This window comes from Exiguobacterium sp. UBA5002 (assembly GCF_002396765.1).
GTDB lineage: Bacteria > Bacillota > Bacilli > Exiguobacteriales > Exiguobacteriaceae > Exiguobacterium_A.
Genome location: NZ_DGYQ01000024.1, coordinates 1 through 57,671 on the forward strand (window position 1 = coordinate 1; position 57,671 = coordinate 57,671).

The window sequence follows — 57,671 nt, forward strand, 5'->3', positions numbered from 1 at the left end:
TTAATATTACAATTCGTCATTCTAAAATATTCTGATGAAATATAGTAAAAAAGTTGAATGCATGTTAGTATTTTCTATGGTTATTTTTTACTATAAATAGATGACGAGTGAGGAGGACATCGAATGGCATGTGTGAACTGTTCGGATGCCGCAAGACGTGGACTGAAATTTTGTCCAAGTTGCGGTGATGCCCTAGAAAAACATGTAGAACACCCAGAACCTGTGAAAACAGAACGGGATGCGAGACCCGTGCGCTCTAAAAAGATGAGCAAGTCTGCGAAAGCGATTCTTCTGTCTGTCGTGTTAGTTGTCGTAGCAGGCGGCGCCTATTATGGACTCGCTACGCAATGGTTCACGGTTGAAGCGACGACGAATGAAGTACGTGACGCGATTCGCTCAGGTGACGCTGCGTTACTCGCTGAGCATACAGAATTTAATGGAAAGCCGATCGACCAAAAAATGGCGCAACGCTTTTTAGATGCCTTGAAAGAGACGCCGGAACAAAAGAAATCATTCATGGATTATTTATTGATGGCTGGTGCGTCGATTCAAGCAGAAAACGAAAGTGACGTTCCTGGTCAAATCGTAGCAAACGGTCGTCAGCTCGGTATTTTCAAGGATTATCGCCTCCGTCTGGATACTGTCAAAACGGAAGTCGTCAGTAATTTTAAAGGAACAAAGGTCACACTCGTGAATCCGGTCGGAACGGAAAGCAGCAAGGCGTCGGAAGAAGGCATCATGATGGACGGTGTCTATCCGGGATTGACCGATGCGAAGATTGCGTATGACGGTGAATATGGAAAAGAAACGAGTGAGGTCACGATCAACCCGTTGACGCTGGATGCGTCGGATCGCAAATTCGAAATCACGTTAAAAGGGGATGCAATCGAACTGGATCAGACCTATCCGGATGCCTATTTGATCGTTGACGGGAAGTCGACTTCTAAACAAGTGTCGGACTTGAAGAACTACGGACCGATCCCGAAAAACGGAATCAAGCTCTCAGTCGAGAATGACTTCCCGTGGGGAGAAGAAACGTCAGATGAGATTCTCGTCAAACCCGATACGAAAAAAGCGACCTTCACATTCAAACCGTCTGAAGCCGTTTTAAACGAACTTCAGGGAGTCGTCGAAGCGCATGCATCTGACTGGGTCGATGCAGCGATCTATCAGGATACGAGTTACTTCTCGCTCGTTGATGATGCGTCATATCTCGCAAAACAACAAAAGAACTATGACGATTGGAGCCGGAAGGACTTGGAGTGGGACGGTGAATTCATGAACGCATCGATTGATCGTTCTTCAGCGAAGTTCGTCGAATATGGCGATACGGTCGGCATCGAAGTCATGGCGACGACATACATCCGGGGTGAAATGTACACACCGGATAGTGAATCACCAGGAAAATCGACCGCAAAATCCCTCTTCCGTTATCTCTTCACGTATACGAGTGGTGAAGATAGTTATGAAGAAGAGTTCCGAATTCAGCAAGCAACGAACATCAAATGAACATAAGGGAGGCTATACAGATGATGGATTGGCAATCAGTCAAATCACGTTTTCAAGGAATGACAGCAAAAGAATTACAGGAACAGGCCGAGCAAGCACGACGTGAGAAAGGGCGCTTGTTGTATGAAATCGGTGAGCGGCATTACATGAAGCTCCGAAGTGAAGGACGTCGTCAAGAAATCGAGGAGATTCTTGCGCAAGAAGTACTCGTATTTGGCGCCTTGTCACGGATCGACGAGATGGAAGTCGAAGCGGCTCAAAAACAATGCAAGTCATGCCGTACGACGCTTGAGCCAGGCGCGAAGTTCTGCGGGAAATGCGGTACGTCCGTCCCGCGCGAGAACGAACAAGCGAAAGTTGAATGCATGACGTGCCACACGCCACAACGAAGTGAGCAACACTATTGCACATGTTGTGGATCGGAAATGGGGCAACGTCTATGAAATATTGTTCGACCTGTGGACAAGCGCATGCTCCGCACGCCCAGTACTGCGAAGTAGACGGAACACCCTTAGACAAGCAGGGTCGTCCTATCCGTTTTGAACAAGCTGCGCATTTCTGTGTCGGTTGCGGTACACAAATGGATGGTCGTTCGTCCTACTGTCCGAATTGTGGACATTCGCGTCTTGTCGCCGCGACATCGGAAGAATCGCTCGTGGATCGTCTACCGGGCATGCACGATATTCGACAAAAGCTAAAGTCGCAAGATTGGAATGTGAATCTTCCGTGGAAAGAGCGGGGACGAGCATTCTTATCGCGATTCGATCTATCACTCGGGAATCCGAGTCTTGCGATTGGTAGTATCACTGGGGTCATCTTTTTTGCTGCCATCATCGTCTTATTATTCATCATGCTGGGTCTTCTCAGCGATAATCCGGCACTCGAAGGAGTCAAGACGGTGCAACAAAACATGGGAGACGACTTTAGTACGTTCGGTATGTTCTTCTTCCTCGCATTCGTTGCGCTTGCTGGTCTACAACTGACATCAAGTGAAGACTTGAAGTCGCGCTTTCTGACGGAAGTGACAGGTAACGATACGGAATATTTCTCTGAAATTCAAAAATCTGTCAATCAGCTTGATTTTCATATTTTCTCAGGGCACTTCTTGTTGTCCTTACCGGGGCTATTTCTTCTTATCGGAAGTGCCTGGTTACTCGAACGCGGTGGTGTCATAGGAATCAAGGCGACATCGTGGAATGAACGCATTGAACGTGCTGTCGTATTCGCCCTGACGTTATCAGTGATCACGCTGGTCGTCGGATTGTTTGCGACGGACTTCGGAATCTTCGATCTGCATCTGTTCGCTGGGATGATTCGTATTTTCATTCTATCGTTTGCTGGTGTCCTCTTATTCCAATTCATTGGTCAAACGAATCTCGACGGTTCTTGGCAGGTCGGACGGATTGCCGCGACGACGTTGATGAGCATCTACTTGCTCGGTGTCCTTCTGACATCGTTCGGGCAACTGTATTACATTAATCAGATGGATGAACTGGACGAAGTCGAATTCGGTGAATCCGCAAGCCTTGTTCTGTTGAGTGGCGCATCTCCGTTTTACGCGATGTCACAAGCAGGACAAGTCGACTTCAAGATGACTGTCTTGACGGAAGACTTCCATCTAGGTGCTGCCTTATATGGCGAAGACCGCTTAAGTGATCTTCAACGGCCGGTCGAAGAAGCCGGAGAAGCATCGAATCTCGGTCGCATTCAAGGAATCATCTACAATCAGATTGAAAATGGAGAAGAGCCGACACTCGATCCGAAAGTGACACGTTTCGATGAGACCGTGGATGCGGGACTGTTGACACGCTTCGCACAAATGGCAGATGCCTCCACGTCGTTCGAAGAAGAACAACTTATCAATTCAAGTGTCGCCCCGTACGGCTTGATTGCTTTGATTCTGATGTTCGTCATTCACGTCGGAATCGCTTTCCGCTGGATCCGGACGTTACCTGGTGTTGCAATTTATGCTGGTGTGTTCTTGGTCGGTGGACTTCTTTTAGCTTACTTCACACAAGCACGACTTGAAATTCAATGGGACAACGATTTATTAGCCGGTATCGTCGTCTCTACGTTGACATGGTGGAATGCGTTCATGCTCTTCCTCTTCCCGTTCCTCGGCGGATTGGCAGGGTATGGATTGAGCCGCTTCAAAGATACAAAAGGATGATTCAAAAAACGCTTGTCTCCGTTTTCGAAGACAAGCGTTTTATCATAAGGATTGTTTGGTCGTCTGTTCAAAGTCGATCGTCGAGTCCTGCTCAATGCCCATACTATGGAATGTCAGGCTGCCGTCTTCATTAAACGTGATCTCTAAAGCTGACTCATAAAAGTAGAGCATCAAGCTGTTATCGGAATTAAAACGTCCGCTGTACGAATAGTCATCGAGGGGTTGTCCTTCAAAATCACGGGCATCATGAACCGTCAATGTCGCCTCACGATTCGGACGTGTCACGACATCGATCGTCGCATCGGTATAATCTTGCTCGTACTCGCCTTGATCGCTCGTCGAGTAAGTATAGGTTCCTGCCACGTCACGAAACGCCTTCTCTACTTTATTAAGAGTCCGGTGGCGGCGTGCGGCTTCGTTCGCGAGTGCTCGGTCACCAAACGTCTGGTTCATGACCCGTTCCGCGTAACGTACAGCATCGGTCGTCTGATTCATGAATAAAGCGGCTTCTAGGTCGTGAAACGCTTTTTGTTGTTGTGTCAGCGCAATCAGACGTTTATCCGTCGCTCCTTCTGCACGAGCTTTCTCACGCCATTGTTGTTCTTCGTAAAGGTCTCCGGAAAGCGTGCTTTGAGCACTTTGCTTTAAGTAAAGATCCGCTGAATCCTTGTTACAGCCACTTAGTACGAGAGCTGTAAAGAGAAGAGGAAGTACACGTGACATCATGAGGTAGCCTCCTTCTTGAACGTTCGTTTAATCGATGTGATGTAATACTGTTCGTCATCGAACGTGATTTCATATTCGACGTTAGCGCGATGAGATGGCTGGTTTTCCATATCGAAGTCTCGTCGATCGTATGTTTCGGTCGTCTCGACATGGAAGTGTGTTTCATCAATGGCTTTTATGACGTCGAACGTCATATTCTGTAAGGCGACGTGGCTCGTTGGACTTTCTTCTGAAAAGGCGAGTCGATTGCCGAAGGACTCGCGTTCGTCCTCCGTCAAATCATCGTCTGCATAGAACAAGTCGGCATACGGTATGTATTCATCGAGTGACGCGTCGTAGTATTCCCAGTCACCGCCCGTTTCGTTTCCGATCGAAGGAAGACGCTCGGCATACGTACTCAAAAAGTGGTATAGCGAATCAGGTGATGCCGTATCAAACGTGAGGAAATCCTCAAGTTCGTCATCTGTAAGCTGGTTTCGTTGAGTCGATGAGAAACCTTCCGGCAAGACCTGATCGACATCCGCAGCGGACCGCGTCAGTTCACTTGTTTTAAACAACGGTTGTGCAGCTTGATATTTCAAGTAACCGAACGTACCTCCACCGATACAAAGCATGAGAAGTAACAATCCGATGAACCATGATTTTTTAGATGAACGGGACCGCGTCCGATGATTCTTTTGACCACAGACCGGACAATAGATCATCTGGTCATTCATCGGGGTTTGACAATTCGAACAATGTGACACAAAAAAGCACTCCTTTCTTACCTTTGTCATTATAATGTAAAATAAAGATAAAAAATAACAATATTTTTAAAAAGGAGAGGGAATTATGGATCCATATGAACGATTAGGGATATCGCGTACCTCATCGATGAAAGAATTGGAGCAAGCGTACGCTGAAAAGTTAGAAGCGCATCCAGACGAATCTGAGGAACGGACGGAAATCGAACGAGCATACGTCGTCATCAAGTATGAGAAAAAACAAAAGAATAAGCGGAATAAGCGAACGGTTGGAATCGGAGCGCTCGTTCTTCTGCTCGCTGCCGGTGGAGGGACATATTTCTTCTTGAATCAGGAAGAGACACCTCAAGCGGTCGAGCGTAAAAAACAGAATGCTTCATTCGTCATTGGTGAGGAAGAGAAGAAGAGTGAGGAGAAGACGGATTCGAAATCGTCGCAAGATCCGGAAACACAGCAAAAACCAGACTCGAAGGCAGTATCGGAACAAGACTATAAAGATATCCAAGATATTTCGGCACTTTTCTTCCGAGAACTCGAAGATGCATTGACAGACCGAAGTGTCAAAGGACTTTCCGTCAGCACCGATACTTACAATCAGACATTCCAAGGAAGCTTGAATGACTTAGTCACAGGCGGATACATCTTTGACGGAGAGCTCAGCGTCAAGGACATTCCTCAAAACGACATCACGATTAAAGGGGACCAAGCAACGGTCAAAGCGACAGTCGACTATTCCTCTCGGTCGTACCAACCCTATCTACATGAACGTCCGGAATCGAGTACGATCGTCTGGGAATTGAATCTCGTCAAGTCCGGGAAAGACTGGCTCGTCAATCAGCGGAAATCTCTCTCGGATTCAGCGGACGGTAGAGGGATGGAAGTCCGGGAGTCCGTCAAAGGAGATATCATCGATACGGTTCACCAGCATGCGAAGGAATGGGAGCAGGCATATATCGATAAAGACACGTCTGCGTTCACGTTATTCACGTCGGCTGCTTACTTGAACAAACAACAAAGTTATTATGCCAGCATGAATAAACGTGGTGTTTATTGGGATGGATACCTCGATTCGGTCGAATATTCACCGGCATCGATCACGGTCAGCGAAAAAGCAACGGATTTATCGGCTACGGTCGAAGCGCTCTGCTATTACGAGGGTGATTATTATCGAGAAGAGGATGATTCTCTTGAGGAGAGCGACCCAGGAGAAGACATCCCATTCAAGTATTATCTGAAATATGATGTGAAGAATGAACGTTGGTATATCATTGATTCACAACCACTGAAATCATTTAGCCAAAACGATACGACGACCTATTAAATCGGAGAAGAACTTCTCGTGAAAAAAATCGTAGTAGCATCGACACTTGCTCTTATGCTCAGCTCAAAGACGTAGAACTCCCTAATGCCCTAGGAGCGGTCATCTACAAAGAACATGATGCATCAGGAGCATGGAAATACAAAATGGCAAATGACTACAAATCAATCAGATAAAGTTTGTGAAAACGGTCGGGATCGACCGTTTTTTTCGTGCTTAGCTCTGCAGCAACGGTAACATTGTGAGAAATTGTCATGTCACGAAAGAATGATGATCTTTTATTTAGATATGTAAGAACACCATACTATTTGTATGGCATCGCATTAACAATAAATGGTTTTTTGGTGGTATAGTCGAATTATTCAGTCTTTCTAAATAAGACTTTTATAAAAATCATCAACGGGGGTACGTATGTTAAGTTTTAAAAATTCAACAACAGAAGTGAGTGACAGTGGAACAGATATTGCTATTTTATCAGTTGGAGCGACAGAACAATTTGGACCATACTTGCCAATGCATTTAGATACATTGATCGCAGAAAAATATGCCGAACACTACGGAGAAGTATTAAACGCTTATGTGTTACCAACTATTCCATTTAATACTTCAGAAGAACATGCCAATTGCAAAGGTACTATTACAGTAAGTCCAACAGTTTTAACAACAATGCTAGAAGAAATAATAATTAATTTAAACAGACAAGGATTCAAAAAGTTCGTCCTTTGTAATGGACACGGAGGTGCATATTGGGAATCTTCATTCGTTAAACACATGAACTACAAATATCCAGAACTACTTGTAATTACTACATATCGTTATTTAGCGTGGGAAGAAGCGTTAGAAGAAGTAAATTTAGAAGGCCATAATGAGATGCACGCAGGGTTATTATCTGTTTGTGCTGCAATGTGGCTATGTCCGGAATTAGTTAAGCTGGAATCTATGGGTTCTGATGTGCCTCCAGAAAACAGAAAGTTTGCTGACTATATGTTTTGGGATAAATTAACCGAAGATGGTTGTTGGGGTAAGTTCGATAAAGAAACATACTCTCCAAATCAACTAGCTGAAATTGGAGAAAAATTTTGGACTTCCTTTATTTCTAAAAGAGGTGAAAACTTGAAAGATATTCTCGAAGAAGCATATCTAAAAAAAATGAATTAAAGATTGCTACCGCACTGCGGAACGTCGAGTGGAATCGCTTCGCTCCCTCCTTTCACTCTTCAGAAAAGACCTCGTATGCAGTTTTCCAATCCACAAACTTTCTTAGTCGATTATTAATTAAAGTAGCTAATTTTTGTTATTTCAACTGTATACTTTTCGGGGAGCATATCAGATTATGTGCCACCCTCATCTCGTAACAAGAAGAATGACGCGTTCACACAACTCCTACAGGAAAAGCGCATGTTTGCGCTACCAGAGACAAACAACACCCGTTTTCCTGCTTGAATGAAGCAGGAAAACGGGCTTGTATCTCGCCTGAAGAAAGGGTTTGAAAAGACGCGTTATTCTTTTTTTTGAGTCGTTTGTCCATCCGGTGGGATTGCAAGCGATTCCATGATACGCTAGGGAACAGAAAAACCTGTTCAGAAAGAAGGAATTCCTATGCATATTCTTGTCATCGATGATGAAGCGAGCATCCGGCATCTCGTCAAACTGCAACTTGAGCTCGATGGTCAAACGGTCGAGACGGCAGCGGACGGGGCAACGGCACTCGCATTGCAAGAGATACAAACCTTTGATTTAATCATTCTCGATTTGATGCTCCCGGATACGACCGGCTTTGATTTGATTCCCAAGCTGCGGAAGACGACACCTGATTTACCAATCTTGATGCTGACAGCACGTGATCAAATGAACGATAAAATCATCGGGCTGCAGCTCGGAGCGGATGATTATATGACCAAACCGTTTAATGGAACAGAGCTCGTTTTACGTGTGAAAAATCTGTTGAAACGCGTAAAGATGGTCGCGCCACCCATGCCTGTCGTGACGGATCCCTTCTTATCGGTTGATCCGGAAGAACGCGTCATTCGTCTCGATGGTCAACCGTTGCCGCTGACGTACCGAGAGTATGCGTTACTCGCACTCTTCCTGACTCATCCGAAACGGGTCTTCGAGCGTGACGAACTGCTCGAACAGGTCTGGGGCTTTGACTTCTCCGGTCAGACCCGCGCCGTCGATATCATGGTCCAGCGCTTACGGAAGAAACTCGGAGCGCAAGGGGAGCGGATCAAGACGATTTACGGTGTCGGCTACAAGTGGGTCGACGCATGAAGCTACGTCAAGTCATCACGGAAAACTTCGTTTTGCTCCTCGTTCCGGCATTACTTGTCCTCTTTTTAATTCTCTATGCCTTTATTCAATCGAACCTGTATGAGAACGCCGTCGAGTCTGTCCAAAAACTGAGTCGGGAAGCAGAACTCTATACGACGAACTATCTCGCGAGCGAAGAGACGGACTCGCTCGCCGATACGGCTGTCCCGATTGCTTCCTACTTAGCAGACCGGTTCGACGCGCGCGTCCAGTTGTTCGGACCGAACGCGGAACTACTTGCCGATTCGGAGCGCGATCAATTGCCACTTCTCGCAGGGGACATTGATCAAGCCTTAAAAGAAAAATCGAGTTATCTGTTCCTCAAAGAGACCGATGTTCCCGTACTGTTCTTCTCAAGCCCGCTGTATGGTGAGACAGACGTCATCGGCTCGGTCCGCTTTCTCGTCGATCTCCGGACGGAAGCGGAACTGCTTCGACAATTTACCTATGTCTTTACCGGTGTGTTTCTGATGTTGATCGTGATTGCCGTTTGGACAGCGCGGCGGATGGCGAAGACATTGATCGGACCGATCGATGATTTACGGAGCGTTTCGCACGCCTTGACGAAAGGGCACTATGCGCATGCGCTACCGGCATATCCATATGAGGAATTGAACCGACTGGCAGCGGACTTCTCGACGCTTGCTGACGCGATTCAGCACAACATCGGGCAACTGGAGCAACAACGAAATGACCAACAAACGTTCATTGATCACATCACCCATGAACTTCGAACACCGATGACGGCGATCATGGGCTACGTCGAGTTAATTCCGAAGCTGCCGCCAGACGAAGCAGCGCACTGTTACCACTACATCGAGATCGAGAGCCAGCGCTTATTACGACTCGTCTCGCATAATCTCGAACAGGCGAAACAACAGCGCAACGAACGCCACGCGACGTCGACGATGTTCGCACTCGATGCCTTGCTCGCAGACGCCTTATTCATCATGCAACTGCGACTTGACGGACAAGGGATTCAAGTCGAACAGGATGTTCCGCCTATTTACGTGCTCGGACAACCGGATCAGACGAAACAAGTCTTGTTAAATCTTCTCGAGAATGCCGTCAAATACAGTGACGCGATGACGGTGAAGTTCGCAGTAGTCAGTACGGACACGAGCTTACAACTTCTCATGACAGATGACGGAATTGGTATGGATCCAGCCGTCCTGACCGAATGGAAGGATGAGCAACATAGTCTGACGACGGCGAGCGGGAATGGACTCGGTCTACCGCTTTGTCGGCGTTTGATGCAGGAACAAGGCGGTGATTTTGTACTGGAAAGTGATGCGAGCGGTACACGTATCACACTTACGTTCCGATTAGCCGATCAAACGTTATGTAATCGCTTACAAATGATACATTTACGAAACAATTCGACCGGATTTACGAAACAATTGCCCCGTAATCTAAGAATCAAGCAAGGAGAGGAATCATGAAAGCATCGACCATCGCCTATCTCTTCCTGATGGGGGTCTTGTTTGCCCTCGGTCTTCTTTTGCTTCAGCAGACGGTTTTCGGACGCTTACATGTCCTCGATGGACCAAAACGACTGAATGCTTCCGATGACTCGCTGCCGACGGAGTTGACATTACGTCACCGGGCATGGGGGGAGCAGACGGTAGAAGACGGAACGGAAGTCCAGCGTATCACGACGCTATTGAAGCAAATGAAGACGGTGACAAACGGGACCTGTCCAGCAGATACTGCGACATTTGACGGGACGCTTCGTTTCTTAAACGGAACGACGTGGACGTTCTCGCTCGGGGAAAGCATGACACTGAATGGACAATGTGTTGCAAAACGTCCCAGCACCCAAACGACGACATTAAAAGCACGGTTCTTAAACGCCTATCACGAACCGGAACAGCTCGCGCGTCAATTTGCTGAGGCGGAAGTCGTGACATGGTATGCAGCGGGACGGTCGCGTACTCTAACCGCACGCGAGCGTGAAGACGTCAAGCGTCGCCTGGCGCAAGCAGAGCCGATGACGGACTACGAAGAAGTCGGTCAGGCACTTGATGCGAGTCAGCGGCAGCCGCGCATTCTCAAGCTCCAGCGGTTCAAGAATGAGCAGAATACGCGTGCCAATCTGCTGAACATCACCGTATACGAGACGTTGTTTAGCGTCCAGTACATGGATGATGACAATGGGAACACCTTCTATTTAAACGGACAACTCCTGCCGACCGGGAAGGAGGCAAATCGATGAGAAAAGGAATGCTCTTCTTGCTGAGTATCATTTGTCTCATGAGCATTTGGATCGTCCGCAACAATGAACAGACGAAGCAGGGAACGGCTGCACGGGAAACCGTTCCGCATTTGACGGCGTATGTCTCCGCGAAAGAGGATATCGGTCGCGCCTTGCTGTCGTCATATTGTGAGCAGGCGGGTTGTACGTATGAGTTCGTGCGTCTCTCGACAGAAGAACTCGTCCGGCGTGTGACGAAGGAAGCGGATCACCCGCGTGCCGACGTCATCATCGGCGGAACGTGGGATGCCCACCAGACGCTCAAACAACGCGGCTTGTCGACACCGTTCCCAAGCGACATGGATCAAGCAGAACTGCAGGATCCGGATCGCTACTGGATCGGCTATGAAGTCGAACGCTTAGCGATCGTCATTAATACAGACGTCTGGAACGAGCGGTTCGGGGCGGCACCGTATCCGAAGACGCTCGCTGACTTGACGGCAAAGCGGTATCAGGACGAGTTGATTTTGCCGGATCCGAACCATTCTGGTACCGGTGCGACGATCCTGCAAGCGGTCTTTGACGGATACGGAACGAAGGCGGAAGAGGTCTTACGCCAGCTAATCGAGCGAACACGACTATTCACGGCGAACGGCTTTGCACCGACGTCGTATGTCGCAAGTGGGGAAGCGATGCTTGGGGTCAATTTCATCGGGGATCAACAATCGCTGCGCGAAAAGTATTATCCGGTCAAAAGCATTCCACTCGATACGTACTCGATCAACGCGATTTCAAAGCTGAAAGGACGGACGCAACAAAAGCAGGCGAACGCCTTCATGCGTTTCGTGCTTTCAGCAGACGGTCAGGCCATCTTGCGGAAAGTCTCGTTTGGTACGCCGACCTATGCGATCGCGAAGACACAACCGATCCAGCAAAACGTCGGACAGGATATCGTCGCCGATTACCGGGATTATCTCCGTCGATTCAATCAGCTCCAGGACAAATGATGCGAAGACTCTGATTCAGATAGGGGAAATGGAAGATGGGCTTCTTCAGCATCAAAAAATTGCCGAATGCCGGCATACCAATCGAAGTACAACGGAAACAATGGTTACAACAATTCTTAAAGGCATTTTTAGTCGTCTTCTTCTCATACATGGCGATGTATCTCATCCGGAACAACTTCAAGGCAGCGCAACCGCTCTTGAAAGAGGAACTCGGCTTTACGACGACGGAACTCGGATATATCGGCTTTGCCTTCTCGATTACATACGGAATCGGGAAAACGTTACTTGGTTATTTCGTTGACGGGAAAAATACGAAACGTGTCATCTCGTTCTTATTGATCTTATCTTCTTTAATTGTCACCGCGATGGGACTGTTGATGAGTGCCGGAGGAAGTCCGGTCGGTCTCTTGATGGTTTTATGGGGACTCAGTGGGTTCTTCCAATCGGTTGGGGGACCGTCGTCGTACTCGACGATTGCTCGCTGGACACCGTTTGAAAAACGTGGACGCTACCTCGGCTTCTGGAACGTTTCGCACAACATCGGTGGAGCGATTGCCGGGGGTCTCGCCCTTTGGGGAGCGAACGTCTTCTTTAACGGCAGTGTCGTCGGGATGTTCATCTTCCCAGCTGCGATCGCGCTCGTCATTGGGATTGTCGGTCTGTTCATCGGGAAGGATGATCCGGAAGAGCTCGGGTGGAATCGGAGTGAAGAAATCTTCGAGGAACCGATCGAACCGGAAAATATCGCTGCTGAAAGTATGACGAAGTGGCAAATCTTCAAAACGTACGTCATCTCGAACCCCTGGATCTGGACGCTCTGTATCGCGAACGTCTTCGTTTATATCGTCCGGATCGGGATTGATAACTGGGCACCACTCTACGTCACGGAACACTTGCACTTCAGCACAGAGAGTGCAGTCAATACGATCTTCTTCTTTGAAATTGGTGCGTTATGCGGCAGTATGATTTGGGGTTACGTATCCGACTTACTCAAAGGACGCCGGGCGCTCGTCGCAGCGATCTGTCTCTTACTGACGGCTGTCGCGGTCCTCGGTTATCGTTACGGTACGAGTGAACTCATGATTTACGCGTCATTGTTCGCACTCGGTGCGCTCATCTACGGACCACAGCTCTTGATCGGTGTCTCGGTCATCAGCTTCGCACCAAAACAAGCGACGACGGTCACGAACGGGATGGTCGGTACGTTCGGTTACTTGTTCGGTGATTCAATCGCAAAAGTCGGTCTAGCGAAAATCGCTGATCCGGAGACGAACGGTCTAACGATTGGTTCGGTTACATTACACGGCTGGAGTGATACATTTATCATCTTCAATGCGGCGTTACTGTTCGGTTTGATCGCCCTCGCGATCGTCGCCGTCGTCGAGGAGAAAAAGATTCGTCGCCTCGGACTGCTGGAACGCCAAGCGGACAAACTAAGTTCATGAATATGGACAGCCTCTTGATTAAAAAGGGGCTGTTTTTTGTTGCTCATATTTAAGGTCTAAAAACTTCGGATGACGTTCTTATATAAAAAATATCTTTTGTGCATGTTTTGTCGCAGACAGGGAAGCACTAATACTATCGAAGTTGATTGTTGTGCCTGTTTGAAGAGAGGAGTTTTTGTATGTCTGAATTATCCGGTTTCCCGTCATCGTATTGGAAAGCATCATCTGCTGGTGTATCGTATCCACCCCTTGAGACAGACACAAAACATGATGTCGTCATCGTTGGAGCTGGCATTGCCGGTTTAGTCACCGCTTTGCAACTCGCAGAACGAGGGTATGACGTGGGTGTTATTGAAGCAGAAGAGGTGGCAGCTGGTACGACTGGATATACGACGGCAAAGGTGTCGTCTCAACATGGTCTCATCTATGATCAATTGATCAAAAGTGTAGGAGAGGACAAAGCACGACTTTATTATCAAGCAAATGAAGAAGCCATTACGTTTCTTCGTCATCAAGTCGAACGTCTTGATCTAGCGTGTGAGCTTGAGACCCAAGACGCGTATCTGTATGTCTCTTCTTCAAAAGAGAATGCGATGGATCGTGAAATCAAAGCGTATGCTCGTCTTGATATAAACGGTGGCGATGCGACAGATGAAGTACAGAAAAAGTTGCCGTACACCGTGAAGCGGGCGGTCGTTCTGCGCGATCAAGCACAGTTTCATCCCGTCAAGTACTTACAGGGCTTAGCAGAACATTTCGTCCGACAAGGTGGGACGCTGTATGAAAAGTCACGGGCGACGACGGTTGAAAGTAATCGAACACCGACGATCGTCCTTGAGAATGGACATCGTATTGAAGCTAAGAAGGTCGTGATCGCAACCCATTTTCCGTTTCATGATTTCAAAGGATTATATTTTTCGAAGCTTGAAGTTCATCGATCGTACATCGTTTCAGGATTCGTCGACGATTCGTTTCCTGACGGTATGTTCATGAGTGCCGATCAACCAAGTCGTTCTTTACGACACACACGTACTTCGGACGGTCGTCGATTAGGACTGTTTAGTGGTGAAAATCATTTATCGGGTCACGAAACGGAAACGATGGCACGTTATCAGCACTTAGCTGATTTTGCGACGAACGCCTTTCAAGTGGAAACGTTCGACCGATTTTGGTCGGCGCAGGACTTAATTACACTGGATCACATCCCGTATGTCGGTCAAATGACAGCAGATGACCCGAACGTCTTTGTCGCAACCGGATTTGCAAAATGGGGCATGACGAATGGTATTGCGGCAGGACTGTTACTCAGTGATCTTTTAACTGGGACACCGAATCGGTTTCGACATCTGTTTGATCCGACGCGATCAAAACTTAAAGCAGTCGACGCGACCCAATTCATCAAGAATAACGCGGATGTCGCGATCGAACTCGTAAAAGGGAAAGTATCAAAAGCACATCGTGACGCAAAAGATCTTCAGCCTGACGAAGGAGGACTTGTGCGGCATCATGGAAAGACAGTCGGGGGATATCGTGATCCTGCCGGAAGTCTTCATCTCGTTTCAACGACGTGTACCCATATGGGATGTGATACGAAGTGGAATGCAGCCGAACGCTCATGGGACTGTCCGTGCCATGGTTCGCGCTTTGCACACGACGGGGCAGTGATGGAAGGACCTGCTGTTAAACCGTTAAAAAAGAGGGAAGAGTAAACAATATGCTCGTTGAAGTTTCTGAGGGAGGCAGATCGGAAATAATAAAAGATGCTGAAATATGAAAAAGAAAACAGGCGACTGTCTGTCTTAACAGAGAATAGGTTCGGAGAACGGGAAAAAGGAAGTGTGAATCATGCTGTATACGATGACTTCGACATTACCGGCACAACATGGGGGACGCACGAAGTCGCTCCTCAGTCGAATCGCAATGATCGAAAAACACCTTGGCTATGCGACAACGATCCTTACAACCAACTATGATGCAGCATACGATCGTATCGTACAAATCTTTAGAGAAAAGAACATTTTAAGCGAGACGACGCAAATCGAGAATATCTACGAATGGCTCTCCGGAAATCGATTATATGAAGCTACGACACCGCTTGTGACTTCCCGGGGAATCGAAGGATTACGAGCTGTGCAGGTAGACACAGACACAGTCCGGTACTATGACGGGGACACATATGTCTTATACCGGAAGTACCATGAAGCGGGTGATCAGCTGTCATTTGAAGACTTCATGAGTCCTGCATCGAAGAAAAAAGTCGAGCGCTGGCAATATAACGATAACGGTCGATTGCATCGCAAGATTCGATACTCACCAAAAACGCATAAAAAAATTCATGAACAATTTTATGACCAAGAAGGTCATATCTACTGCGAAAAACATTATGAGGAACAAAAACGGAATAAATTGATTTCGATTCAAACCTACCAACTTGGACGTCCTGTCCATACCTTTCAGACTGAAAAGGATTTATTTCTCTACTACTTCAATCATCGGTTGACGGATGGAGATATCGTCTTCAACGATGCGCGACTTCTCGACTGGTCATTGCTCAACTGTCAGGTACGGACAAAAAATATTCTCGTGTTCCATAATTCTCATTTGGAATTAGATCAGCAACGAATCAAAAAATCTTACCAAACCGCTCTCAAAGGATCGGATCGTGTGGCAAAATATCTCGTCTTGACGACACATCAAAAAGACGAGATTCAAGCGCGTTTTCCGATACCGGATGATCAGTTCGCAGTCATTCCGCACTCGATCAAACCGGTCGAGATCGACCGGACGCATGTAGAGGATCAATTCTGTTTTATCGGACGCTTTGGAAAACAAAAGCAACTCGAGCACTTGCTCCGCAGTTACGCAATCTTCAAACGATCGGGACATCCGACGAAGCTTGCGCTGTATGGAGCGGATGAGGATGGACAACTAGCGTTGATGAAGCAGATGATGTATTTACTGAATATCGAGGAAGATGTTCTCATTCACGACTTCACATCGACACCGGACCAAGTATTCGCTGCGTCCCGTGCGTCGTTATTGACGAGTCGCTTTGAAGGATTCGGACTAACCGTCATGGAAAGCATTAATGTCGGCTGTCCTGTCATTGCTTACGACGTTCGGTACGGACCGCGTGAAATCATCGAAGATGGTCAAAATGGTTACCTCGTCCCTGAAGGAGACGTCACGGGATTCGCAGAAAAGATGGTCGAGATCGTCGAACGACCACTCCCACATGTGCGGACGAAACCTGGGTTATATGAAACACAAGGCATCGAAAATTACCGCAACCTGATGAACTGGCTGCATACTGAATGATCGAAGGAGCGAATGTCATGAAAAAACCAATCAAAAAAGCCATTATTCCAGCTGCGGGGCTCGGCACACGTTTTTTACCGGCAACAAAAGCCATGCCGAAAGAGATGTTACCAATCCTCGATAAACCGACGATTCAATATATCGTGGAAGAAGCCGCTGCCGCAGGAATCGAAGATATCATCATCGTGACCGGGAAACACAAGCGTGCGATCGAGGATCATTTTGATCATCAATATGAACTAGAAGCTGCACTTCAAGCGTCGGGAAAACTAGATTTACTCGAGAAAGTATGTGCCTCGACGAATCTCGCGAATATCTTTTATGTCCGCCAAAAAGAACAAAAAGGACTCGGTCATGCGATTTGGACGGCTCGTCAATTCATCGGCGACGAACCATTCGCCGTCTTGCTCGGTGATGATATCGTCGAATCGGAGACGCCGGCGATCCGGCAGTTGATGGACGCCTACGAAGAGACCGGTCAGTCCGTCATCGGTGTCCAAGAAGTCGAACCGAAAGAAACACATCGCTACGGAATCATCGATCCACTCGATAAAGAGGGACGACTTTACCCGGTCCGCCGATTCGTCGAGAAACCGGAGTCCGGGACAGCGCCTTCGAATCTTGCGATCATGGGTCGGTACGTCTTGACGTCAGATATCTTTGATTACTTGGAGAATCAATCAGAAGGCGCTGGGGGCGAGATTCAATTGACCGATGCGATCGAACGGTTGAATGCGGACCAAGCGGTCTATGCGTTTGATTTCGAGGGGAACCGTCATGATGTCGGTGAGAAACTCGGTTTCGTCAAGACGACGATTGAATATGCGATGAAGGATCCTGAAATGCATGAAGAATTAAAAGCGTTCCTGAAACGATTCCAGTGAATCAGACGTGTACGCCCGAGGGGGTGTACACGTTTTTTAATGGCTTCAAAAATTGTTATAGGTATATTACAAAAATAAAAAAACACTTTACTTCATTAGAGAAAAATAAAAGGAATTAAATGTAAGACAGATTGTAGAATATGAATAGATGAAAGGGGTGTTTGAATGGCAGAACAAACAGAAGTAATAGCAACCATTGTTATAGGGTTAGTTATGATCGCGATTCCTTCTCTTTTTGTATCTTATATTATTCGTAGTATCCACCGTTATTTTTATTTAAGTAAGTTGATGAAGATATGTGTTTACGAAGTACTGGACGACCGCAAAGTCGATCAAATGATTCGGACGTTCCGAAAATGGCGGAATTTCTTAAATTCACCGACGACCTGGAACTATGCACGACGTATCAATGAACAAGTCATGATGAGTCATCACGTTTCTTTTGCAAAGAAGCAGGCACTCTATCAGGAATTTTATCGATTAGGCGTTTCGGGAATTCAAGGACCACGTTCTGAAGCCCGTCCAATGACTGAAGGAAAGGGAGTATTCATCCATGGCGAAGGTTCATAATGGTTCGCAACATCTACAGCAATCGATTTCAACATACAAGCAAGAAAAACAAAAAGGAACGCTGCAGATCATACTCAGTCTTGTAGTTGCGTTTTTACTATTATTCCTGCAACCGTTAGTCGGTATCGTCGTGGGTATTATTCTTGTTGTCTACTTCTCGAAACGAAGTTCATCACGAGCGGGAATTTCAGCAGAAGAGTACCGAATCCAGCTCCACGGTTTAAACGGTGAGAAGCGATTGACAAGTCAGTTAGCAAAGCTGCCTGAGAACTACGATATCTACACGAACGTGTTCATTGATTGGCAAGGTAAGCAAAGCGAACTGGATTCAGTCGTCGTTGGACCGACAGGCATCTATGTCGTCGAAATGAAGTCGATGCGTGGACGCGTTTACGGTGACGAAGCAGAAAAAAACTGGTATCTCGAAAAAACGGGACGTCAAGGCGGCGTATACGGTAAGGAGTTCTACAATCCGACGAAACAAGTAGGGACGCATGTCTACCGTTTAGCAAATAATTTACGTCCGATCGCAAAAAACCTTTGGGTTCAAGGTGTCGTGTTATTCGATCATGAGACCGCTCTCGACGTGACAAGTCAAAAGACGATTGTTACGAATGACGTCAACCAGTTGCGCGCTTATATCGAAAAGCAACCGCTGACGATCGAGTCAAAAGATATTGCGCGTATCAAGTCCTATTTCGAGCAGGGAACAGCTTAAAAAATGGATAGATAACCAAAGGGAGAGATGGAACATGAAAAAAAGTTTAGTGATTGGGATCGTGAGTGCACTATGCCTTGGTGGAAGTAACGTTTCCGCACTCGTTTCGTTTCCAAATACGGCTTCTATCGCTTCAGCAGAGAAGCTGGTCATATCAGCAGATCAATCCCATGTTTGGGCGATGGATGCAAATGAATTCGGAAGTAAAGCGTTCGACGTAAAAACAGGTGCTAAAATACACACTTTGGAAGAAAACATGAAAGACTTCACCGTATCCGATGACGGGACGCGTCATATTGCTTTAGTAGAAGCTGGATTTGTTGTCTATGATGCTACGTTACAACCCATGCAATCGAAAGTACAGACGATTTCTATCAATCAAGAAAAAGTAGAAAACTTTTCGTATGCAGTCTTCGTTCCAAATTCACATACCGTCATTTTTTTGGCGGATGAATCAGATGAAGGTAAGTTAATTGGATATGATTTAGATAAGAAAGTCGTCACGTTTGTTCGAGGGACACAACAATTCGGAGAACTATTGACTTCGAAGCAATACGTATATGTTAAAGGAGAAGAAGCTGTTTACGTTTATACACACGACGGAAAGTTTATTCGTGAAATCCCTTCCGTAGATGACACGGTTTTAAATGACATAGATGTCACGCGTGACGATGTGCTTGTCGTCGCAGAAGATGCGACAGCTGTTCATGTCTACGATGGAAAAAATGACTTTCAAACGGTCGCTCCACGTGGATTCGTAACAGAAACAGATCGAGGAGTCCAGTCTGTTGCGATCGATCCTTCCGGTTCATATGTTGCAACACTTGATGAGGATGAGCAATTCCGTTTATTTGATCGTTCAGGACGCCGTATTTTTACATCTCTCGATAAGGGAGATGACTTTACTAAGGGACCGATTGCGATGACAGATCAAGCTAATACGATCATGATTGGTTCAGAAGAGGGAACGAATCTTTACGACGGCAGTAAAGTCATGGAACGCACGACATCGATCCTGATCCCGAAAGTACATGCGGCAATTCAAGCCGGAAAGAAGCAAACACTTCAGCTAACAGTTCAACAATTTGATGGAAAAGCGAAATCGATTCGTACAGGAGTTAAGTGGTCAATGACATCAAAAACGGTCCAAATCAAGAAAGGAATACTGTATGGCGTCAAACCGGGGAGTTATACGTTAAAGGCAACGTATGAAGGGCTATCCGTTACGTTAAAAGGGAAAGTGACACAAGCACCGCTAGCAAGCTTATCCGACGTCGACTGGTTAAAGAGACACTGGGCGAATATTGAAAAAAGCGGAACGTTCGAAGGGGCGTATCCATTTTCGACGCCATTTAATCAAATCAAAGGTAGTAAAGGAACGATCAGTCTTGCCAATTCAGATGGTGTATTTCATGGTCCGTTGATAAAGGACTTACTCTATCGCAACGCAGCAACGATGCAGTATCCTAAATCTAATCGTTTAGGCATCGTTTTCCTTGTTCCCGCCTTGTCTGAGCGAAAATTACAGAAGCAAGAAATCTTACAAGCCTTCGGAAGAAAATATAAAAATCTGTGGCTAGGTAATGGAACAGCTGATTATACAGTGGAGAAAGGAAAAAAAGTATTTGCACGGTACGGTATTAAAACATATCATCAATATGTTGTTGGTAAAAGTGACATCATTATTTACTACGACCAAAACGATATTGCACGTATGATTTCTATCTCTCAATTTTAATCTATCCTAAACAGTCATCATGGATTTTTCTGAGGTGACTGTTTTTTATTAACAGATGACATCGAAGTATTAGAACGACCCGAATGTGTAATCCGCTTGGATCATACATTCGGGTCGTTTACTTTTATAACAGATGACTTGCAATCCGAACGATGTTTCGTCCGGATCGTTTCGCTTGATAAAGCGCTTGATCTGAGAGTTCCATCGAGTGCTGGACAGGAATGTCGCGCTTTCCGGAAGAGAGTCCGATCGATGTCGTGACGTGAATCGAAGAGCCGTCTAATAGACGGAACGTATGCCGTTCGACTTCCTGACGGATCCGTTCAGCGATGGTAGTCGCTTGTTCTGCCGTCAAATCGGTCAGGAGCACGATGAATTCTTCGCCACCCATCCGGGCGACTAAATCTTCTGGACGTGTATTGCGCTCTAAAATTTTTGCGAACTGTTCCAACACGGCATCACCATTAGAGTGACCATATTGGTCGTTCACTTGTTTGAACTGATCCAAATCAAGGATGATCAAGTGATAGGTCGAAGATTGACCGGCGAGTGTCTTGGCACGTAATTCCCATGCCCGCCGATTAGCAAGCCCCGTCAACGCATCATACTCTGCTAAATGTTGATAGACCTCGAGCTGTTTTCGGTGGCGTTGCTGCAGCGGCAACAGATAGAGGAATATACCGTACATCAATAACATGAGACTTACATGAAAGACGATCGTGGAAAGCGTTCGATCCGGTAGGAAGAACAAAATGGTACTTCCGATCAGAAGATGCAGCATACCTAAGCGTAGAGCGAGATATGTCTTTTTTTTGTAGGAGTGACGAGAGAATCACGATGCCTGCTACTGAAAGAAGCACTTGCTCGATATCTGCCTTCATTCCTGTATTCATTAGAGTGATGAGCGCTATGCTGAAGAACGCTCTTTTTTCTCGGTGATAAGCCAGTATAACAAAAGGAATGACTTGCCAGATCAATGCATATGATAAAAATAAGACGTCGATGATCAACAAATAACTGCCGAACCAGAGAATCAGGATGACAGTGCCTGCGATTTCACTATTTCTATTACGAATCAGTTGGTATGTGGCTAAAAGGAGATACGTCAGGGCGAATATCATGGACCCTTGAATCATCCAGTTTTGAATCATATATAAGACATCCAATCTATACAAATAGTTTTCTAAAATATATAATTAAAAACAAGTAGTGTCAAATACTGTATATCAGTATTTGACATAATAGATTTATATCGAGACAAAAAGGACCATTTTCCTCAGATTTTAGAGGGAAATGGTCCTTCATCTTCGAAGTAAAGCATATGCCAGATACTTGACAAGTGATGGGATTCACTGTCATTTTATAAGGTGGTATATGAAAGGGTTTAGAATTTATTGTAATTCAAATCGGCGTTTGATTTCATGTGAAGGAATCCATTCTTTTGAGCGAGTGTCGCACTTTTTGTTCCTTGTACAGAAGAAATCGTCAATGTTTTGATGTCTTGAGATTGACTCAATTTTTGGAGGTCTGTCATCCGATCCTTTGACCACTGATCGTTGGCGACCGTTGAATAATTGAAGTTCTCCCACATGATGCCGTCGACATAAGGATACGTATGATATTTCAACGTTCCGAATCCCCAGTTTTGGATCAGTGATAGAGACCCATGTTTTGTTTTTAGTGATTTTAAGAAGTTTGTCATTCCTACCCGTTGTTGTTCAAGAACGGCAGGCTGGTCGGCATGTTCGTTATCGATGTTACCGACTGTATCGAGGAAAACGCCATCTAGTCCTTTTTGGACGATTTGTTTCTCGACTTCTTTCATTAAAACAGCTTGGTAGTGCTTCGATGTAATATCCGTTAAGTACGAATCCCATTCAGCGTAATGAATACGCTGACCATCGCGATGGAAAAAGTCTGACTCGACGAGTTGTCCCATCAAATCCGTATTCCAGTTGTCTGCTTCCATCGTGTTGATGTAGCCGTATACTTTTGTTCCGTTTTGTTGGATCTGTTTAATTTGTGCAGCGGAATAAAAGACCGGTTCGATGATCATGACATCGTATTGTTGCATCTTTTTGATTTTCGCTGCTGACGGTGCGTCGTAGTAAACTTTGTACGACTTCGCATCGTCCAGTGGATTGGATTTTGCTGCTTTTGCGTCTAGTGACGACATGAAGAACACTCCTAATAAAAGAATGCACAAAATAGACGTCATGCGCTTGAGTGAGATAATACCCATGTTGATAGCCTCCTGATTAATTATCAGAGAGCGGCCGCGGCATTGCAGACTGGCGATCGGTATCCGGAGATCGACGACCCATGTCTTTGCGCCCTTACTTTTCAGTAAGTTTGCCCTTCTCGATATGAAATTGTAGTGTTCCAACGATACATTTCTTCCATCTTCATACCGATAAAAAACAAAAGGAGTGAATAAAATGATATATACTCAGCACCGGCAAGGCATCAAGTGGATTGAGATGATCGTTAGTATTCTTATTATCGGCACTTTAGACTATATGTTTAACCTTTCGATCTTAAATTGGACGATTGACCCACTTATTTTTTATATTTTACTTTTTTCTCTCCGTTACGGACTCCTCGGAGCATTCGCGAGTTTCCTGTTTACGATGATTTATCACCTGAGTTCTCTCGCCTGGGCGGGAGAAGACGTCTTACTCTTCGTTTATGATCGTGGCGAATTGTCATGGATCATTTTGCACTTCTTAGTTGCGATTTCATGCGGCATGTTCAGTACTTCTTTCCAAGAACGTTATCTATCCTTACGCTTACGACAAGAGGAAGTGACAGAAGAGAACGAACGGTTGCGCGATACGCTCGAAAAATTGCGCGTTGCGCAAGAGGCAATGCGTAACAAAGTGCTTGAATCCAATCACACGTTGACGAACATTTACCGGATCGGAACAGAACTTGATCAATCTGTCGCGGACATCGTACGCGATAAGCTGTTGCAAATCTTACAGGATTCCTTCGATGCGAAGGAAATCGCGATCTATCACGTTGATGCGTCACGTCGTACGCTTCGTTTGCATATTCGTTTTGGTGATAAGGAACTGTTGCCGCAAACGATGTTCATCGATCCGGAACAAGGCATCTATCAACGGATGTTTCAGAAACAGGCGATTGCCATCCGGACAATTGATGAGACGGATGTCCCGTTACTGATTGCGCCAATCCGTTATGACGGACGCATCCAGGAAGTCGTCGTCATTCAATCGATCGCCTTCGAACGTTTGACGAACTATGAGATGCACGTCATGCAATTGATCGTCGATTGGACAGGGTCGCGCATCGAGAAAGCAATGTTGATGGAATGGATCGAGACGCGTCATGAATTGATTGAAGGCACGCGTATCTTCAAACGGGAGCACTTCGAGGAGAAAGTGAAATACCAAGAATATCGACGCGAGCATTATGGTCAGCCGTATAGCCTCGCACAGCTTGATATTCGCAATACACCGTTTTCTCTGATTGAACTGGAATTGATCTTGCGGCAATCGATGCGTGAAATCGACCTGATCGGTTTTGATGAAAACACGGAGCATCTTCAATTCTTATTACCCGGAACACCTCAAGAACATGCGAACCGATTCCTCGAACGAATCAAGGCTGTGTACGTTCAAAAAGGAGGGCGTGTCCAATGACGGCACTCCTGCTCATTCTTTATGTACTTCATCTTTTACTCATCGTATTGGCTTATCGTGTACTCGTCTTTCGATTGCCAGAGCAAGAGCGAGGGATCTTAACGTTCGTGTGCTTGTTCAGTGCCGTCCTACCACTTCTTGGTGAAGTACTAGGGGGACTGGCTTATCTGATTTCCCGTCGTTTTGCTTCTTCCGATACGTTACTGGATTACGATGAATATGTGCAGTTCGACGTGATGAATCTCGAAGGACTTCAACAGCAAGCTGCAGACAATATGGAGATGGTTCCGATCAAGGAGGCATTGAACATGGATGCGAAACGCCGGAAGCAATCGATGATTCATTTGACGACATCGTCCTTGAAGGAGACTGGGAAGTATTTGCAATACGGACTTGATCATGATGACTCGGAAACCGTCCACTACGCAGCGACGGTCCGAAATTCCTTATTTGACCGTTATGAAGCAAATCTTCGGCTACGGGAACAACAACTCAATCCGGTAGACGTGACGACGTATCATCTGTTCATTCAGGAATGTAAAACCTTCCTCGACAGTGGTCTATTAGATGAAGGCGGTATCGGTCGACTCGATGAGCGACTTCACCTCGTGCTAGAACAAATGCGCGCTCTCTATCCGACGGATCTCGTCCGGATTGAAGCGGAAGCGGAAATGGCGATACGTCAAGGCGAAGAGGAAAAAGCGATTTCCTTCTACAAAGAGATGATTCAGATCCATCCGACGTTGCCAGACGGATATTTAGCGTTGATTCGTTATTACTTTCAACGGCAGGACTGGACTTCGATCGGTCCGGTGCTCCATCAGTTAAGAACAACAGTAGCAGAAGAGGATATTCCAGAAGAGCATCGCTTCATATTGGAGCGTTTGGAAGGAGGAGACCAATGAACAAGAAACCTTATGGCCATCTCATTGGATTATTTGTCGTCTTATTCGTGACGATGGGCATCGTACAGCTGTTTCGTCTCGATTATCCACATCGACTGATTCCTTCTGAAAAAACGAAGGTCCGTTCATTCGAGACGGCAAATACGAAAACGACTGAAGCAAAAGGGGAAGCACTTCGTGTCTACTTGCTTCAAAATGATAGTGACCTGTCAAAAGGGGCAATTAAAAATTTCTCGTACGCGTTGAAATATGCGAAAATCGATCACCAACAAATTCGTACATCAGACATCAAGACACTTCAACCGAGTGACCGGACAGTGCTTGTCTTATCCGGTGAACATACGAAAGAATGGCCGTACGAGACCATCCGAAAGTTCGTCCAACAAGGAGGTCGCTTGTACATCGCTGGTCGCTTCATTGATCCGAAATGGGGCGACTTAGTAGGGGTAGAACGCTTTGGTGATTTTAAAGAGGATGTTAACGGGATGACATTCAAAAAAGATTTATTTCCCGGGTATATCGATTTACCGAAGACTTCTACTTTGTTTGTCCATAGTATTGCGGATGTGACGTTAAAAGATGCCGACGTCAAAATCGAGGCTGATGGGAATCCGATTTTATGGACCCATGAATACGGAAAAGGAGAGGTCTTGTTCTGGAATACTTCTTCGTTACTCGAAAAAAACTCGCGTGGTCTACTCGTCCAGTCCCTGTCATTACTGTTTCCGACATTCGTCAGTCAGCAAGTCGCTGTAAAGCTAGCGCACTTCGATGATTTCCCGGCACCCGTACCAGATGCCTCCAATCCAGCGATTCAGAAAAACTATGATTTGACCGTTAAAGATTTCTTTGCAGAAATCTGGTGGAAAGATATGCAACGGGTCGCGAAGGAACAGGATGTCATTTATTCCGGATTCATCATCGGAAGCTACAAGAATGCGATTTATGATACGGAAAAACAATTGATTGAAAACATTCGTTTTCCGATGCTGAACTTTGGACGCGGCTTATTGAAGATGGGTGGAGAACTTGGTTTACATGGATATAACCACCAACCACTCATCATTAACGGGGAGACGATGGATCCGAGTCTCGGCTATATCACTTGGGAGAACCGTAAGCAGATGATGAAAGGTATCGAAGAAGTGAAAACGGCACATCAGTATTTCTTCCCGAAAGAACAACTACGCAGTTATGTACCACCTTCTAACATCATCGGTCCGACAGGTCTATCTGTCTTAAATGAGGCGTTTCCGGATGGAATGATCATCGCGTCTCTCTATATCGGAGACCCGTCAAAAGGAAGTTACATCCAAGAGTTTGAGCCAGATCCGGTTCATAAGAATCTCTATAACTTCCCCCGGATCACAAGCGGATACAATGAATCGCCTGAAGACATGTTCGTCTTAGCAGATGCGGTCGCGAACTTCGGACTTGTCTCGCATTTCATCCACCCGGATGACGTCCTTGATGAACGACGCTCAAAAGGGCAAGGATGGCCGACGATGGAACGTTCGATAGAAAAGATGTTCAAAACGATCCATACGGATTATCCGTATCTCGAGAGTATGACACAGTACGATGGCTACAAAAAAATGAAGTTGTATCAAGAATCGAAAATCGATGTTCGTTATTCTAAAACAGCGATTGAGATTTCAGGTAGTCAAATGCTCCTTCCTTCGAAGATGGTCGTTCGTGTCAATGAAGGAAAACTGGAGACCGGGTCCTTCGCGTACGGGCAAGTGCGAAAACTTGGAGATGCGGACGATTTATACGAAGTAGAACTCAAGAAGAACTTCGCGCGCATACCGGTACTGGAGGGATCCCAATGAAGATTGGTTTAGTGTTAGAAGGGAGTTACCCTTATGTCAGTGGTGGCGTCGCTAGTTGGGCACATATGCTGATTCAACAAATGACAGAGCATGAGTTTGAACTGATCACGATCACACCTACACGCATGACGGAAGCAGAGTTCCGTTACACGCTTCCCGCGAACGTCGTTGGTGTGACGAACCTTCCACTCGATCAAACGCATGAGACGCGTCCGCTAAAACAGACGTTGACGCCGGAGCAGGAAGAGGATATCAAACGATGGATGCGATTCCAAGCGACGAACACGTCGATTTTCCCACTCTTCGGTCAGGCGATCGGAACATCGACGCAATTTTTCTCAAGTCGTCTCTTTTTTGATCTCGTCAAGACGAGTTACCGGGAAGAACGACAAGCTGGCTCCTTCATCGATTATTTATGGATGTGGCGTAGCATGTATGCGCCTGTTCTGGAACTGCTCCAAGCCGACTTACCGACCGTCGATTTGATCCATTCTGCGTCGACGGGATATGCGGGACTCGTCGCAGCGGCGATCAAACAACGCCAACACGTCCCGTTCGTCCTAACGGAACACGGGATCTACTCCCGTGAACGAGAAGAGGAGCTCGTCCAAGCGATGTGGATTCCACAAGAATACCGCATGCACTGGGTGCAGTTCTTCCATCACTTATCACGCGAAGCCTACGCTGGGGCGGACAATATCATCACGCTCTTTGACCGAAACGGTGAATTGCAGCGTGAACTTGGAGCACCTGCCGAAAAAATTCGCGTCATCCCGAATGGAATTGATGCGACAGGACTTGCTGCGTTAGGACATACTCCAAAGCAAGATGTACTCCGGATCGGCGCAATCGTCCGCATTGTTCCAATCAAGGACATCAAGACGATGATCCATGCCGCGAAGGTTTTACAGGAAATGCACGTTCCATTTGAAATGACGATCATGGGTCCGCTTGAAGAGGATCCGGAATACGCCCGTGAATGCCAAGAACAAATCGATCTCTTTGAACTATCAGAGAGTGTGAAACTCGTCGGAAAGGTCGATATCCGGAGCTATCTGCCATCATTTGATGTCTGCTTGTTGACGAGTATTTCCGAAGGTCAACCACTGGCTGTCCTAGAAGGCATGGCTGCAGGGATACCGTGGGTCGTCACTGATGTCGGTGCATGTTCCGAGCTGATCAACGGACGTGAGGATGATCCTTACGGTCCGGCTGGATTCGTCGTGCCACCGGTCAATCCTCGCCGGATCGCAGAACGGTGTGCCTGGTTCCAGTCACATCCGGAAGAAGCGATTCGCTTTGGACGAAATGGGAAAGAACGCGCGCTTGCGTATTACCAGACGCACCGCTTCATCTCGGAGTATCAAACATTGTATCAAGAGAGGGGGGTGACGTATGGCGGGCATCGGGTTTAAGCTTCAAAAATTGTTTCAAGAGGACTATTTCTCATCTCGGTTAAAGGCATATGCTTTCGCTGGACTTGTCACGTCCGGTCCATGGCTCATCGTCATCTTGACGATCGCTGTGACCCAGTGGCTGACGACGTTCCTGTCGATTGCTTCTTTTGAAGAACGGACGACCTTCAATCTGGTCGTCTCATACAGCTTCATTTTTTCACAAGTGTTGCTCGGTATTCAGCAACTCGTCGTCACGCGCTATTTGGCGGACTGTTTCTACGAGAAACGATATGAAGATCTGTTTCCTGCATTTCTAGGTATGACGAAGATGACGATGGCGTTAGGCAGTATCGCCTTTCTCATCTTTCTCAGCTTCTCAAAACTTCCGTTCTTGTTGAACGGGCTGATCTTCATATTGTTCATGACGATCAATTTGATCTGGGTGCACTTCCTATTCTTAAGTGCCGCGAAGTTCTATCAGGCTGTCGCATACAGCTTTTTGATTGGCGGTATCGTAGCTGTCGGATCGGTCTTACTGATTGATCGGTATCTGATGGAGTATGTAACGGGTATCGTGACACCAAGTCTTGCCTTAACGGCAGGTTTCACATTCGGCATGATTATCACGTTATTCGGTCTATTCACCTCGATGTTGTTGACGTTCCCGCAACGCGGGACGAAAAATCAGTTTACCTACTTGAGTTATTTTGATCGTTACCCGGCGCTCTTTTGGACGAGTTTTCTCTACAATATCGGGGTGTGGGTCGGGAACTGGGTCATTTGGTTCTCTGACGGCGGTGCTGTTCATCTCGGGACATTCCGTTATCATCCGTTATACGATACGGCGATCTTCTTATCCTATTTGACGGTCATCCCGACGATGACGATCTTCGTCGTTTCCGTCGAGACGCGTTTCTATGAACGGTATCGCATCTTCTATGGATACGCGAACGAGGGAGGAACGCTGGATCAGGTTGAAAAAGCGCGGGACGCGATGTTACTCGTCTTACGACAGGAATTACAACGACTGTTTCGAAATCAAGGGTTGTTTACGCTGTTCACCTTATTGTTCGCCTCGACGTTGCTCGGTTACCTCGCATTACCTGAAGCAACGATCAGCATCTTCCAAATGACGACGATCGGTGCGTTCTCGAACGCGATGGTTCTCGTCTTGACCCTCTTGTTACTCTATTTTGAAGATCAAAAAGGGGCAGCATGGATTTCATGCGTATTTTTCTTCTCTAATGGGGTTTTAGCCTTGTTGATCGCACCGTTCGGTTTTTCCGGATACGGTCTCAGCTTCGCGATCGGATCGACCTTGACGTTTGCGTTTGCGCTCATGCGACTCATCCATTATGTCTCGGATATTGATTACCATACGTTTTGTCGGATGGTGTTACCGCCACGCTCGATGCGTTTTACACGATGGAGTGAACGATTGAATCGTTCCTGGATGTGAAGCGGTTAAAGGTTCTTTTGAGGAGATCAATAGTATGTAGGTTAATTTGAAAAGGCGATCCATTTCCGAATTCGTATCGGAAGTGGATCGCCCTTTTTAATTGCAGGTAAAATGATTTATCCTACCTATTATTTTTGATACCCGTCTGGATTCTTAGATTGCCAGCGCCAAGCATCCTTACACATATCATACAAGTCTTTCTCCGCCTTCCATCCGAGGAGGCGTTCTGCTTTTGAAGCATCCGCATAACACGATCCGACATCACCCGGACGTCGTGCCGTGATCTTTCGATCGATTTGCAGAGACGTCGCATCTTCGAACGTCGCGACGAGTTCAAGCACACTTGTCCCTTGTCCCGTTCCTAGATTGAATGCCTCGATCCCGGAATGATCATGGTAGAGTGCCTTGATATGTCCTTTCGCTAAGTCGACGACATGGATATAGTCGCGGACACCCGTACCATCATCCGTATCGTAATCATTTCCGAAAATTTGAAGGGTATCGAGTTTTCCAGCAGCAACTTGTGTCACATATGGCATCAAGTTGTTCGGAATACCGTTTGGATCCTCACCGATCAGACCACTCATATCGGCACCAATCGGGTTGAAGTAGCGGAGTAATGTGATATCCCACGTCGGATCAGCGAACGCGATGTCTTCAAGCATCTGCTCGATCATCAGTTTCGTCGCACCATAAGGATTCGTCGCGGAGCGCGGAGCAGATTCGGTGATTGGTGTCGTCTCCGGCACACCGTAGACGGTCGCAGATGAACTAAAGACAAGTTTTTTGACATCATGTCGGTCCATCACTTCGAGTAGGACGAGCGAACTGATCAGGTTGTTTTGATAGTAGAACAACGGGCGTGATACCGATTCACCAACCGCTTTTAAACCGGCAAAATGAATGACAGCATCAATCGAATGGTTTTGGAAGATCCGTTCGAGTGCCGATTCATCCCGCACGTCCGACTCATAGAATGTGACCGTACGGTCCGCGATGTGTTCGACACGTTCAAGAGCACTCCGGTGACTGTTACTTAAATTGTCGACGACGATGACTTCATGACCCTCTCGCAGCAGTTCGAGACAGGTATGGCTGCCGATATAGCCAGCGCCTCCCGTTACTAAAATGTTCATAGGATACCCTCCGTTAAATTCCATTATTTATCTAATAATAGCATAAAGAGAGCGGTTTTTTCTTGATTTTGCTTTACATCCGTTTTGTTAGACGAATCAGCTGAATACGCGACTCGGACTCGATGATCTGTAATTGATAATGGGTACTTATGCGCAGTCGTCCCGCTGTATTCGTTCGCTGGAACGTCCCAAGACGCGCTAACTCTTTTTGGGAAAGGCGTGGGCTCTTCCAATCGATGGCGTATGCGCGATCATCGATGAGGTGTACGGTGAATGACTCATACGTCCATGTTTCATCTACAGCCGTTTTGATTTTCTGTTTCGGTGATCCGAGACCGACCCATGTCGTAGCGGGATCATCCAATAGATCGGTCGCTCGCGTTTGTTTTGGAAGCGTCATATATGCGTCCGTCCATTTCAACAACGCCTGATCCGTCATCATGGAACCAATCGTTTTTTCGGATAGGTCGCTCGCTTTCATATATGCCTGCGTCCGGTCAGGGAGCTGGATACGCGCACGATCCTTGACGATATCGAGGACAGGGAATGCATCACCAAAGTCGGCGGATTGAAGAATGGTCGAGGAATCAGGATGACGATAAATCGGACTCGATTTCGTGGAGACGAAATGATAGATTACGTCTTTCTTCGCCCATGTCTGATATCCCCATGTAGCAAGCGCACCAATACAGAAGCAAGCGAGCGCAAGGAGGACGAGTCGCCAGGACAAGACTCGCTTTTTCGGTACTGCATTGGGCGTCGTCTGTTCGAGCGGCATCTCGTCTCCTTCATCTAGTAAAGGAACAGATGTAAGGAAACCATAAAAGTCGGCGATGCTCTCGTGTGGATGACCGTCCAAAAATCGTTGCCACTCTTCTGGACGAACCGTATCTTGCTGAAACGGTCGCGAGGGTGCTATCCCTGTCAGATGAAGGCAGGTCGCCTGAAGCGAAGAAGAGGAAGACAAGGACAGCAGGATTCGTTCATGGAGACGCTTGATATCAACTTCCGTGTGAGAGGTATAGAATTGTAAAGCGGATAAGGCGCGATGCATAAGGCATCCTCCTTCCTTCTAACGTCAGGATATGTATGAATTTTCCGTTTCCTTTTATGATATCATTTTTTATGGGACGACGAATGAGAAAAGGGGGAACGATGATGATCGATATTCATAATCATCTTTTGCCGTTGGTCGATGAGGGAGCGACTCATGTCGAAGAGACGATCCGCATGGCACGGCGTGCTGCTGCGGAAGAGGTGCACCGAATCATCGCAACACCATATGCGACGCATGCGACAGCAGAAGAAGTCCAATTGATCGTAGCAGAGCTGAATGTTCTACTGGCCCAGCGACAGATTCCTGTCCTCGTCTATCCGGGACAACAGACGCGTTTGACACTCGGATTGCGTGATGCGGTCAACCAAGGGCACGTCTTGACGTTAGCGGATACCGCCTATCTGTTAATCGATTGCCCCGACGATCCGCTACCGGTCTATACGGAAGAAATCATGACCGGATTAATCGAAGACGGGTATTTGCCAATCCTTGCGCAACCGGAAGATAACGCAGAACTTCTCGAGCATCCTGAACGTTTGGTCCAGCTAATTGAAAAGGGCGTGCGTTGTCAACTGGCGACACACAGTATTCTCGGTCATCATGGAGAAGAGAAGAAACTATTTTGTCAGCGTGCCGTTCAAAAAGGATGGGTACACTTCATCGCATCCAACGCTAAAAAAGCAACAGACCATCTTCATCTTATGCCGGCATATCAACAGATTGAACGGTGGTCTGGAGCGAATGTCGTCAATCGATTAAAATGGAACGCTGAACAAATCTTGGTGTCACCGCCAATTGTCTAATACATGACAGTGAGGCTGACTCAACAGTCATTCGCTACAAAGGTCAGGGTGGCAGAGTGATGATCTGTCACCTTTATCTCATAACAAAAAGAGTGACGCGTCATACGCCACTCCTACAGGAAAAAGCGTATGTTTGCGCTATCAGAGACAAACAAGCCCCACTTTCATGCCTAAATAAGGCAGGAAAACTGACTTGAGTCTCGCCTGAGGAAAGGGCGTGAAAAGACGCGTCATTCTTTTTTGTCAGCCTTATTTTTTTAAAAACTTTTCTAATAAATCAAAATCCTGAAAAATATATGATATGATATCATTACTTGGTACTAAAAATATTCAAGCGATTAATCAATATGGGCATGATTACGTTCGAATCTCCGAGGACATCGTCACGTACGCCGCTCAATTCTTTCATTTTTTAGGCATCATCATCATTAGCGTCGTGAACGCTGGAACAACCCGAGGAGGAAGTAATACATGAGTAAAGAAAAAATCGCACAGCTGCGCAAACATGTCTCGCCTTTTGAGAAGGCAGACATCAAGGCCAGCATCCGACAGATGATCAATACGATCCTGCCGTTTCTCGTCATTTGGTTTTTGGCGTATCAAGCACTTCACGTGTCAGCCTGGCTCGCAGTACCGCTTGCGATGATCGCCGCGGGATTCGTCGTGCGGATGTTCATCATCTTCCACGATTGTACACATGGTTCGTTTTTCAAAAACAAAAAAGCGAATGCAATCGTAGGAACCATTACAGGTGTGCTAACGCTATTTCCATACGAAAAGTGGAAACGAGAACATGCGATTCATCACGCTTCAAGCGGTAACTTGGACAAGCGGGGCGTCGGTGATATTTGGGTAATGACAATCGAAGAATACATTGCGTCATCGAAATGGACGCGATTGAAATATCGACTCTATCGGAACCCGCTCGTCATGTTCGGGCTAGGTCCGTTGCTGTTGATTTTGGTGACAAGTCGTTTCAACCGGAAAGACGCACGGAAGAAAGAGCGTCTTAACACATATCTGATTAACGTATCACTGATCGTTTTGTACGGTCTCTTAATTTACTGGATTGGCTGGCAAGCATTCTTGATCATCCAAGGGACAACGATGTTCACAGCAGGCGTACTTGGTATCTGGTTATTTTATGTCCAGCATACATTCGAGGATTCCTACTTTGAAGATGAAAACGAATGGGATTACGTCAAGGCTGCGATCGAAGGTAGTTCATATTACGAACTCCCTAAAGTATTACAGTGGGTGACAGGAAACATCGGTTTCCACCATGTCCATCACTTGAGTCCGCGTGTACCGAACTATCATCTAGAGAAAGCACACGTCTCGACACCACCGCTTCAAAAGGCGACGACGATCGGTTTGTTCTCTAGCTTAAAATCCTTACGTTATAAACTGTACGATGCAAAAAATAAGACGTTCGTCACGTTCCAGGACATCAAGCATCTCCTGCGTGAACCAAAACCGTCATCACTTTAAGTCTGTAGCACTTTATCTTTTTTGAGATAAGGTGCTTTTTGCTTTGAAATCACAAGAAGTTGACCGATAAAGAGTAAGGAATGGAAAAATATAGGCACGACAAAATTGAAAATGTTACTCTAAACTAAAGAATAAAGAGAAGAGACACATAGAAAGAAGGACTGGCATGAAAGGAAAAATATACTTCTGGCTTTTGTTTTTAAATGCGATTGCGACAGTAGGGGCACTGGTCTACCTGTCTTTTGAACTGGGCGCTTTGGGCCTTGTCTTAATGGGGCTAACGATTGTCTGGCTCGCCTGGAAAATATTACGACTCTTTTCCTCGGTGATCCGATTGCAACAAGAAGGCATTGAGGTAACCGAATATCGTTTTCCGGAACTATATCATGATATCGCGTCGTTATCGGAACGTTTGAATTTAAAGACACCACGCATCTATATCGTCGGAGACGACGTATCGCCGATTAGAGGCGTGAGTCTGTTCCGAACGAACGTGTTTTTTTTACCAGAGAAAGCCATGCGGGAGCGAAATGAGTTCGAACGAGTTCGGGAGTTGCTTCGTCTGAAGCATAATGACGAGGAAAAACGTTTCGCATTACTATTAGGCAGTTGGATTCCATTTTTAAGACCGGCTTATTTACGAACTATATCCTTATACCGGGATCGTCAAGCCATGCATCTTGTAGACGATCCAGATAGTGTCATGCAGAGTATTCTAAAAGAAAACGGACGGCACCAATTGATCAATGAAATCGATGTAACAGCATATTTAGCTGAAAAGAGGCAGATTACGCTAGCTGAAGTCGTTAGCGAAATGGTCTACACGACACCGACGACAGACAGACGATTGATTGAATTAGGCTGGATGTCACGCGAGACTCCTACTGGGCAGCATGCTGTTCGATTCTTGTTGGTAGCATCGAGTATAGTAGCATTCGTTTTGATTGGCTGGAGTGTCCAGAACGTTTCGTTTTCAAATGAAACCGCAAAAGCTGTCGTCACCTCATCGGATGAATCAAAGGCGAATGGATTGCAGGAAACGAAGTTGATGGCTGCCATTCAAAAAGGTACGTTGGAAGAAGTTCAGAAGGAGTTACCGGACGGAGATATGAAAGCCGTGGATACAGATGGTGATACAGCACTTCACTATTTAGGGTATCGCAAGTCAAGTGAAGGACTGAAGGAAATCTTTGATACGTTACTTAAGCAGGGAAGTGATGTGGACGCAATCAATGACTTCGGAGAACGTCCGTTCATCACAGCAGTATATAGTAACAATAATGAATTAGTAGAACTGTATTTAAAGAACGGTGAAAACATCAATCAGCTTGATGATCAAAAGTACACACCTTTACATCATGCGGTGGAAGGGGAAGGCGTTCAAACCGTGAAAGTATTGCTAGAACAAGGGGCAGACGTCTCGATTAAGAATAAGGATGGTTTGACGCCTTTGATGTTGGCACAGCAATATGAATTAGACGACATCATTCGATTGTTAAAGCAACATACGTCTCAAACGTTATAAGAAAAATGCTCCTCCCGAAATCGGGAAGGAGCATTTTTTATGAACTTATTTACCTTGAAGAGCTGGATCCACGTTAAGGATTCGTCCTTCAATTTTATAATCGATTGTTTTCTTCGAAATCGCGTAGTCGCGGAATGTTTCCCAGTCAGAGAGACCGAGGTCTTTCACACGTCCTGATTTATACGCATCTTCAAATGGTGTCAAGAAGTCGCTTCCTTTAGCAGTGAAAGCGTTTGTAGCAACTGTGTACGTTTTGGCTGGATCAATGGCCTCTTCTACACCGCCATCTTTCGTAATCGTCATTTTCGTAACACGTTGTCCCTTCGCTTTTGAACCATCGTACTCAAGTTTCATACCTGATACTTGTAAGAATCCACCATTTTCAAGTGGTGCAAGTCCAACACTGATTTCAAAGAGATCTTTAAGTTGTGAACCGTTCATTGTCACGAGTGCAAGTGTGTTACCGAATGGTAAAGTAGTTAAGATTTCACCAGTTGTAAGTGGACCTGCATCGATCGCGGCACGAATTCCACCACTGTTTTGAACAGCGATGACGGTTTCTGGGTTAATTGATTTCGCTTTTGCAAGCATACCGTCCGTAATTAAGTTTCCGAGAGCTGTTTCACTATTTCGAACGCTCACTGTGTTAGTGCCACCAGTACGTGGGTTTGGAAGGGCAGATACAATATTAACCCCAACTTCTTGGTTTTTGATTGCTGTAATTTTATCCGCGTAAGGTTTGAGAATAGCAGCGGCTCCAGGATCTGCTGCATACGGTTTTACTTCAATCGTCGAACCACTGTATGATTTGACTTTTCCTTTGTAATCAAACGTTACGTTGACATCTCCAAGGAATTCACTATATTGAGAAGCTTGGGCGATGACTGTAGGCTCTTTTTTCTTTGTTTCTTCACTCGCAGGAATCAGTACTGGTTTAGTAAGATTCGTATGAGTATGACCACCGATAATGACATCGATACCATCAACGTTTTGTGCAAGCAATGGATCGTTATCAATTTCAGAATTATCATCGTAACCGATATGTGTCAACGCAACGATTTTATTGATACCGCGTGCTTTGAACTTATCAACGGTCGCTTGAGCGCTTTTGATATAGTTTGAGAATGCAATCGTACCAGGGCTTGAAATACCAACTGTTTCTTCTGTCGTCAAGCCGAAGAAACCAACTTCTTCACCGTTGATTTTTTTGATGACACCTTGGTAGATCCGTCCATCTTCCGGACCAGACGTGATTGTTTTCTTTTGCATCCCGTTGAAGAGCGGATTTTTACTGAAATCAACGTTTGCTGTGATGAATGGGAAGTCCGCACCAGCAACGAAGGCTTGCAAAGCAGCACCTTGATCTTTAGCACCAAGATCAAACTCATGGTTACCGAACGTCATCATGTCATACTTCATGTAGTTCATGAGTTCGAGATCAGCTTGTCCTTTGAACTCGTTAAAGTAGAGTGATCCTGAGAAGACGTCACCAGCATCAAGGAGAAGCGACGGTGTACCTTCGGCGCGGTAAGCGGCACGGCGCTCTTTAATAGCAGTCGCACGTTTTGGAGCGTTATCGAGTGAAGCATGTGTATCGTTCGTATGGAGCAAGGCAAGGCTGAAATCATCCGTATTGATGTCACGGACGATGATTTTTGCTTTTGTCGTGACCGTCTTGCCTTTATGCGTCAGGCTACCTGTCGCATAGTAAGTACCTGACTCACTCGTATCAACTTTGCTCCATTTGATTTCTTTATCGTAGACTTTGCCGTTAGCGTAAAGAACAGCTAGTTTTTTAGGAAGGACTGGTTTTTGATCGACTGAAATCACTTGTTCCTTAACGGACTCAATGATTTTGATCACATAATTCTCGACGTGAATCTTTACTTCGATTGGGAGCTTTTTCTTACCATATGTGCCATGAACCGTTTGGTAGCGATTGAAGATGTGCTTATTGTATGCACCCCATGAGATTTTTTCTCCCTTGTATGTAGCCGGAAGTTTAACAGGCTCACCCTTCGTGAAAGTGAGAGACTTCAATTTGACCGTCTTGACTTTGACATGTGTTGCAGCAGATACGGTCGTTTGTGCAGCCGGCACGATTGCCGATGTCGTCAATGCGACAGCTACTGCTGCCGCGTAAAGCGGTTTTGATTTGTACATAAATAAAAATCCTCCCTCGAGATGATATGAGGTCAACCAGCGATCGGTAACCTCTTCTTCTACTATAAATGCTTAACGGACAATCGTGTCATGAACCTTTTGTAAAATGCGTAAATTCTTAGGTCCGACGACAATACAACTCTTGCAAGTCGTTTGTTTTCTTCTACCTGAAAGAAGAAAAGATAAATGATTGCGCTTACATTATATCTTGTTCCTCCTTCAAAAGAAACGTAGATTATAATAGATTGTAGGAAATTGTCCTCATTTTGAGAGAATCGCTTAGTAAATATTTTCAAAAAAATGTATAATTTACTATATGAAAAATATGCGATGGGGAGGCGGGAGTACGAATGGATGAAAAGATACGTAGGAGTCTACTCGTAGGCATACTTTGTATAATGGGAATTTTGATTATATGGGGGCTCGCCTCTCCACCGACAACGATTGAATTTCCTAACTTTACACATACCTAATCCTGTGAATGAATCGACAAGGAGTCCTTGTCGATTTTTTTGTTTCAATGGGAAAGCTACAGTTTGGTGTCGGTTCATGCTATACATTGACACGCTTTTTACGGATGGCTAGAATTGATTAAGTGTACTTCACATATACACGACCGAAGGAAGAGTAAGGAGGGGATGGTTGACTAGACATGATTCATCATGTCGACCGGTGGAATGTTCGTTTGAGGGATCGCGGACAGGATCCGTTTTTTTATTTGAATTTGATACAGAATTCATTGAATTACAAATACATGCTCCATGAAATCGGAAGGAACTTACACTTATGTTGAAAGAAATGAAAAGTATCATCCGGGAACAGGTTGAAAATTTTCCTTTAATTCGCCGGCTCGCGCGATATGAAATTAAATCCGCGCATGCAGAACAACGTCTTGGTCTTTTATGGGAGCTCCTCAATCCAGGACTCCAGATTTTCATCTACTGGTTCGTCTTCGGTGTCGGTCTTCGCGGAAATAAGGATGTTGACGGAAATATTCCGTTCATCGTCTGGCTGCTCTGTGGGATCGTCGTCTGGTTCTTCATCAATGATGCGTTGCTTCGGGGATCGAATTCGATCAACAGCCGTCTCGCGATGGTAACGAAGATGCGTTTCCCGATGAGTGCGATTCCATCGTATGTCATCTTGTCACGGATGTATCAACATTTTGCGATGCTTGCGATCGTCATCGTCGTCATCATTGCAAATGGCATCCCGATCACATGGAAACTGCTTCAATTGCCGTATTATATGATTGCCACCTACATTTTCGTCTATGCCTTTTCGCTTTGTTTTTCAACGCTCGTCACACTCGTCAAGGACATCCAGCTCTTCTTGCAATCAATGATGCGGATGCTCTTTTATATGACACCGATCCTTTGGAACATCGAGCGGTTCCCGGACGTCTTGCATGGTGTCCTACGCTTGAATCCAGTCTACTACCTCGTCGAGGGATACCGGGCGAGCTTGCTCGGCGGACATTGGGTCTGGCAAGAATGGCCAACGGGTCTGTACTTCTGGAGTGTCACGCTCCTCTTATTCTCAGCCGGAACGTTCTTGCACATCAAGTTCCGTAAATCATTCACTGAGCTCGTTTAAGGGAAGGAAATCGCCATGTCTATGATTAAACTCGACCATGTCACGAAACGCTTCGACATGGTCACGACTACGAAAGAAAAATTCAAGCTCTTGTTCAAAAATCAAAGCAAGAGCGTTAAAACCTTTACAGCTTTACGCGATATCTCACTTGAGATCGGAAAAGGAGAAGTCGTCGGTCTCGTCGGAATCAACGGTTCGGGTAAATCGACGCTCTCGAATCTGATTTCAGGAATCATCTACGCGAACGAAGGAAACGTCGCGATCAACGGAGAAGTCGCGATCATCGCCGTGTCCCAAGGATTGAAGAACGTGCTGACAGGACGCGAGAACATTCGCTTGAAATGTCTCCTGCTTGGGATGGACGATGCGGAAATCGAACGTCGGATGCCTGGAATCATCGATTTCGCGGATATCGGTGACTTCATTGATCAGCCAATCAAGAAATACTCGAGTGGGATGAAGTCACGACTTGGTTTCGCAATCGCCGTCAATGTCGATGCCGACATCTTGATCGTCGATGAAGCATTATCGGTCGGTGACCAAACCTTCTATAACCGTTGTATCGATAAGATGAACGAATTCAAGGACGAAGGCAAGACGATCATCTTCGTCAGTCACTCGCTCTCGCAAATCAAGAGTTTCTGTGAGCGTGTCGTCTGGCTCGAATACGGTCAAGTTCGACTCGACGGGACGACGAAGGATGTCTTACCGGAATATAAGAAGTTCCTCGCAGAATATAAGAAATGGTCAAAAGAGGAACAACACCAGTACCGTCGCGATCGCTTGAAGGAACAAGCAGCGAATGCGCGGTCCGGAAAAGAAAACGTTGATGCTGACGTCAACGTAAAACATCCTGGCTGGATTTTATCAGGTCTCGGATTACTCGCGATTGCGGCAGGTAGTTTGATGGTCATTGACGAGACACCGTCTTTGACGAATCTTAGCGACGCAATCATGAAGTTCTTCTAATGTTCTACCAGATGCCTCTGTGCATCTGGTTTTTTTGTGCCAAAAGAGTAGGAATCCTGAAACGGAGTGGAGAAAACTAGTAAGTGAGAGAAGAAATATCGGAAGAGTATGCGAATGAATCAAAAAAAACGGAGTCAAGGACTCCGTTTTCATCAGGTTTGTGAGCGATCCATATACGTTTTGACGCGTGGTGCTTCATATGTGGCGAAGCGTTCTAAGAGACGATCCGGATCCGACTCGACGATCAGCATCGCTCGGTGTTCGGGAATCAAGAATCCTTGACGTTCCATCGTGTCGAACAGGGCAATCAAGAGGTCATAGTACCCATCAATGTTGAGTACACCGCACGGTTTTTCATGCAGACCGAGTTGGGCCCACGTGAAGACTTCGAAAAACTCTTTCATCGTTCCGGGTCCGCCAGGAAGAATAATGAAGCCATCGGCAAGCTCTGACATCTTTGCTTTTCGCTCGTGCATCGAGTGGACGAGATGCAATTCAGTCAGTCCCGGGTGTGCTAATTCCTTTTCTTGTAGAAATTGGGGGAGGACACCGATCGCTTGACCTTGAGCCGTAAGCGTAGCATCCGCGACAGCTCCCATCGTTCCAACGCGGGAACCGCCGTATACGAGTCCGATGCCGTGAGCGGCGAGCGCTTGACCAAGTGTGCCCGCTGCCTCGCGAAAGACGGGATGCGCGCCATCTTTAGAACCACAAAACACTGCAAGTCTATTCATGAACAGAACCTCCTTTGTTAGTGTCACCATAGCATATTCGGTGATCGGACGGCAGAGGAGACCAGGAAGGAGATCGGTATGCGACCACGTACGATCGTTTGGCTCGTCCTAATTATCGCAGCAATCAATTTGGGACTTGGGATATGGATGCCGGATACGTCGACTCGGACAACAATTAGTTCGATACTACTAGGTGTGATTCTCATACTCGGTATATTTTATGTCATCGCCTTACGACAATCATCAAAATAAAGAGAGCTAGTTCGACTCGTATGAGTTGGACTAGCTCTCTTTTTGTCTGTTACGAAATTTTATCATAGTTAAATATTCAGAAAAATCTATTTTCATACACAAATTCTACATATTGATGGATGATTTGTAAGAAAAACTCATTTTTAGGGACATATGACCCGAGCCAAAAGTAATAGAAAATGAAAAAAATGTGTAAAATACCATAATTATTCGTATTCGAATATTCAGAGGAGGTCTAAGGTTATATGATGTTGTTACGAAGCCATACGAAAAATAATAGGAGGTTATTTAAATGAACTTGAAAAAGAAATTAGGTTTAGCGATTGCAGCTTTATCATTGTCTGTTACTGTTGGTGCTGGCGTTGCTAGTCAGCTTGAAACTAATGTAGCGATCAAAGGATTACCACTTGAGTATGCTCCAGCTTTCGATGTAGCGATCAAAGGATTGCCTTTAGAGTATTCACAAAAAACAGATGTGGCTATTGATGGAATTCCACTTGAGTACGCAGTAAAACGAGCATAATTGAAATTCGTACATTGATACAGCTATTTGGCTAGATATTCTTCTTTCATCGTTTTAATAATTTTTTGATACTCTTTCATTCCTAATAATTCAAACAAAAAATATGATTTATCAAATGTTCTAATAATTTCTTGTGATGGAGCACCTAATTTATCTAAACAAGCAGCTCTTTGAGAGTACAATTGTCCGAGTAACGACATATCTTTAAATTTTAAGCTTGTTTCAATTGCTTCATCAATTATAGTAAGTGCTCGATTATGTTTTTGAAATTCTAAAAGAATCTTTGAAAAATTATACGAAATTCTAATTCGATCGACGATTAAATCATCATTGTCAAAGTTGAGATTTAATATTTCTTCATAAACATTGATACTGTATTGAAAACTTCTATTTTCAGAATACAGATTCGCAATCGCAGATTTAATTCGAATTAGCATATTTGGTGAATAATATGAAGTGGAGTATTCATTAGATAGATTTTGGAGCTCTACTATACATGTACGGTAATCGATTTTTCCTAGTCGATACGAGCAAATGAAGAAATAATATTTATATAATAATGAATGTTCAAATGAAGTATTAGCGTTAGATAGTGCGACTTTACTTTGTTTATAAATGCCTTCAAAGTCCTGATTTCTAAATTTATAAAGTAATTCTTCGTCAATCGTTCGTAAATTCGTTTGTTGATTTGTAGGGTCTAAGAACGCTGACAATGGAACTTGTAATCGCTTTGATAAAGCATACAATAATTCGACTGTCGGCGAATGCGTACCACTCTCGATCTTGCTGATCTCAGCTTGACTGCAAATTCCGTTTGCTAAATCTTTTTGTGTCAGATTATGTTTCTTTCGCAGTCGGCGTAATGCTAAGCCGATTTGCGGTGACATGAATTGATCCATCGGCTCCTCGTCCTTTCGTGAAGATTGAACTGGTACAGGGTACCAATTTCTATTATAGAAGCGAATTGAACGGGACACCACTGATTTACTTGATTTCGTATCAATGTTTCAACGACCATCTTACTTGATTCAGAAAGGGGTACAACCATGACACTCATTTTAAAAGAAACGCGACGTAACATGACTTCTTGCGCTTGGTGTCTCAATCCTGCTACCGTCTCCGTCGCCCCCCTCGCTCATCGGGAAATGGACCGGACTAATACGAAACCAAAAGCAACTATTAAATCGGCTTAATACACACAAAAAGGACTTCATTCGGATCGTAGAGAATGAAGCCCTTTTTTCAATCACTTGACGAGAAAGGAGAGAGGACATGATCGGATTATCACTTTTATCGGAACAAGACGGCTGGTTACAACGTTCCTTGCCATCTACCGCGATGCAAACTTTTTGTGAGAGACATCGTATTTCAATCGATGCCTTTGATTATGATACGCATACGTTTCATGATTTACTCGATTACATGGATTTTCAGGAATATGAGCACTACGTCTTCGTCCTCCAAGGAGAAGGGGAGCGTACGTTGCGTCTCGTTGCCTATTTGCAACACGAGATGCTACACGTCCAGTTTCATTTGATCCGGCAGAACGGGGAGGTTCTGTTCGGTCAACCGGATTTCCTAAACGGTCTCTTCTTACCGCAGGAAGAGATACCGGTTTCGGCATCCGTTCCGGCTGTCCATCATGCTCTCCTTTCGTTGATGACGGGTGTCTATCCCGCATCCGTGCCGCACCATCCACAACCGCTGCGTCATGTCTACATCGAGGACAGCTCATTGTTGGACCGGATTCCAGTAGACAGTTTTCAAATGATGACGATCAATAGTGTCATCTATTTGGACCATCCGATGCGGCACGATCTGCCGATCATCGAACTGATGAGCCGGACCCCGATTTTGTTGACGTTCTCAGATCGTTTATCTCCGTCACTTGCGTCACAGCTGACAGTTTTATCTCGCGACGCACTTGCCGAGCGGTTACAAGACTGGCAGCAAACGGGGCGCATTCAAAACGATCAATCGATGGGGATTCTCGATTATGCGACAGTAAGCGGATTACGCGTCTCGCATCGCCTGTTCTTTTTTGCGGAAGGGATTTACGCTGATCGACAAAAAACGATTCAGTTGAGTGCGGATATTTCAAGCGATATTGAATGTCTTCGAGAACAGCAACCGCAACCAGAGGCGCTCGCGTCGCAAACGGAACTGGAGTTGTTTCCGTTGTTGTATCAACTGGCAGGGTCGTTTCAAGGGACGAGCCGTTTCATCACCCCTTACTCGGATCTTGAATTACCCCGGACGTCTGGACGGATTGGACCGTTAACATTGATCGGCATTCAAAATGAGGAAGGGTGTTTTGCGTTCGATCGAACGACGTTACGTCTGTTCGAGACGAACGAAGCGTTCCTCTGGATTTTAGAAGCGGATCAAAAGGAACAATTCGACGTGTTGCCAGAGCGACTCGGCGCAGACTATGCGGAAGCGATTCAGCATTACAAGGAGTTGATGTATCATGGGTGAGGTCTTATTTGGTCCGTTTTTGCGTAAAGGTAGCTACTCCCGCGTCCAAGTGCTCGATCATGTACAGGCAGATGAACGATTTGGTCGATTGTACCAAGAAGCACAACAGTTAAATGAGGTCGATGAGTTGATGCTCTATCGACGCTATCTACAAAAGGGGGAGCGGATCCTATTTTACGGAACGTTTGATCCATCCCTATTTAATCTCTTGTCGGACGAGGGGTATGATCTTTATTTGATCGAACCAGAAGCTGCGCGGACGAAGCAAATCGCGGAGGCGTATCAGCATAAGATTTACGGCTGGAGTCATGACGTGACGGACGTCGTCGGACCTGAGTATTTTGACCGGATCATCTTACCGGGAACGACGATTTTACGTTATACGCGTGGGGAACTGCTGTTGTTCTTCCGCAACATCCGTCAACTGCTACGACAGGGAGGACGCTTGCTCGTGTCCTTGCATCACATCGACCACCTAAAATCAATTGTCCATCCGATTGCGACACGACGCTTTCAAAAGACATTACTTTTCTATGGCTATCACATCGATGGGGAACGTCTCTTGTTCAACGCTTATCTCCAATCCGGACAAGAGGAAAAAGTCAGTTATGCGGTCGAATATCTATACGAACCAAAAACGCTGTTTGAATTTGCAACATTATCGCGTTATCATGGACAATTTCTATATGAAGGAAAGACAATGATGGTATTAGAGTTCGAAAAACAATAAATGCAAAATATAATGTAATAATAAAATGAAAAATATATGTAATATATTGGTTTGAATAGGTCTAAAGACCGGGTAATGAGATACAGTAGTTTCCTTTGCATGATTCAAAGTACACCATAAGAAAGAGGAGCCGGATGTATCATGGAAAATCAGAGCGGAAGTACCTTTCAACAAAGTTGTCTATCGTTCATTGAGACCTTGTTTCCAGACGAACCTTTTCATTTCTTAGAAGAATCGAAAGCGACGGACGCCTTTGGTTATCCTGGTCGTCAATTGTTTTTCTCTTCACCTGCCCGTACTTTGAAATTCACCGTACTCGAGCAGGCGCATAAGCATTACGCACGTATATTCGTATCCGAGAAAACAAGCGAAAATACGTTTTTTCGTCAGTTATTAGAAGCAACATATGACGACAATCAATTATACATCGATCATATCGTCCAAACAGAATAAAAAAAGAGATCAAAATCAGCTGGTTTTGATCTCTTTTTTACGCTTCGATAGAAGAGAGACCCCGCTTTAATGCTTGATCAATGGACGTTGCCATCTCATCTCGGACGTTCGCTGAGACGAGGCGACCATCAAAATAGATTTCCTTTGACAGACTGAGGTGAACGAGTAAGTCTTCGAGAATGAGTTTCAAATCAAGCGGTTGTGATGGTTCAAGCGCTTGTTGCATGAATTCATTCAACGAAGGATGCTGTACATACTTCGGATCGATGAGATCAATGACCGTCGTGTCTAAAGCAAGAGCTAATCGTTCCAAGACTTGAGGAGAGGGCATGCGCTGACCACGTTCGTAAGCGGAGATGTCCGTTGCTGTTTCCCCACACCGTTCAGCTAAAAACTTTTGAGTATACTTGTGTTGTTTGCGCAATTGCATGATTTTTTTACCTAGTGCACGATTCATGGCACTCCACTCCTATTCTTCAGGTCATCGTGTATAGTACTAATTAACCACTTTCATTATAAAAGAAACCTGTGAAATGTAAAATATCGTTTTTCAAGGAAACTAAAAGAATGAAATGGGTTAAACTAGAAATTGAATTTTAGAAAGAATCCGCCATTTTTTTGAGGTCCATGCTATTCTAAAGTGATATTAAAAAAGGAGTGTCTTCATGAAAAAAATCACGTGGTCCGGCTACGTCGTCCTTGCCGTTCTATTGATCCTCTTCATCTCAAGTTCGATGCCGTATCAAGTGCAATCGATCAAACCCGGTCTATCTCGCTATATCCCATTAGGATTCGTCGATCATCTGCGATTCATCTCCTTCTCATATCATGGAGAAGTCAGTGTAGCGGCACTCGGACGCAGTGGATTCATTGAATTTTTCATTCGTAAAGCAGCGCACGTCTCGACGTTTCTTGTATTAGGTATCGGATTGATTGATTTGACGCGTCGTCGTTTGACACCGGGTCTTGCCGTCTTATTCGCTTACTCATTAGCAATCACCATCGCTGTCTTTGATGAATTCCATCAAATCTTGACAGGGGACCGGACGGGTCTCATCCAAGATGTCTTACTCGATGGAACCGGCGCCTTGATTGGAATCGGATGTTATTTACTCATCTATAGGAAAAAAGTATGACGCCAAGCAGGAAGTGTTTCTTTCTGGCACGAAAAGAAAAGGCATCACTTTTAACGAAGGAGACTGCCCTATGAAGACTTCCCATTTGTTGATGACGAGCGTAGGTCGCCGGACGAAGCTAGTCGAGTATTTCGTCCGTGAGATGTCGGACGGTCACGTCAGTACTGCGGATTGTAATCCACTCGCACCGGGTCTTTATATGACGGAACGTCATCATCTTGTTCCGCGCATCGACGCACCGGAGTATATCGATCATCTACTGAAGTTGTGTCAGCGGGAAGGCGTAACGGTGCTGTTGTCATTGATCGATCCCGAATTGGAGTTGCTCGCAGCGGCAACAGAACGATTTGAAGCGATCGGTGTCACGGTCCTTGTCTCACCGATGGATGCGTGCCAGTTATGCTTTGATAAATACGCTATGTATACGTATTGTGTCACGGAAGGGATTGCCCATGCACGAACATATGCGACGCTCGACACATTTAAAAATGCGCTTGCGCAAGGGGAAGTCGCGTTTCCAGTCTTCGTAAAACCACGTAACGGCAGTGCTAGTCTTCATGTCCAAACCGTCTCCTCCCTTCAGGTCGTCGAAGGATTGTTCGCTGTCCATCCGAATTTATTAATTCAGGAATACTTAAGAGGACAAGAGCTTGGCGTTGATGTGTATGTCGATTGGCTGACGCATGAAGTGACGGATATCTTCATTAAGGAGAAACTCGTCATGCGCGCAGGAGAAACGGATAAGAGTCGCTCCGTCAAACGCAACGACGTCTTTGAATTGATTGAGCAGGTCTTAGCGGGAACTCATCTCGTCGGTCCACTAGATTTTGATCTGTTCGATGTGGACGGAACGCTCTACTTATCGGAAATCAATCCACGATTTGGTGGGGGATATCTTCATGCCTATGAGTGTGGTGTCAATTTTCCGAAAGCGATCCGAAACAATCTCCACGGGCAACGCAATCCTCGACGAATCGGGGCGTATACGGAAGACATCTATTTGTTGAAGCACGATACGGTGACACTATTGCCGGCATCTCTACTTGAGCAGATCGAAAAATCATGATACGCACGAAAAAGGAGTGATCCGGTAATGTACCGGGTCACTCCTTTTTAGATGGAAGAGAAGGATTAGGAAAGAGAAACGCGGGCACGCTTGAGACATTGCACGGCGGAGGTCCAGCTGCCGAAGAGGGCGTTGATCGTCGAGGTACTTGGAACCGAGCGACCTTCTGCCCATTTCCGATAATGAATGATGCTGAGAGAAGGTAATTCTTCTTGTGCCTGTCGCAGTGCTTCAAGGACGTCTTCTTCGACCCATTTCCGGCGAGGTGGAGCGATGTCAAGGCAAGCGAGAGCATCTGCCCACGAACCATATTTACGGGCAATCGTCGCGACTGTCGGATGTCCATTTTCCTGTGCCCAAATCGCATACGTCTGTGTTGTCAAACGCGGAAGGACATCGGAAGCTTCAAGTAAAGCAGTGATGATCCGTTCTTCCGTCATCGAGATGGAGCGTGTCATCTCGATCTGTGCTTCTTCAAGCGCACGTGACCAAGAACCGAAACGTAAGTTGATCAGCGTCAAGGATGGTCCGTGTTTGGCCTTTGCCCACTCTCGGTAGCTATTACTATGGAAGGGATGTAAACGTGTCGATGCTTCCTTGATGAAAGTAAGAATCTCTTCATCTGAAAAATACGGACGGATCGATGAGAGACCAGCGGCTTGGAGTGCTTCACGCCAAGAGCCGAATACATTGATGATTGTCGTGATCGATGGAATGTCTTTTCCGATCGACCAGCGCGCATATGTCTTTGCGTCGAGAGAGGGATATTCGATACTAGCTTCGATCAGGCTATCGATGACTTGTTGTTCTGTCCATTTCTTCATGATGTCATACCCCTTTCGTGTAGGTGCGTCTAGGTGTGGGTACTGTCGTGAGGTGGAAGTCGACGAAGCGACGCATAAGCAAGAAGGCTGAGCCAAATGAAATAAAATCCACTCGGTCTGACGAGAATGCTTTCCGTGAATTGGAGTAACCCGAGCCAGTTGGCTAGCAAGAGCGCGAGGAAAGCGAGATCCGTCGTCTGAATGCGAAGCAGTCGATAAAACAGATACAGAAAGACTGCACCGTACAGCAGACAACCGATGAGACCAAATTCATAGAGAAACGTGATCGGTGTGCTGTGAAATGTATAAAGAATCCGTTCCCCGAGTTGTTCCTGCAGTCCACGCGGGGCACTTCCAATCCTGTGACCGAACCAGAGCGCGTCAGCGGAAGCGTGCCATCCTGCTTGCCAAAGCGTAAATCGTCCGTTAAGACTGAGCAAACGGGGAAGCAGACCTTGAAATGCGAAGACGGCAAATAAGATTAGGCTTCCTGTCACGTAACAGGCAGCTACCCGCATCCGGCGTCTCGTTCCCGGAACCATTCGAATACTCGTCAAGAGTGCCAGGAGGACGAAGGAGTAGATTCCTGTCTGCGAACCGCTCCTTAGCAAAGCAATGACGATCAGGAGTAAGAAAACAGCGTGCAGAAGACTTTGCCGACGTGGGAACTGTTTGAGTAGATAGAACCAAGCAAACAGTCCGCCTGGAACAAGCCACGCTGCAAACGTATTCGGATTGTTCATCAGACCAGCGAGGCGAAGGAATGAGCCTTGTTCCCCGACGTACAATTGTGGAAACGATAAGGGACCGATCCGAAGCCATTGCAGGTTTTCGACCGGGACATACTCTGAACCAAATGAGACGATGAGGGCATAGGAAGCGAGAAAGACGGCCTGTCCATAAAGAAAGTGACACAAAAGCCGTTGCCATTGTTCGATCGATGTACGTGAGAGCGAAGAGACGATGCCGACGAAAAGCCAAGTCGAAATGAGGTAAAGCGAAGCAAGGACACGATCCGTATCCGCGTTAAAAAAGAAAAATACGATATGAAATGTCAGATAAATCAGAAAAATAAATGCGATTTGATGTCCAGTTGTGCGATTGACGCGATAGAACGGTCGTAAGATGAACCAACAGACGCTGAACAGAACGATGTAGGCAGGAAGCAACCAAAGTGACCACTGTTTCGGTAACACTTCGTCCGTAAAGGATAGAGGACGAATCCAAGCATCGAGCATGATCCAAATGACTAGGATGGATAAGGCAAACGATGTGGGTATATTGGCTGATTTTAACATGATTTCTAAAGACTATCCACCCTTCGTATAGGACTTATTACCGATTCAAATACTTTTTAATCGTCAAATTTGTATTTACCCTCATCTTTTAAAAAATCATGCAGACCAATGAAAAAATATTAAGAAAAACGCAATCATTTTTTCGTGAATCGCGTTTTTTTTTGTGACATGAATTCTTGCTGTGAACTTGCGTCACGCAAGCGAGATAGCTACCGAAAAAAATATAATCATTTTCACCAAGCTCTAATTGTTTTGGAATTCGATTGGAAATAAGGTGTAGACATAACCAATGTCCATCCATTCGGTCAAGCTAGAAAGAGGTGAACAACAGTGAGCTCGATGCATCAAAGAAAAACCTTCGGAGATCATCTGATGACACTCCGACGCGGCTGGTGGCTACTGGCACTCTTCATGATTCTCTTCGCAGGTGCCGGATATGCACTCAGCACGTATGTCATTCCGAAGACATATGAAGCGACGGCCTACATTCTCGTCGTTCCTCAAGCAAACGCAGAGGCGACATCGACGCCGACACTCGTCAGTACCTATCAAGATATCTTGCGAAGCCCAGAGGTCGTCGATCAGGTCGCCCAAAAGATGAACGTCACCGACAAGCGATTATTCGATTTGACGGATCGTCTGACGGTCTCGAGCAATCTCGATTCGCAAGTCATCGCCTTATCCGTCACGGATCGTTCAGCGGAGCAGGCAGCTATCCAGGCGAATACGATGACGGAAGTCTTCCAGGATTACCTCCCGCAACTGATCAACACGAGTAAGACGGAAGTGTTCTCGAGCGCACGGATTCCAACGAAACCCGTGTCACCGAACATTCTGATGAATACAGGCATCGGTGGCGTCCTTGGTCTGATGCTCGGACTCCTGATCGTCTATTCGCGCTCGGTAAACAAAAAAGAAGCGACACGCGAATCCACTGATAGTTATCCGAAAGCGATTCCCCGCAGTCATTCATGAGAGAGGAGAGGAGACACCGTCATGCAGCATTCCCCGCTCACCCCGTACCGTCGGCAGTTGAAGATCGGACTCCTTCGCCTGATCGACGCCGGAGTCATCGCACTCGCAACCGTAGTAACGTTCTACTTTTTTAATCCGCTCCATCTCACCGTCAATTTCGAGTTACAGGATGCCCTCGAAATCGCTCTCATCCAGTGGATTGCCCTCACCTTCGTCGCTCATTGGATGCGTTTCTATCAAATCATCTGGCGCTACGCGAGCTTACGCGATCTCGCCGTTCTCCTCGTCGTCGTCCTTGCCAGTAGTTTCGTTTTACTTGGTCTTGAATATGCGTTGTTCGACTTTGCGGTCGAACGGGCGATCTTCTTGCAGACAGGACTCGTCTTGAACGGTATCTTATTCGTCCGGTTGTTGATTCGTGGACGTAGTCTCAGACTCGTTCCGGAGCATAAGACGCTCGGCAAACGGACGCTAATCATCGGTGCCGGAGCTTCCGGACAGATGATCACGAAAGAACTGAAACAAAAGAAATCGCATATCTTAAACGTCGTCGGCTTACTCGATGACTCGCTTGAACTACGCGGGATGCGAATTCACGGTGTCCCTGTCATCGGAGCGATCGAGCAACTTGAATGCATCATCGAGGAACAAAAGATTGAAGCGATCGTCCTCGCAATCCCGTCTTTACCGTATCCGCGACGAATCGAACTGTTGAATCGAATTAAACAGACGCAAGTCGAAGCGCATACGTTACCGATGCTCGTCGAACTGGCATCCGGTAAGGTCTCGATTCAACAAATCCGTGAAGTCTCAATCGCTGATTTACTTGGACGGGAACCAGTCGAACTTGATATCACGGAAATCGAACGAAGTGTGCATGGAGCGACGGTCCTTGTCACCGGTGCCGGTGGATCAATCGGTTCCGAAATTTGCAGGCAACTGATTCGTTTTCGTCCTGAACGACTTGTTCTTCTTGGACACGGTGAAAACAGTATCTACCTGATTCGCCGGGAACTCGAGTGTCTCAGCCAGGACATCCAGTTCGAATCCGTCATCGCCGATGTACAGGACAGTGACCGGATGCTTGAAGTCATGCGACGCTTCGAACCGGACCTCGTCTATCATGCGGCAGCCCATAAGCACGTCCCACTGATGGAGGATAATCCGAGCGAAGCCGTCAAGAATAATATCTACGGAACACGTAACGTCGCTCGAGCAGCAGAAGCGGCTGGAGTCAAACGCTTCGTCATGATCTCGACCGATAAGGCGGTCAACCCGACGAGTGTGATGGGGGCAACGAAACGAATCGCTGAGATGGTCATCCAACAGATGGCAAGAAATAGCGAAACGACGTTCGCCGTCGTCCGGTTCGGCAACGTCCTCGGGAGCCGCGGTTCCGTCATCCCACTTTTCAAGGAACAAATCGCGAAAGGCGGACCGATCACAATCACCGATCCCCGGATGACGCGTTACTTCATGACGATCCCGGAAGCCAGTCGTCTCGTCATTCAAGCGAGTGTCCTCGCAAAAGGTGGCGAAGTGTTCGTCCTCGATATGGGGGAACCGGTTCCCATCACGACACTTGCGAAAAACTTGATTCACTTGAGTGGATTTACGGAAGAACAGATCCCGATCGTCTACAGCGGGATTCGAAAAGGGGAGAAACTCTACGAGGAACTGCTCGCTCGTGATGAGGTGCATGACGAACTCGTCTTCGATAAAATCCTCGTCGGAAAGACACGCCCCTTCGGCTCCGTCGATCCGTACTTGCGTGAGATCGCCCAAGCGCTCGGTCAGGACGAGGTACTCCGCCAGTATTTGTTAGACGTCACGAACGAAACCGATGCCGACCCGGTCGCACCGACGATGCGGATCGCTCGCAAATAGAGAGGAGGGAGAACGATGAAAACGGCCCGGCTGTCCCGCTTCAATCTCATCTTCATTGCCGATACGGCGTATTCGCTCCATCAATGGATGATTTTGACGCTCCTGATCAAATGGAGTACACCGCTCAACATCGGTTATTTCAACTACGCCCTTGCCATCACCGCACCGATCGTCATGTTCTGTTGGCTGAACGCCAGTACGATCCTGACGGCAGAACGGGCTGGTCTGACGAACTTCTGGCTCTTCATCAAGACTCGTTTTTCACTCCTCTCGGCAGGTGTGTTCGTCCTCCTTGGTGTCTATTATTTCTTCGGTGAAGCGGATATCTTACTCCTGACACTGCTCGTCTACCTCAATAAATACATGGAGTCATTCGCTGATCTCGCTTATGGTTTCTTGCAAGGACACACTGCTTTCAAGGAAGTCGCCGTCTCGAAAATCTTCCGGAGTCTCTTGAACGTCTCGGGCGCAGCACTCGTCCTCTTTACGACCCATTCGATTCATGGATTCGTACTCGCCTTGATCGCCGGAAACTTGATCATGCTACTCGCATACGACTTACCGACGATTCGCCGCGTCGGTCGCGGCTTTGACAATCAAGCACTCGACTTACGATACCGATCAGGTAAGGAGCTGTTCCTTAAGGCGATGCCACTCGGATTCGTCGCTCTCCTGATCGCCTTGAACGCAAACATCCCACGATTGTTCATCGGTCACGCAATCGGAACGGAAGAGCTCGGTTATTACGCCAGCATCGCCTATCTACTCGTACTTGGCAGTCTGTTCATCCACTCCTTGATTGCCGTCTTGCTACCGAACTTCTCGTCTGAGACGGGTGAACGCCAAAGTTTACCGGAACTGCGCAAGCTGACCCGTTCGATGTTACTGATGACGAACGTCGTCGGGATCCTGTTGATCATCGGAGCAATCTTCTTTGGTAAGTGGGGCTTGACGATTTTCTATAACGCGTCGTTCGTTCAATATCATCTAATTTTCGTCTTGATGATGGTCGCCTCACTCTTTTTCTACAACTCGACCGTCATTCAGGCACTCTTGACCGGCTTCCAGCAGTTCCGGATCCAGACGATCTCGATCTTCGGCAGTGTCGTCGTCAATCTCATCGCCTGTAGCCTGTTGATTCCGCTGTATGGTCTCTACGGTGCGACGATCGCTTACACCCTCTGCGCCGTCACTCAGATCGTCCTGCTGTTACCAGCACTGTATCGGTCCTTATATACACGGGACGTCACGCTCGTCGTCGAACAAAGCAGTTAAGGAGGGAAGAAGATGCGACCAATCCTACTACTCATCGTTCTCGAAGCGCTTGCTTGTCAATTCGCCCGGTCGCTCTTCCCGGACACCTACGTGACCACCTTGCTGCTCATCAACTCGGTGTTGTTTCTGTATTATCTGCTCCGTCAGGCAGAGACGACGCCACTCTTTCTCGTTTTCATCACCGCTTTCTTCGTCCGATTGGTCCTGATGTTCATCGATCTCGAGCTGTTCCGCTTACCGCCACACAGTGGTGACGACACGGAAGCCTTTCATCTCGAAGGTGTCCAAATCTTTACTGATCCGTCGACATTCACTGATGTCGTTCGCGGCACCTATTCCAAGTTTCTCGGAATCTTCTACCTGATGTTCGGTCCGGAACGGATTCTCGCTCAGTTCTTGAACGTCATCCTTGGTGTCGTCGCTGTCGTCATCCTAGCGAAGACGCTGCAACGGTTACGCTTACCGGAACGCTACGTGTTCGCAGCAACACTGATCTTCGCGTTCTTCCCACAAGGATTGTTGCTCTCACCGATTCTCTTGCGTGACCAGATCGTCGCCCTTGGCATCGTCTACACACTCTACTACATGGTGCGCTGGACGGAAAAGAAGTCCGGATGGTATATGACGCTCGCGTATCTCGGCTACTTCGTCAGTACGATGTTCCACTCCGGTCTTGCCGTTGGAATCGTCGTCTTACTCGTCTACTTCTCGTTTTATAGCCATGAGACACGACGCATGGACTTTGAACCGACGAAGGTACAGCGACTGATTTTCCAAGTACTCGTCGTCGGCTTCATCGTCTACAGCTTCCAAGACGTCTTGTTCGCGAAGTTCACTCACGTATCGGAAAACGGACAGTTGTTCAGCGGGATGAGCTATGACCGTGGCGGCTCCGCTTACTTGAACGGATTGACGGTGACAGGTCCAGGCGACATGATTCTCTACTCACCGATCCGGATGATCTACTTCTTGTTCTCACCATTCCCGTGGCAGTGGTCGAGTGTCATGAACATCCTGATTTTCTTCCTCGACGCCATCTTCTACTTCATCGGTTGTTTTGCCATCATTCGGTCGTTCAAACTGATTCGTCAGCATCCGTTCGGCAGCGTCCTCTTCTTCTTTTTCCTTCTCTTTGCGCTTAACGCCGTCATCTTCGGTCTTGGAACCGGCAATGTCGGAACGGCCATCCGACACCGGTATAAGTTGTTCCCGATGTTACTCATCGTCTACACATCCGTTCACTACATGCGCTGGCAAGCGCGCCACTACTTCGAGGAGGTCGAACACCGTGCCGAATAAAACGATCTTAATTACAGGTATCGCAGGCTTCATTGGATTTCACGCCGCACGTCGTTTCATCCGGGAGGGTTACCGGGTTATCGGACTCGATGAAGTGAACGACTATTACGACCCGACGTTAAAAGAAGCACGGCTCGCTGAACTCGGAACGAACTACACGTTTTACCGGGTCTCACTCGAAGAGACGGCAGCCGTCGCGCAGATTTTCGAACAGGAATCGATCGATCTCGTTCTGCATCTCGCAGCACAAGCAGGCGTACGGTACAGCATCGATCGACCGGACGTCTACATGACATCCAACATCGTCGGCTTTCTCTCGATTCTAGAAGCGTGTCGGCATTACCCAGTCGAACAACTGATTTACGCTTCCTCAAGTTCCGTCTACGGATCGAATACGAAGATGCCGTTCGCGACGACGGATGCCGTCGATCATCCGCTAAGTCTTTACGCCGCCTCAAAGAAAGCGAATGAACTGATGGCTCACACCTACAGTAGTCTCTACGGGATCAAGACGACAGGACTTCGCTTCTTCAGCGTCTACGGTCCGTGGGGACGCCCGGATATGGCATTGTTCAAGTTCACGGAGGCAATTGCGAAGGGCGAACCGATTGATCTCTACAACTACGGTGAGATGGGACGGGACTTCACTTACGTCGACGACATCATCGAAAGCATCTATCGCCTGTTCCAGACTGAACCGGAAGTCGACGAAGCGTTCGATGCCTCGAATCCCTTACCGGATCGCAGCAACGTCCCGTATCGCGTCTACAACATCGGTAGCCATAGCCCGATTCGCTTAAATGAATTCGTCGCCTTGATTGAACGACGCCTCGGTAAGACCGCGATCAAGAACGGGATGCCGCTCCAACCGGGTGATGTTCCGGAAAGTTTCGCTGACGTCTCCTCACTGTTCGAGACGATTGGGTACCGACCACAGACGACGGTCGAAGCCGGCGTCAACGCATTCATCGACTGGTACGAGAGTCACTACTTGCTGAAGGGGGAAATCCAAGATGGCGCTTAAAGAGGAATTCTACTACCGCTCTCCGATCTTCATCCAAAATTGGCTGACATCGTTATACGGTCGCAAGTTGATGCAAGAACGATACGGTCCCTTCTATGAACAGAAGATGAAAGAACTTCGAATGAAGGATCGGACGCAGGATTATAAAGCGGAACAACTCGATCGCCTGAATGCCTTCCTCGCTTTCGTCGTGACGCATACACCGTACTACACACAACTCTTTTACCAACATGACATCCAGTTACCGTTGACGTCACTCGAGCAGCTGAAGACGATTCCGATCCTTGAAAAAGAGACGCTTCGCCAAAACAACGATGCGTTCATGTCCCGCGTCGATGCACCAGTTCGAGGACGGACGGGCGGAACGAGCGGAAAGTCGCTCCAAGTCGCGTTCATGCGCGAGGACGTCCAGGAACGGATGGCGCATCTCGACTACTTCAAGGAACGTCACGGTTTTCATGCCGGGATGCGCCGAGCGAGCTTCACCGGTCGGACACTGACGGCCGTCGATCAAAAGAAACCAATCTTCTGGCGGATGAACCGACCACTCAATCAGTTATTGCTTTCTATCTTTCACATGAAGGAAGAGAACTTTCCCGCTTATATCGAGGAGCTGAATCGCTTCCAGCCACGAGCGCTCGACGGCACACCGACGGCGATGGTCGAAATCGCCCGCTATATGCTAAAGCATCACATTCGACTGGAGAGCCCGCTGATTGCCATCTTCCCGACATCGGAAACGGTGACGGAGGAGATGCGCTCCATCCTTGAGGAAGCGTTCGGCGTTCCAGTTTTCGATCAATACGGTTCCTCAGAAGGCGCACCAATCATCTCGGAATGCAGTCATCGAAAACTACATCTGCACCACGAGACGGGCATCATCGAACCGTATGGAGAGGATGGCGAGGTCGTCGTCACGTGTTTTACGACACGCGGGACACCGCTGATTCGTTACCGGATCGGTGACCGGATGACGCTCAGTGACGAGACATGTAGCTGTGGACTAAACGGACCGGTCATCGCTTCGATCGATGGACGGGGAACGAGTTATATCGTCAGCGAAAAGCGG

Annotated in this window: 52 protein-coding genes and 1 riboswitch (1 of these 53 running past the window's edge); of the genes, 40 read left to right on the plus strand and 12 right to left on the minus strand. The window is 46.6% G+C overall.

Translation table 11 applies throughout. The features are described 5' to 3' along the window. The first annotated feature begins 123 nt into the window (after positions 1-123). Genes B4C70_RS06735 through B4C70_RS06745 form a run of 3 tightly spaced genes read left to right on the plus strand, consistent with a single transcriptional unit; the run spans position 124 to position 3,679 of the window. The gene (locus B4C70_RS06735; protein WP_290777806.1) at positions 124-1,509 is read left to right on the plus strand and encodes a TcaA 3rd/4th domain-containing protein; all 1,386 of its coding nucleotides are present in this window, start codon (positions 124-126) and stop codon (positions 1,507-1,509) included. Between the two features lie 20 nt (positions 1,510-1,529). Then, positions 1,530-1,952, plus strand: coding sequence for a zinc ribbon domain-containing protein (locus B4C70_RS06740; RefSeq protein WP_035395989.1), 423 nt, complete (start codon positions 1,530-1,532; stop codon positions 1,950-1,952). Then, the gene (locus tag B4C70_RS06745; RefSeq protein WP_290777812.1) at positions 1,949-3,679 is read left to right on the plus strand and encodes a zinc ribbon domain-containing protein; all 1,731 of its coding nucleotides are present in this window, start codon (positions 1,949-1,951) and stop codon (positions 3,677-3,679) included. Before B4C70_RS06740 ends, B4C70_RS06745 begins: the two co-directional genes overlap by 4 nt. Positions 3,680-3,721: 42 nt before the next feature. On the opposite strand, the gene B4C70_RS06750 is transcribed toward B4C70_RS06745, so the two are convergent. Then, entirely contained in the window at positions 3,722-4,405 is a 684-nt protein-coding gene (locus B4C70_RS06750) for a hypothetical protein (protein WP_174316611.1), read from the minus strand. Next, positions 4,402-5,151 (minus strand): hypothetical protein, encoded by a 750-nt coding sequence (locus tag B4C70_RS06755; RefSeq protein WP_290777816.1) that lies wholly within the window; start codon positions 5,149-5,151, stop codon positions 4,402-4,404. The genes B4C70_RS06750 and B4C70_RS06755 overlap by 4 nt, the downstream gene beginning before the upstream one ends. Before the next feature lie 85 nt (positions 5,152-5,236). On the opposite strand from B4C70_RS06755, the gene B4C70_RS06760 reads away from it, so the two are divergent. From B4C70_RS06760 to B4C70_RS06820, 13 genes are all read left to right on the plus strand, one after another. Beyond that, the gene (locus B4C70_RS06760; protein WP_290777819.1) at positions 5,237-6,469 is read left to right on the plus strand and encodes a hypothetical protein; all 1,233 of its coding nucleotides are present in this window, start codon (positions 5,237-5,239) and stop codon (positions 6,467-6,469) included. A gap of 408 nt (positions 6,470-6,877) precedes the next feature. Then, positions 6,878-7,624: a creatininase family protein gene (locus B4C70_RS06765; RefSeq protein WP_058264572.1), complete on the plus strand. Its 747-nt coding sequence runs from the start codon at positions 6,878-6,880 to the stop codon at positions 7,622-7,624. Between the two features lie 441 nt (positions 7,625-8,065). Next, positions 8,066-8,737 carry a response regulator transcription factor gene (locus B4C70_RS06770; protein ID WP_290777824.1) on the plus strand — a complete coding sequence of 224 codons (672 nt, stop codon included), beginning with the start codon at positions 8,066-8,068 and terminating at the stop codon, positions 8,735-8,737. Beyond that, entirely contained in the window at positions 8,734-10,218 is a 1,485-nt protein-coding gene (locus tag B4C70_RS06775; protein WP_290777827.1) for a HAMP domain-containing sensor histidine kinase, read from the plus strand. The genes B4C70_RS06770 and B4C70_RS06775 overlap by 4 nt, the downstream gene beginning before the upstream one ends. Next, positions 10,215-10,991: a DUF3919 family protein gene (locus tag B4C70_RS06780; RefSeq protein ID WP_290777830.1), complete on the plus strand. Its 777-nt coding sequence runs from the start codon at positions 10,215-10,217 to the stop codon at positions 10,989-10,991. Before B4C70_RS06775 ends, B4C70_RS06780 begins: the two co-directional genes overlap by 4 nt. Beyond that, positions 10,988-11,977 (plus strand): ABC transporter substrate-binding protein, encoded by a 990-nt coding sequence (locus B4C70_RS06785; protein ID WP_290777833.1) that lies wholly within the window; start codon positions 10,988-10,990, stop codon positions 11,975-11,977. Before B4C70_RS06780 ends, B4C70_RS06785 begins: the two co-directional genes overlap by 4 nt. 35 nt (positions 11,978-12,012) lie before the next feature. Then, the gene (gene uhpT, locus B4C70_RS06790; protein WP_223040859.1) at positions 12,013-13,422 is read left to right on the plus strand and encodes a hexose-6-phosphate:phosphate antiporter; all 1,410 of its coding nucleotides are present in this window, start codon (positions 12,013-12,015) and stop codon (positions 13,420-13,422) included. A gap of 179 nt (positions 13,423-13,601) precedes the next feature. Beyond that, positions 13,602-15,131, plus strand: a complete 1,530-nt coding sequence (locus B4C70_RS06795) for an FAD-dependent oxidoreductase (RefSeq protein WP_290777836.1) — start codon at positions 13,602-13,604, stop codon at positions 15,129-15,131. A 136-nt stretch (positions 15,132-15,267) separates the two neighbouring features. After that, positions 15,268-16,740, plus strand: a complete 1,473-nt coding sequence (locus tag B4C70_RS06800; RefSeq protein ID WP_290777839.1) for a glycosyltransferase — start codon at positions 15,268-15,270, stop codon at positions 16,738-16,740. A 17-nt stretch (positions 16,741-16,757) separates the two neighbouring features. Next, positions 16,758-17,624, plus strand: coding sequence for a UTP--glucose-1-phosphate uridylyltransferase GalU (gene galU / locus B4C70_RS06805; RefSeq protein ID WP_290777842.1), 867 nt, complete (start codon positions 16,758-16,760; stop codon positions 17,622-17,624). 165 nt (positions 17,625-17,789) lie between these two features. Next, entirely contained in the window at positions 17,790-18,194 is a 405-nt protein-coding gene (locus B4C70_RS06810) for a hypothetical protein (RefSeq protein WP_290777845.1), read from the plus strand. Beyond that, positions 18,178-18,912: a nuclease-related domain-containing protein gene (locus B4C70_RS06815; RefSeq protein WP_290777848.1), complete on the plus strand. Its 735-nt coding sequence runs from the start codon at positions 18,178-18,180 to the stop codon at positions 18,910-18,912. Before B4C70_RS06810 ends, B4C70_RS06815 begins: the two co-directional genes overlap by 17 nt. Before the next feature lie 34 nt (positions 18,913-18,946). Next, entirely contained in the window at positions 18,947-20,650 is a 1,704-nt protein-coding gene (locus tag B4C70_RS06820; protein WP_290777851.1) for a hypothetical protein, read from the plus strand. A 124-nt stretch (positions 20,651-20,774) separates the two neighbouring features. Here the strand turns inward: B4C70_RS06820 and B4C70_RS06825 are convergent, their stop codons facing one another. After that, positions 20,775-21,401: a GGDEF domain-containing protein gene (locus B4C70_RS06825; protein ID WP_290777854.1), complete on the minus strand. Its 627-nt coding sequence runs from the start codon at positions 21,399-21,401 to the stop codon at positions 20,775-20,777. A 633-nt stretch (positions 21,402-22,034) separates the two neighbouring features. Beyond that, positions 22,035-22,826: an endo alpha-1,4 polygalactosaminidase gene (locus B4C70_RS06830; RefSeq protein ID WP_290777857.1), complete on the minus strand. Its 792-nt coding sequence runs from the start codon at positions 22,824-22,826 to the stop codon at positions 22,035-22,037. A 106-nt stretch (positions 22,827-22,932) separates the two neighbouring features. Continuing rightward, positions 22,933-23,017: riboswitch (cyclic di-GMP riboswitch) on the minus strand. A gap of 71 nt (positions 23,018-23,088) precedes the next feature. Between B4C70_RS06830 and B4C70_RS06835 the strand changes: the two genes are divergently transcribed. The 5 genes from B4C70_RS06835 to pelG are packed head-to-tail and all read left to right on the plus strand — an operon-like array spanning position 23,089 to position 29,908. After that, positions 23,089-24,315, plus strand: a complete 1,227-nt coding sequence (locus B4C70_RS06835; protein ID WP_290777860.1) for a GAF domain-containing protein — start codon at positions 23,089-23,091, stop codon at positions 24,313-24,315. Continuing rightward, positions 24,312-25,220: a hypothetical protein gene (locus B4C70_RS06840; protein WP_290777863.1), complete on the plus strand. Its 909-nt coding sequence runs from the start codon at positions 24,312-24,314 to the stop codon at positions 25,218-25,220. The genes B4C70_RS06835 and B4C70_RS06840 overlap by 4 nt, the downstream gene beginning before the upstream one ends. Further along, the gene (locus B4C70_RS06845) at positions 25,217-27,052 is read left to right on the plus strand and encodes a DUF2194 domain-containing protein (RefSeq protein ID WP_290777865.1); all 1,836 of its coding nucleotides are present in this window, start codon (positions 25,217-25,219) and stop codon (positions 27,050-27,052) included. The genes B4C70_RS06840 and B4C70_RS06845 overlap by 4 nt, the downstream gene beginning before the upstream one ends. Beyond that, positions 27,049-28,467: a GT4 family glycosyltransferase PelF gene (pelF, locus tag B4C70_RS06850; protein WP_023469424.1), complete on the plus strand. Its 1,419-nt coding sequence runs from the start codon at positions 27,049-27,051 to the stop codon at positions 28,465-28,467. The genes B4C70_RS06845 and pelF overlap by 4 nt, the downstream gene beginning before the upstream one ends. Then, complete coding sequence (gene pelG / locus B4C70_RS06855; protein WP_290777869.1) at positions 28,448-29,908, plus strand: exopolysaccharide Pel transporter PelG; 1,461 nt, start codon at positions 28,448-28,450, stop codon at positions 29,906-29,908. The genes pelF and pelG overlap by 20 nt, the downstream gene beginning before the upstream one ends. 128 nt (positions 29,909-30,036) lie before the next feature. Here the strand turns inward: pelG and galE are convergent, their stop codons facing one another. Together galE and B4C70_RS06865 are read right to left on the minus strand one after the other, a co-directional pair. Further along, a complete protein-coding gene (galE, locus tag B4C70_RS06860; RefSeq protein ID WP_035396028.1) occupies positions 30,037-31,044 on the minus strand; it encodes a UDP-glucose 4-epimerase GalE in 1,008 nt (335 codons plus the stop codon). A 73-nt stretch (positions 31,045-31,117) separates the two neighbouring features. Further along, entirely contained in the window at positions 31,118-32,098 is a 981-nt protein-coding gene (locus tag B4C70_RS06865; RefSeq protein ID WP_023469421.1) for a hypothetical protein, read from the minus strand. A gap of 101 nt (positions 32,099-32,199) precedes the next feature. Here B4C70_RS06865 and B4C70_RS06870 point away from each other — a divergent pair, with 101 nt between their 5' ends. The 3 genes from B4C70_RS06870 (at position 32,200) to B4C70_RS06880 (ending at position 35,920) form a co-directional block, all read left to right on the plus strand. Further along, positions 32,200-32,904: a tyrosine-protein phosphatase gene (locus tag B4C70_RS06870; protein ID WP_290777877.1), complete on the plus strand. Its 705-nt coding sequence runs from the start codon at positions 32,200-32,202 to the stop codon at positions 32,902-32,904. A gap of 471 nt (positions 32,905-33,375) precedes the next feature. Continuing rightward, complete coding sequence (locus tag B4C70_RS06875) at positions 33,376-34,395, plus strand: fatty acid desaturase (RefSeq protein ID WP_290777880.1); 1,020 nt, start codon at positions 33,376-33,378, stop codon at positions 34,393-34,395. A gap of 166 nt (positions 34,396-34,561) precedes the next feature. Continuing rightward, on the plus strand, positions 34,562-35,920 hold the full coding sequence (locus B4C70_RS06880; RefSeq protein ID WP_290777883.1) for an ankyrin repeat domain-containing protein: 1,359 nt from the start codon (positions 34,562-34,564) through the stop codon (positions 35,918-35,920). A gap of 45 nt (positions 35,921-35,965) precedes the next feature. Here B4C70_RS06880 and B4C70_RS06885 read toward each other — a convergent pair whose 3' ends face one another. Next, the gene (locus tag B4C70_RS06885) at positions 35,966-38,083 is read right to left on the minus strand and encodes a 5'-nucleotidase C-terminal domain-containing protein (RefSeq protein ID WP_290777886.1); all 2,118 of its coding nucleotides are present in this window, start codon (positions 38,081-38,083) and stop codon (positions 35,966-35,968) included. A 786-nt stretch (positions 38,084-38,869) separates the two neighbouring features. Between B4C70_RS06885 and B4C70_RS06890 the strand changes: the two genes are divergently transcribed. Both B4C70_RS06890 and B4C70_RS06895 read left to right on the plus strand, forming a co-directional pair. After that, positions 38,870-39,679 (plus strand): ABC transporter permease, encoded by an 810-nt coding sequence (locus B4C70_RS06890; RefSeq protein WP_290777888.1) that lies wholly within the window; start codon positions 38,870-38,872, stop codon positions 39,677-39,679. Positions 39,680-39,694: 15 nt separating this feature from the next. Further along, positions 39,695-40,648 carry an ABC transporter ATP-binding protein gene (locus B4C70_RS06895; protein WP_035410435.1) on the plus strand — a complete coding sequence of 318 codons (954 nt, stop codon included), beginning with the start codon at positions 39,695-39,697 and terminating at the stop codon, positions 40,646-40,648. A gap of 152 nt (positions 40,649-40,800) precedes the next feature. Here the strand turns inward: B4C70_RS06895 and B4C70_RS06900 are convergent, their stop codons facing one another. Continuing rightward, positions 40,801-41,382 (minus strand): TIGR00730 family Rossman fold protein, encoded by a 582-nt coding sequence (locus B4C70_RS06900; RefSeq protein ID WP_290777892.1) that lies wholly within the window; start codon positions 41,380-41,382, stop codon positions 40,801-40,803. A 78-nt stretch (positions 41,383-41,460) separates the two neighbouring features. On the opposite strand from B4C70_RS06900, the gene B4C70_RS06905 reads away from it, so the two are divergent. Beyond that, on the plus strand, positions 41,461-41,634 hold the full coding sequence (locus tag B4C70_RS06905) for a hypothetical protein (protein WP_200934380.1): 174 nt from the start codon (positions 41,461-41,463) through the stop codon (positions 41,632-41,634). A 292-nt stretch (positions 41,635-41,926) separates the two neighbouring features. Beyond that, positions 41,927-42,157: a hypothetical protein gene (locus tag B4C70_RS06910; protein WP_290777895.1), complete on the plus strand. Its 231-nt coding sequence runs from the start codon at positions 41,927-41,929 to the stop codon at positions 42,155-42,157. Positions 42,158-42,180: 23 nt separating this feature from the next. Here the strand turns inward: B4C70_RS06910 and B4C70_RS06915 are convergent, their stop codons facing one another. Further along, a complete protein-coding gene (locus B4C70_RS06915; RefSeq protein WP_056063302.1) occupies positions 42,181-43,056 on the minus strand; it encodes a helix-turn-helix domain-containing protein in 876 nt (291 codons plus the stop codon). A 147-nt stretch (positions 43,057-43,203) separates the two neighbouring features. On the opposite strand from B4C70_RS06915, the gene B4C70_RS06920 reads away from it, so the two are divergent. From B4C70_RS06920 to B4C70_RS06935, 4 genes are all read left to right on the plus strand, one after another. Beyond that, on the plus strand, positions 43,204-43,350 hold the full coding sequence (locus B4C70_RS06920) for a hypothetical protein (RefSeq protein ID WP_290756601.1): 147 nt from the start codon (positions 43,204-43,206) through the stop codon (positions 43,348-43,350). A 79-nt stretch (positions 43,351-43,429) separates the two neighbouring features. Then, positions 43,430-44,635 carry a hypothetical protein gene (locus B4C70_RS06925; RefSeq protein ID WP_290777900.1) on the plus strand — a complete coding sequence of 402 codons (1,206 nt, stop codon included), beginning with the start codon at positions 43,430-43,432 and terminating at the stop codon, positions 44,633-44,635. Then, entirely contained in the window at positions 44,628-45,365 is a 738-nt protein-coding gene (locus tag B4C70_RS06930) for a class I SAM-dependent methyltransferase (protein WP_290777903.1), read from the plus strand. Before B4C70_RS06925 ends, B4C70_RS06930 begins: the two co-directional genes overlap by 8 nt. 141 nt (positions 45,366-45,506) lie before the next feature. Further along, a complete protein-coding gene (locus B4C70_RS06935; protein WP_290777906.1) occupies positions 45,507-45,818 on the plus strand; it encodes a hypothetical protein in 312 nt (103 codons plus the stop codon). 37 nt (positions 45,819-45,855) lie between these two features. On the opposite strand, the gene B4C70_RS06940 is transcribed toward B4C70_RS06935, so the two are convergent. Then, on the minus strand, positions 45,856-46,275 hold the full coding sequence (locus B4C70_RS06940) for a helix-turn-helix domain-containing protein (RefSeq protein WP_029342640.1): 420 nt from the start codon (positions 46,273-46,275) through the stop codon (positions 45,856-45,858). A 208-nt stretch (positions 46,276-46,483) separates the two neighbouring features. Here B4C70_RS06940 and B4C70_RS06945 point away from each other — a divergent pair, with 208 nt between their 5' ends. Continuing rightward, positions 46,484-46,954, plus strand: coding sequence for a VanZ family protein (locus tag B4C70_RS06945; RefSeq protein WP_290777910.1), 471 nt, complete (start codon positions 46,484-46,486; stop codon positions 46,952-46,954). Positions 46,955-47,024: 70 nt separating this feature from the next. Next, positions 47,025-48,020, plus strand: coding sequence for an ATP-grasp domain-containing protein (locus B4C70_RS06950; protein ID WP_290777913.1), 996 nt, complete (start codon positions 47,025-47,027; stop codon positions 48,018-48,020). 65 nt (positions 48,021-48,085) lie between these two features. On the opposite strand, the gene B4C70_RS06955 is transcribed toward B4C70_RS06950, so the two are convergent. Continuing rightward, positions 48,086-48,844, minus strand: a complete 759-nt coding sequence (locus B4C70_RS06955; RefSeq protein ID WP_290777916.1) for a homing endonuclease associated repeat-containing protein — start codon at positions 48,842-48,844, stop codon at positions 48,086-48,088. 29 nt (positions 48,845-48,873) lie between these two features. Next, positions 48,874-50,142, minus strand: coding sequence for an O-antigen ligase family protein (locus B4C70_RS06960; protein ID WP_290777919.1), 1,269 nt, complete (start codon positions 50,140-50,142; stop codon positions 48,874-48,876). Positions 50,143-50,514: 372 nt separating this feature from the next. On the opposite strand from B4C70_RS06960, the gene B4C70_RS06965 reads away from it, so the two are divergent. The 6 genes in view from B4C70_RS06965 to B4C70_RS06990 are tightly spaced (at most 21 nt apart) and all read left to right on the plus strand, a layout consistent with a single transcriptional unit that may run on beyond the window. Then, positions 50,515-51,117 carry a YveK family protein gene (locus B4C70_RS06965; RefSeq protein WP_290777922.1) on the plus strand — a complete coding sequence of 201 codons (603 nt, stop codon included), beginning with the start codon at positions 50,515-50,517 and terminating at the stop codon, positions 51,115-51,117. 21 nt (positions 51,118-51,138) lie between these two features. After that, on the plus strand, positions 51,139-53,004 hold the full coding sequence (locus B4C70_RS06970; protein ID WP_290777925.1) for a polysaccharide biosynthesis protein: 1,866 nt from the start codon (positions 51,139-51,141) through the stop codon (positions 53,002-53,004). 15 nt (positions 53,005-53,019) lie between these two features. Next, on the plus strand, positions 53,020-54,279 hold the full coding sequence (locus B4C70_RS06975; protein WP_290777928.1) for an oligosaccharide flippase family protein: 1,260 nt from the start codon (positions 53,020-53,022) through the stop codon (positions 54,277-54,279). A 12-nt stretch (positions 54,280-54,291) separates the two neighbouring features. Next, positions 54,292-55,578 carry a glycosyltransferase family 39 protein gene (locus B4C70_RS06980; RefSeq protein ID WP_290777931.1) on the plus strand — a complete coding sequence of 429 codons (1,287 nt, stop codon included), beginning with the start codon at positions 54,292-54,294 and terminating at the stop codon, positions 55,576-55,578. Continuing rightward, positions 55,568-56,602, plus strand: a complete 1,035-nt coding sequence (locus tag B4C70_RS06985; RefSeq protein WP_064299322.1) for an NAD-dependent epimerase — start codon at positions 55,568-55,570, stop codon at positions 56,600-56,602. The genes B4C70_RS06980 and B4C70_RS06985 overlap by 11 nt, the downstream gene beginning before the upstream one ends. After that, positions 56,592-57,671 carry the 5' portion of a phenylacetate--CoA ligase family protein gene (locus tag B4C70_RS06990; RefSeq protein WP_290777934.1) on the plus strand. Its footprint extends 270 nt past the window's final position, so the window shows 1,080 of its 1,350 coding nt (coding positions 1-1,080); the start codon lies at positions 56,592-56,594; the stop codon falls past the right edge of the window. The genes B4C70_RS06985 and B4C70_RS06990 overlap by 11 nt, the downstream gene beginning before the upstream one ends.

Excerpts from the sequence above, each read along its gene's own strand:
- B4C70_RS06765 (WP_058264572.1), top strand. The coding sequence starts at position 6,878 with ATGTTAAGTTTTAAAAATTCAACAACAGAAGTGAGTGACAGTGGAACA.
- B4C70_RS06810 (WP_290777845.1), top strand. The coding sequence starts at position 17,790 with ATGGCAGAACAAACAGAAGTAATAGCAACCATTGTTATAGGGTTAGTT.
- B4C70_RS06775 (WP_290777827.1), top strand. The coding sequence starts at position 8,734 with ATGAAGCTACGTCAAGTCATCACGGAAAACTTCGTTTTGCTCCTCGTT.
- B4C70_RS06875 (WP_290777880.1), top strand. The coding sequence starts at position 33,376 with ATGAGTAAAGAAAAAATCGCACAGCTGCGCAAACATGTCTCGCCTTTT.
- B4C70_RS06890 (WP_290777888.1), top strand. The coding sequence starts at position 38,870 with ATGTTGAAAGAAATGAAAAGTATCATCCGGGAACAGGTTGAAAATTTT.
- B4C70_RS06845 (WP_290777865.1), top strand. The coding sequence starts at position 25,217 with ATGAACAAGAAACCTTATGGCCATCTCATTGGATTATTTGTCGTCTTA.
- B4C70_RS06965 (WP_290777922.1), top strand. The coding sequence starts at position 50,515 with ATGACACTCCGACGCGGCTGGTGGCTACTGGCACTCTTCATGATTCTC.
- B4C70_RS06800 (WP_290777839.1), top strand. The coding sequence starts at position 15,268 with ATGCTGTATACGATGACTTCGACATTACCGGCACAACATGGGGGACGC.
- B4C70_RS06785 (WP_290777833.1), top strand. The coding sequence starts at position 10,988 with ATGAGAAAAGGAATGCTCTTCTTGCTGAGTATCATTTGTCTCATGAGC.
- B4C70_RS06945 (WP_290777910.1), top strand. The coding sequence starts at position 46,484 with ATGAAAAAAATCACGTGGTCCGGCTACGTCGTCCTTGCCGTTCTATTG.
- B4C70_RS06975 (WP_290777928.1), top strand. The coding sequence starts at position 53,020 with ATGAAAACGGCCCGGCTGTCCCGCTTCAATCTCATCTTCATTGCCGAT.
- B4C70_RS06740 (WP_035395989.1), top strand. The coding sequence starts at position 1,530 with ATGATGGATTGGCAATCAGTCAAATCACGTTTTCAAGGAATGACAGCA.
- B4C70_RS06910 (WP_290777895.1), top strand. The coding sequence starts at position 41,927 with ATGAACTTGAAAAAGAAATTAGGTTTAGCGATTGCAGCTTTATCATTG.
- B4C70_RS06960 (WP_290777919.1), bottom strand. The coding sequence starts at position 50,142 with ATGTTAAAATCAGCCAATATACCCACATCGTTTGCCTTATCCATCCTA.
- B4C70_RS06915 (WP_056063302.1), bottom strand. The coding sequence starts at position 43,056 with ATGGATCAATTCATGTCACCGCAAATCGGCTTAGCATTACGCCGACTG.
- B4C70_RS06750 (WP_174316611.1), bottom strand. The coding sequence starts at position 4,405 with ATGATGTCACGTGTACTTCCTCTTCTCTTTACAGCTCTCGTACTAAGT.
- B4C70_RS06840 (WP_290777863.1), top strand. The coding sequence starts at position 24,312 with ATGACGGCACTCCTGCTCATTCTTTATGTACTTCATCTTTTACTCATC.
- B4C70_RS06970 (WP_290777925.1), top strand. The coding sequence starts at position 51,139 with ATGCAGCATTCCCCGCTCACCCCGTACCGTCGGCAGTTGAAGATCGGA.
- B4C70_RS06900 (WP_290777892.1), bottom strand. The coding sequence starts at position 41,382 with ATGAATAGACTTGCAGTGTTTTGTGGTTCTAAAGATGGCGCGCATCCC.
- B4C70_RS06955 (WP_290777916.1), bottom strand. The coding sequence starts at position 48,844 with ATGAAGAAATGGACAGAACAACAAGTCATCGATAGCCTGATCGAAGCT.
- B4C70_RS06820 (WP_290777851.1), top strand. The coding sequence starts at position 18,947 with ATGAAAAAAAGTTTAGTGATTGGGATCGTGAGTGCACTATGCCTTGGT.
- B4C70_RS06905 (WP_200934380.1), top strand. The coding sequence starts at position 41,461 with ATGCGACCACGTACGATCGTTTGGCTCGTCCTAATTATCGCAGCAATC.
- B4C70_RS06780 (WP_290777830.1), top strand. The coding sequence starts at position 10,215 with ATGAAAGCATCGACCATCGCCTATCTCTTCCTGATGGGGGTCTTGTTT.
- B4C70_RS06745 (WP_290777812.1), top strand. The coding sequence starts at position 1,949 with ATGAAATATTGTTCGACCTGTGGACAAGCGCATGCTCCGCACGCCCAG.
- B4C70_RS06735 (WP_290777806.1), top strand. The coding sequence starts at position 124 with ATGGCATGTGTGAACTGTTCGGATGCCGCAAGACGTGGACTGAAATTT.
- B4C70_RS06795 (WP_290777836.1), top strand. The coding sequence starts at position 13,602 with ATGTCTGAATTATCCGGTTTCCCGTCATCGTATTGGAAAGCATCATCT.
- B4C70_RS06760 (WP_290777819.1), top strand. The coding sequence starts at position 5,237 with ATGGATCCATATGAACGATTAGGGATATCGCGTACCTCATCGATGAAA.
- B4C70_RS06980 (WP_290777931.1), top strand. The coding sequence starts at position 54,292 with ATGCGACCAATCCTACTACTCATCGTTCTCGAAGCGCTTGCTTGTCAA.
- B4C70_RS06830 (WP_290777857.1), bottom strand. The coding sequence starts at position 22,826 with ATGTCGTCACTAGACGCAAAAGCAGCAAAATCCAATCCACTGGACGAT.
- B4C70_RS06940 (WP_029342640.1), bottom strand. The coding sequence starts at position 46,275 with ATGAATCGTGCACTAGGTAAAAAAATCATGCAATTGCGCAAACAACAC.
- B4C70_RS06920 (WP_290756601.1), top strand. The coding sequence starts at position 43,204 with ATGACACTCATTTTAAAAGAAACGCGACGTAACATGACTTCTTGCGCT.
- pelG (WP_290777869.1), top strand. The coding sequence starts at position 28,448 with ATGGCGGGCATCGGGTTTAAGCTTCAAAAATTGTTTCAAGAGGACTAT.
- B4C70_RS06935 (WP_290777906.1), top strand. The coding sequence starts at position 45,507 with ATGGAAAATCAGAGCGGAAGTACCTTTCAACAAAGTTGTCTATCGTTC.
- B4C70_RS06925 (WP_290777900.1), top strand. The coding sequence starts at position 43,430 with ATGATCGGATTATCACTTTTATCGGAACAAGACGGCTGGTTACAACGT.
- B4C70_RS06885 (WP_290777886.1), bottom strand. The coding sequence starts at position 38,083 with ATGTACAAATCAAAACCGCTTTACGCGGCAGCAGTAGCTGTCGCATTG.
- galE (WP_035396028.1), bottom strand. The coding sequence starts at position 31,044 with ATGAACATTTTAGTAACGGGAGGCGCTGGCTATATCGGCAGCCATACC.
- B4C70_RS06880 (WP_290777883.1), top strand. The coding sequence starts at position 34,562 with ATGAAAGGAAAAATATACTTCTGGCTTTTGTTTTTAAATGCGATTGCG.
- B4C70_RS06770 (WP_290777824.1), top strand. The coding sequence starts at position 8,066 with ATGCATATTCTTGTCATCGATGATGAAGCGAGCATCCGGCATCTCGTC.
- B4C70_RS06930 (WP_290777903.1), top strand. The coding sequence starts at position 44,628 with ATGGGTGAGGTCTTATTTGGTCCGTTTTTGCGTAAAGGTAGCTACTCC.
- B4C70_RS06815 (WP_290777848.1), top strand. The coding sequence starts at position 18,178 with ATGGCGAAGGTTCATAATGGTTCGCAACATCTACAGCAATCGATTTCA.
- pelF (WP_023469424.1), top strand. The coding sequence starts at position 27,049 with ATGAAGATTGGTTTAGTGTTAGAAGGGAGTTACCCTTATGTCAGTGGT.
- galU (WP_290777842.1), top strand. The coding sequence starts at position 16,758 with ATGAAAAAACCAATCAAAAAAGCCATTATTCCAGCTGCGGGGCTCGGC.
- B4C70_RS06865 (WP_023469421.1), bottom strand. The coding sequence starts at position 32,098 with ATGCATCGCGCCTTATCCGCTTTACAATTCTATACCTCTCACACGGAA.
- B4C70_RS06835 (WP_290777860.1), top strand. The coding sequence starts at position 23,089 with ATGATATATACTCAGCACCGGCAAGGCATCAAGTGGATTGAGATGATC.
- B4C70_RS06950 (WP_290777913.1), top strand. The coding sequence starts at position 47,025 with ATGAAGACTTCCCATTTGTTGATGACGAGCGTAGGTCGCCGGACGAAG.
- B4C70_RS06870 (WP_290777877.1), top strand. The coding sequence starts at position 32,200 with ATGATGATCGATATTCATAATCATCTTTTGCCGTTGGTCGATGAGGGA.
- uhpT (WP_223040859.1), top strand. The coding sequence starts at position 12,013 with ATGGGCTTCTTCAGCATCAAAAAATTGCCGAATGCCGGCATACCAATC.
- B4C70_RS06895 (WP_035410435.1), top strand. The coding sequence starts at position 39,695 with ATGTCTATGATTAAACTCGACCATGTCACGAAACGCTTCGACATGGTC.